Source organism: Burkholderia sp. Bp8992 (genome assembly GCF_003853705.1).
GTDB lineage: Bacteria > Pseudomonadota > Gammaproteobacteria > Burkholderiales > Burkholderiaceae > Burkholderia.
Genome location: NZ_QTQI01000003.1, coordinates 1 through 57671, shown reverse-complemented (window position 1 = coordinate 57671; position 57671 = coordinate 1). Strand labels below are relative to the sequence as shown.

Below are 57671 nucleotides of genomic sequence, written 5' to 3'. Positions count from 1 at the left end.
AAGGTCGTGTCCGACGTGCGCAAGGCGCCGGGCATCGAGATCGGCCGGCCGAACGACACGTACCGCCGTATCCGCATCGAGTCGGGTTTCGGCAAGATGACGGTGCTCGCCACCGACGGCCACCTGCCTTACCCGTTCGGCCGCGAGATGACCGGCTACGAAGTGCCGGACCTGGCCGCGACGCTGAAGCAGGCGCAGGCCGCGGGCGTGACCGTGCTGGTGCCGACGTTCACGTCGGACGGGCGCGACGCCGCGCTCGTGCAGTTCCCGGGCGGCTACGTCGCCGAGATCCACTCGCGGTCGAAATGATGGGCCGCCGGCCGATGAAACGGGCGTGGCGGCGCGTGCTGCCCGCCGCCGTGCTGGCGGGCGGCGTCGCGACGTACGCCGGTACGGCGGCCGGCGCCGAGGAATCCGCGGCGCCGGCATCGACCGCCGGCGCCGCGTGCACCGCGAAGCGCCCCGCGGTGCTGTTCAATCGCTGGCAGGAAGACTGGTCGGTGCTCGCGAATCCATGCGTGCCGCGCAAGCCGCTCGATTCGCTGAAGTACATCCCGCTGGGCGCCGACCCGTCGACCTATCTGTCGCTCGGCGCGAACCTGCGCGAGCGCTTCGAGCTGAACAACGCGCCGCTGTTCGGGCTCGGCGCCGCGCATGACGACAATTACGTGATCCAGCGTGCGACGGTGCATGCGGACCTGCGTTATGCCGGGCATTTTCAGGCGTTCGTCCAGTTCGTCGATGCGCGGCCGTTTGGCAAGGACACGGTCGGCACGGTGGACAAGGACCAGCTTGATGTCGAGCAGGCGTTCGTCGCGTACGTCGACCAGATCGGCGGCGGCACGTTCAAGGCCCGCATCGGCCGGCAGGAGATGGCCTACGACTTGCAGCGCTTCGTGTCGGTGCGGGACGGCCCGAACGTGCGCCAGGCGTTCGACGCGCTGTGGGCGGATTACGAGATCGGCAAATGGCGGCTGATCGGCTATATGACGCGCCCGGTGCAGTATCGCAACGACGCGGCGTTCGACGACGTGTCGAACCGGCACCTGAGATTCGACGGCGTGCGCATCGAGCGCAACGGCACGGGCCCCGGCGACCTGTCGGGCTACTGGTCGCGCTATACGCGCGACAACGCACGCTATCTCGCCGGGGCCGGGAACGAGCGGCGCGACGTATTCGACATGCGCTACGCGGGCAAATCCGGCCGGCTCGACTGGGACGTCGAGGCGATGCTCCAGACGGGGCACATCGGGCAGGACACGATCGGTGCGTGGGCGTTCGGCGCGCTGGGCGGCTACACGTTCACGAAGACGGCCGGCACGCCGCGCATCGGCCTCCAGGTCGACGGCGCATCGGGCGACCGGCATCCCGGCGACGGGCGCATGGGCACCTTCAACCCGCTGTTCCCGAACGGCTATTACTTCACGCTCGCCGGCTACACCGGCTACAGCAACCTGATTCACGTGAAGCCTTCGCTGACGTTCAAGCCGGCGAGCAACGTGACGGTGCTGACCGCGGTCGGTTTCCAGTGGCGCGAGACGACGGCCGACGCGATCTACGGGCAAGGGATGTCGGCGGTGCCCGGCACGGCCGGCAAGGGCGGTTCGTGGACGGGCATGTATGCGCAGGCGCGCGTCGACTGGCTCGTCAATGCGAACGTGGCGCTGGCCGTCGAGGCCGTGCACTTCCAGATCGCCGACTCGATTCGCGCGCTCGGTGCGCGCAATGCCGACTATGTCGGCATGGAAGCGAAGTTCGGCTGGTAGCGCGGCGCACCCGGCGCGATAGGCTGAAGCGCGTGGCGGACAAGCGTTATCTGGTCGGTGCCGCGCACATCGCGTTTCACGGGCGCGGGCATTTGCGCCGGGACGGGGCGCAGTACGACTGGGTGCCGGTCGACTACGACACGACGCCGCTTCGATAGCGAGCATGGCGCGCGGGAGCCGTCGCCGCGCGTGACGGAATCAGCGCGACAGTTCGCGCCGCCATGCGCCGGGCGGATGGCCGACGATGCGTGCGAACACGCGGTTCAGATGGCTCTGGTCCGCGAAGCCGCAGACGGCCGCGATTTCCGCGAGCGTCATGTCGGTCGTTTCGATCAGTTGCCGGGCGCGGATCACGCGCTGCTCGAGCAGCCATTGATGCGGCGTGCGTCCCGTCGTGCGCGAGAACGCACGGATGAAATAGCCGCGCGACAGGTCGCATTCGCTCGCGACCTCCTCGATCGACACGCCGAGATCCGCCTTTTCCATCAGCAGTTCCTTGGCGCGCGCGGCCTTGGCCGGCGACAGCACGCCCTTGCGTTGCAGGTCGCGCGCGCGCGTATTGCCGTATTGGCGCGCCAGATGCGTGCCGATCGCCAGCCCCATCTGCTCGACGAACAGCGTGTTCAGCGCGCCGGGCCCGTCGAGGCTGTCGGCGACCGCGTGCGCGAGATGGCCGAGCACCGCGTCCTGCGCGTCGGGCGCGCAGGTCAGGCCGCCGATTTCCGTTCCGTCGTGCTCGCGACTCAAGTCGTCGAGGTAGCCGTGCGACAACTCGATGAGCACGAAGTCGAACTTGCCGTGCAGGTCCGCGCGGAAATTCCGGGAAAAGTCGCGGATGTAGATCGAGTTGTGCTGAAACCACCGCTCGGATTTGCCGGCCCCGCCGTAGATCGTGCGCCGGTGCCCGCCATTGAGCGACACGCCGATCAGGAAGCCGCGATCGCTGGGCGCCATTTCGATGCGCTCGAATTGCTCGTCACGCATGCATTTGCGATGGAGCTTCAGGCCGCCGACCGACCTTTCAATATCCTTCGACAGCAGGCTCGACAGGCATCCGAGCGTGTCTTTCGGTTTCGCGACAGGTGGCGCGGCGAGGGGATCTGGCATGGCGGAACTATCCTTCGATGGGGTGCGGCGCGCGAGCATTTTTACGTGCAGTTTATATAGCACGTCTGACAGGCCCAAGATAACTTGAATAAATGTCCACTGGCTGACGGAATGCCGGATTCGGCTCGATCCATGCCGCGCCAGGCCCGGACGGCACGCGAAGGCGCCATTCTGCTCGATATCGCCCCATTTGCAATCGCGCGACGCGGGTACGGCGGCGTGCCCGCGCGGTGGTCGCCAGCGCATTTTCCTTCAAGATTTTTGTATTTCCGGCGTTTACACTCGGCCCACTTTTTTGAGATTTGCACCCGGCCTGCAGGGCTGGCCGGGTGCGCACTCCCGCCCCGGTGAACGGCCGTGTTCACATGGCGGTCATCGTGGGGAACCTGGAGGCGGCCATGATCCAGATCGGGACGTTGTCGGTGGATTTCGAGCAGCGGGACATTCGCTGCCGCGGCGCGTCGCTGCGTATCGGCGCACGCGCGCTTGACATACTGGAAGTACTGCATCGCGCCAACGGTTCCGTCGTGTCGAAGGACGACATCATGGATGCCGTCTGGCCGGGCCTGATCGTCGAGGAGAACCGGCTGCAGGTCCATGTCGCGACGTTGCGCAAGGCACTGGGCGCGAGCCGCGACCTGATCAAGACGGTGCCGGGCCGCGGCTACGTGCTGATCGCGAATCCCGCCGTCGCGCACGAGCCGGCGCCGCGCGCGACCGCGTTGCCGCCCGACGCCGTCGCGGCTGCCAGCCCGGTGCCGCTCGTCGGGCGCCAGGCCGAGATCGAGCAGATCGTCGACATGATCGAACGTGCGCCGGTCGTCACGCTGGTCGGTGCGGGCGGCATCGGCAAGACGAGCCTGGCCGAACGGGTCGCGCACGAACTGCGCAGCCGCTCCGGCGAGCGCGTCCGGTTCGTGGAGCTGGCGAGTGCCGCGACGCGCGACGACGTGCTGCTCGCGATGGCCGCGGAACTCGGGCCCGAGATGGATGGCTCGCCGGACATCGACCGGATCGGCGATGCGTTCGCCGCGTCACGCGGCCTGATCGTGCTCGACAACGCGGAGCACGTCGTCGACCTGGTTGCCGACCTCGTCGATACGCTGACGTCGCGCGCCGCATCGCTGCGCGTGCTCGTGACGAGTCGCGAACCGTTGCATATCTCGGTCGAGGCCGTGTTTCGCGTGAGTCCGCTGGCGGTGCCGGACGGCAGTGCATCCGTCGACGAGATGGTGCGCCATTCGGCCGTCGAACTGTTCCTGGCGCGGATCCGCGCCGCCACGCCCGACTGCGCGATCGATGCGGCCGGCATCAGGCTGATCGGCGACATTTGCCGGCGTCTCGACGGGCTCCCGCTTGCCATCGAACTGGCTGCCGCGCGCGTCGCGACGCTCGGGCTCGAGATCGTCGCGTCACGTCTCGACGACCGGTTGAACCTCCTGACGGGCGGGCTGCGCTCGGCGCTGCCGCGGCACCAGACGTTGCGGGCGACGTTCGACTGGAGCTACGTGCTGCTGGATGCGGCCGCGCGCGCGCTGTTTCGTCGGATGGCGTGCTTCATCGGCCCGTTCACGTTCGATGCCGCCCGCGAGGTTGCGATGGAACCCGGCATGTCGGCCGCCGAGATGATCGCGGTGCTCGGCGAACTGGTCGCGAAGTCGCTGGTGACCGTCGAGTTCGACGGCGCGCAGGCGCGCTACCGGTTGACGGAGTCGACGCGCGCGTATGCGCTGGAGAAGCTGCGCAACGAGGGCGAATTCGACGCCGTCGCCGAGCGTCATGCGTGCTACGAACGCGGGCAGGAGGAAGCGCGGATGCAGACGCAGGCACCCGCGCCGGATCTCGCGAGCCTGCGTCTCGCCGCGCATGCGCAGGCGCCGCACGCGCCCGTGGCGGCCGGGCCGCAGGCGCTGGACGCGGACGCGCTGGCGCGCGCCTTGCTGGAGCCGGCGCGAATGCGCGAATGTTCGACTCTGGCGAGACGGGCGCTCGACGCGATCGAGGCCGAGGGCGCCGCGTCCGTCGAAGCGGCGCGCGAGATGCGCTTGCGCGCGGCCTATGCGGCGGCGCTGCTGCATACCGACGGCGATTCGCATACGGCCGCCGCGATGTGGGACAGGACGCTCGGTCTTGCGGGCCGGATCGGCGACGAGGCGTTCGATGCGCGCGCGCTGGTCGGGTTGTGGAACACGATGCTGACGCGCTCCGACATCCACGAATCGCTGCGCTACGCGACGCGCTTCGAGCGCGCCGCCGAGCGGCGGGGCGACCGGTCGCAGCGACTGCTGGCGAACGCGATGGTCGCGACCTCGCTGCATTACTTCGGCGAGCATGCGCAGGCGCGCGAGCGGCTGGAGGCGGCGACGGACGAGCTGGCCGAGGTCGGCGAACCGTCGTGCGCGGCGGCGGCGCTGGGCATCGACGTCGCGACGCTCGGCAGCACGATGCTCACGCGGCTCGTGTGGATGCAGGGCGACCCGGAACATGCGATGCGACTGGCTGCACAGGCGGTCGAATGCGCGCGCCACGCCAGCGCGGGGCTGGCGTTGTGCGTCGTGCTCGGCGCAGCGGCCGTGCCGATTGCATTGCGCTATGGCGACCACGACGTGATTTCCGACTATCTCGGCACGCTGCGCTCGACCGCCGAGGCGAACGGGTTCGACATCTGGCTCAGCCATGCGGAATGCCTGGCCGGGCAGTTCGACATGCAGAGCGGGCACCCCGGTGCCGGTCTCGCGCGGCTCGAGCCTGCGCTGCGGCGCATCGAAGCGAGCGGATTCCGGCGCGTGCTCGCGCCGTTGATCGTCGCGTACGCGGAGGGACTGACGCGTACGGGCCGCGCGGCCGAGGCATGCGGCAAGCTCGATGCGACGCTCGTGCGCTGCCGCGCGCACGGCGAGCACCTGTTCGTGCCCGAACTGTTGCGCGCCCGCGGGCTGGCGATGCTCGAACAGGCGCGCACCGCCGATGCGGACCTTGCGATCGCCTGCGAAGCCGACGGGCACCGTCATCTCCTGATGGGGATCCATGCCGCGAACGGGCAAGGAGCCGCGATGTGGGCACTGCGCGGCACGCTCGATCTCGCCGATCACCTGATCGAGCGCGGGCGGACCGGGCAGGCCTCGTCGCTGGTGGCCGGTCTGTCGGGGCATTTCGATCCGCAATCGCGTGCGTTCGACGTTCGCCGGCTGGCGCGCTTGCAGAACTTCGTGCGGCCGGAGACGGCGCCGTCGACGGGCCGTACCCGCATGCGGCACGAGGCGGCGGATGCGATGCAGCAGATGGCGTAGCGGCGCGCCCGGCCCGCGCAGGACGCAGCCGCGCCATCGCGCCGCGGCCCGTCGGTCCGATCGATCAATGTTTAAGGGGAAGTGGATGGTCCGTGTATCGTCAATCCGGGTGCGTGCCGTGTGCGGCCGCATGCCGGCGTTCGGCGCAAGCGGGAGGCACGACGGTGCTTAAGGCGACGGAATCCGCCGAAGCGGCGGACCTCATCGTATGCAACGGCAAGATCGCGACGCAGGACGACCGGCAGTCGTTCGTGACCGCGCTCGCGGTGAAGGACGGCCGGATCCTCGCGACCGGCAGCGGGCACGAAGTGATGCGCCACGCGCGCGCCGACACGCTTCGCATCGACCTGAGGGGCCGCACCGTGATCCCGGGGCTGAACGATTCGCACCTGCACATGATCCGCGGCGGCCTGAATTTCAACCTGGAACTGCGCTGGGACGGCGTGCCGACCCTGGCCGATGCGCTGGCCATGCTGCGTCGCCAGGTGCTGCGCACGCCCGCGCAGCAGTGGGTGCGCGTCGTCGGCGGCTGGACCGAATTCCAGTTCGCGGAAAAGCGCGGGCCGACGGTGGCCGAACTCAACGCGATCGCGCCCGACACGCCGGTCTTCATCATGCATCTGGGCGACAGCGCACTCTTGAACGCGGCCGCGCTGCGCGCGATCGGCTATGGCCGCGACACGTCCGATCCGCCCGGCGGCGAGATCCAGCGCGATCGTCTCGGCAGGCCGACCGGCATGCTGATCGCGCGCCCGGACATGGCCGTCCTGCACGCGGCGCTCGAGAAGGGCCCGAAGCTCGGCCACGACGACCAGATGAATTCGATGCGGCACTTCATGCGCGAACTGAACCGCCTCGGCGTGACGAGCGCGATCGACGCAGGCGGCGATTTCCAGTCCTATCCGGACGACTATCGCGTGATCCTGTCGCTCGCGCAGCGCGCCGAGATGACGGTGCGCGTCGCGTACAGCCTGTTCGTGCAGCATGCCGGACGGGAACTCGACGACTACGCGCGATGGGTGACGCTGGCGAAGCCCGGCGACGGCGACGCGTTCCTGCGGATGAACGGCGCCGGCGAACTGCTGGTGGTTTCGGCCGCCGACTTCGGGAATTTTCTCGAACCGCGCCCCGATCTGCCCGAAGCGCTCGAGGCCGAACTGGCCGCGGTGGTCCGGCTGCTGGTGCGACACCGCTGGCCGTTCCGGCTGCACGCGACGTACGACGAATCGATCGGCCGCTTCCTGAACGTGCTCGAGGCCGTGAACCGCGACATGCCGTTCGACGGGCTGCGCTGGTTCTTCGATCATTGCGAGACGATTTCGGATGCGAACATCGCGCGCATCGCCGCGCTCGGCGGCGGCGTGACGGTCCAGCACCGGATGGCGTTCCAGGGCGAGTACTTCATTGCGCGCTACGGCGCCGAAGCGGCCACACGCACGCCGCCGATCCGCGCGATGCTGGCGGCCGGGCTGCCGGTCGGCGCGGGCACCGATGCGACGCGCGTCGCGAGCTACAACCCGTTCGTGTCGCTGTACTGGATGGTGTCCGGGCGCACGGTCGGCGGCACGGCGCTCTATCCCGAACGCAACCGGCTCAGCCGGATGGAAGCGCTGCGCCGCTACACGGTCGGCAGTGCATGGTTCTCGAACGAGGACGACCGCAAGGGCGCGCTGGTGCCCGGCCAGTATGCGGATTTCGCGGTACTGACGGACGATTACTTCACGATCGACGAAGCGCGGATCAAGTCGCTGTCGTCGGTGCTGACAGTCGTCGGCGGCAAGGTCGTGCATGCGGACGACGAGTTCGCGCCGCTTGCGCCGCCGCCGCTGCCGGTCAGCCCCGCGTGGTCGCCGGTGGCCGAATTCGGCGGTGCCGTCCTGCGTCGTCCGGCCGCGTCGGCGCAGCCGTGCTCGGCGGCCGACGCCGGCCCGGATGGCGGTTCCGCGCGCGCGCGCGGCCGTCGTTTCGCGCAGCGCCTTCGCGCGGCCGCGACGGAGGTTGTCGAGCAGTGCGAAGCATTCGGCCAACCCGGCGTCGTCTTGTAGGATGGCGTCGATCAGCGGGCAGGCCGGCTACCCCGGCGCGTGCCGCGCGAAGAACGAACGATTTTTCGCCCCGGTGCGGGGCAGAAGGAGACGAGATGAGTTCTGCGCACCCCTGCGCATCGGCCGATGACGAAGTCGCCGGCGTCCGCATTCCCCGGACACCGATGGCGATCGAAGCCGCCGAAGCGGCACGCGCGTCGCTGCCGCGGGTGATCACCGATCACGCGTGCCGGGTGTTCGTCCTCGCGTCGCTTGCCGCGCGCCGTGCGGGCGAGCGCTGCGATGCCGAGGCGCTGTACGTGGCCGCGATGTACGCGAACATGGGATTGAGCCCCGCGTATGGCCGCTCGACCGAGCGCTACGAGCTCGACAGCGCCGACGCCGCGCAGGCGTTCCTGCTGCGCCATCAGACGCCGCAGCACGTGCGCGACGACGTGTGGCGCGCGATCGCGCTGCATACGACGCCCAGCGTGGCCGCCCGCATGTCGCCGCTCGCACGTGCGCTGGCGTCCGCCGTAGCGACGGACCTGATGGCAACCGACATCGACGCGTATTCGGCCGACGAGCGCCGCGCGCTGCTCGCCGCGTACCCGCGCGGCGACGGGTTCGGCAACGCGTTCCTCGACGCGATCGCGCGCGGGGTCGCGCATCGGTCGGCGTCGACGTTCGGCACGTGGAGTGCCGACGTACTCGAGCGCGCCGATCCGGATTTTCACCGGCCGAATTTCTGTGGGCGCGTGCTGGGCGCACGCTGGAAAGACGCCTGAAGGCGTCGTTTCGGAGGATCCGGGCGGCTTCGCCGGCAATCGCCGGTGCGGCGTTCAGACAGTCCGGCCCGTCGCTTCGCGACGCGCAGGGTCGACCTAGCCCGCGCGGTCGCCGCTCTACCAGCCGACCGCCTTCGGTGAGGCGAGCGGCATCAGGCCGCCGCCCCCGCATCACCTGCGGACATCAACCGCGTTTGCCCTGCAGCGTCGGAATCTGCGCGAACAGCCCCGCGAGCCAGTCGACGAAGACCTTGAGTTTGACGGGCGTATGCCGATTGGGCGGATACAGGATCGAGATCGGCCGGGGCGGCGTGTTGAAATCGGTCAGCACCTCGCGCAGGCGCCCGGACTTGAGATACGGCTCGACCAGGTACAGCGAGGTCTTGATCAGGCCGATCCCCGCGACGCCGCACTCGATGTAGGTATCGGCGTCGTTGACCGCGACCGTGCCGCACATCTGCACGATGCGCGTTTCGCCGTCGACGACGTAGTCCCAGGGCCGCGGCCGGCCCGTATCGGCCGACATGTGGCTGACCGCGACGTGCTGGGCGAGGTCGTCCACCGTTTCGGGCGCGCCGCATCTGTCGAGATAGGTGGGCGACGCGCAGGTGCAGGTCGTCAGGCTGCCGATCCGTTTCGCGACCATCCCCGAATCGTCGAGTGCACCGATCCGCACCACGCAGTCGACGCCTTCGCCGACGAGGTCGATCTGGCGATCGGTCACGCCGAGCTCGACCATGATGCCCGGATGGGCGGCGAGAAATTCGGGCAGGGCGGGCACCATGATCTGCTTCGCCATCGCCGGCGGCAGGTTCACTTTCAGACGGCCGCGCGGCACATTGCGTGCCTGCGAGACGGCCGCTTCCATGTCGTCGATTTCGCGCAGCACGCCGACACAGCGTTCGTAATAGGCCTGCCCGTCCTCGGTCAGCGAGATCCGGCGCGTCGTCCGGTTCAGCAGCCGGCAGCCGAGATGCTGCTCGAGCGTGCTCAGCAGCGCGGACACGCGCGGCGTCGTGAGCCCGGTCGTGTCCGACGCGCGCGTGAAGCTGCCCGTCTCGACGATGCGCGTAAACACGCGCATCGAAAGCAAGGTATCCATCGTCGAAAAATCTCCAGCCTGTGTGTTGCCCGCGCCGGTTCGTGCCGGCGCGATTTGTCGTGGTCGAGTCGTGCCGCTATGCGTCGATGCGCTTCCTGAGCGCGTCGCCCGCAAACGGCATTTCGCGCAGGCGCTGGCCGGTCGCGTCGAAGATCGCGTTGGCGAGCGCACCGGCGGTCGGTCCCATCGACGCCTCGGCCGCACCGAGGAACGGCGCGCCGGGACGATTGACCAGATGCACTTTTACGGTTTGCGGCGCAGCGTCGAAGCGGAGAATCGGATAGCTGCTCCAGTCGAAGCTGCGGATGCGCTGCGTGTCGTATTTCAGCGCCTCGTACAGCGTCCAGCTCGCGGCCTGCACGATGCCGCCTTCGATCTGGTTGCGAATGCCGTCCGGCGACACGATCTGGCCCGCGTCGACGGCCGCTTCCGCATGTTCGAGCGTCACCTGGCCGGTTTCCGGAACGACCGATACCTCCACCGCGATCGCGACGTAGGCCATCAGGTTCTTGTATTTGCCGAAGGCGAAGCCGACGCCGCGGTTGCGTGCGCGCGGCGGCCGCGGCCAGCCGAATTTCGTCGCGGCGAGCTTGATCACCTGGCTCGCGCGGTGATCCTGCATGTGACGCAGCCTGAATTCGACCGGGTCGACGCCGGCGGCATGCGCCAGTTCGTCCATGAAGCTTTCGATCGCCCAGACGTTGGTGTGCGCGCCGAGCGAGCGCATCGCCGACGTCTGCAGCGGCATCGTCGGCGAGAAGTTGTTGACGATGTGCATGTTCGGCAGTGCGTACAGCGGGATCGCGTTGCGATCGCCGCCGCCCTCGGGCTGCAACATCGGCGTCGACGGCGCGGGGACGAACGGCGGCTCGAGCATCCGCGCGGGCAGCAGCCGGCCGGCGTTGACGATGCGCTCGTTGTGCGAGCTGCTCCACAGCGCGTAGTTCCAGTCGACGATGCGGCCGCTTGCGTCGAGCGACGCGCTGAGCTCGGTGACCATCGCCGGCGTGAAGTGGTCCCACGTATGCTCCTGTTCGCGCATCCACTGGACGCGGATCGGCTTGCCGGGCATCGCGGCCGCGATCAGCGCCGCATGCGCGGCCGCGTCGTCCGCGCCGTTGTGTCCGTAGCAGCCGGAACCCTCGGTGTGAATGCAGCGGACGCTCGGCTTCGGCATCGACAGCATCTCGGCGAGCGCATCGCGCAGCGGGTACACGCCCTGCGAGTGGGTCCACACGGTCAGCGTGCCGTTCTCGAGATGCGCGACCGAGCAGGACGGCCCGATCGAGCCGTGCATCAGGTAGTTCTTCAGGAACGTGGCGCTCAGCGTCTTCGCGGCCGGCAGGGTTTGCGCATGCGTATTGGCGATCTCGATGCGCTGCGTCGCGATCCGCTTCAGGTCCTGATGCACCGTATCGCGATCGGGCAGCGTACGGCCGGGCGACCAGCGGCAGCCGGCGGACAGCGCGCGCTGCGCAACGACCGCCTGCCATTCGCCCTGCGCGACGACCGCGATCATGCTGCCGTTGCGCACGATCCGCACGACACCCGGCATCTTCAGGATCGCGGCTTCGTCGAACGACAGCAGTTTCGCGTCGTACACGGGCGGCATCACGACGCGCGCATGCAGCATGCCGGGCAATTCCAGGTCCTGCACGTAGCTGACGCCGCCCGTGACCTTGTTCGGAATGTCGACGCGCGGCAGCGACGTGCCGATCACGGCGAACGTGGCAGGACTCTTCAACGGGGACGTCGGTGCCGCGTTGCGATGCAGGTCGACGGTCCGGACCGCGTCCCCGTAGCGCATCGTGCGGCCGTCCGGCGCCTTGATGACCGCGTCGGCGACGGTGAGCAGGCGCGGATCGACGCCGAACTGCTTCGCCGCGCCGTCGACCAGCAGCCCGCGCACCTGCGCGGCGGCGTTCAGCAACGCGGAGCCGCTGTCCGCCATCGTGTGGCTGCCGGCCGTCAAGCCCTCGTCCGGCGACGCGTGGGTGTCGGCGGTCAGGAACGTGATCAGCGAGGGCTTCATGTCCAGCTCCTCGGCGGCCACCTGCAGCAACGCGGTGCGCACGCCGGTGCCGAGCTCGACCTTGCCCGTGAACACGGTGACCTTGCCCTCGGGCGTGATCTTGATCCACGCGTCCAGCAGCGGATTGGTCTTCAGGCTGCCGGCCAGCGTCTCGGTGGCCGTGGCCACGTGGACGGCGGCGCCTTCGTCCGCGATCACGACCTCGGCGGCGGCGCGCGCGGCCGGTGCGAGGCTGAACGCGACGAACAGCGCGCCGGAAACCATGAAGTGCCGGCGGCCTTCGTCGATGTCGTCGGGTGGGTTCATCAGAGCCCCTTTCTGATCATGACCGGAGCGGCTGCCGGTTCCGGTTCCGGCAAGCCCGCGACCTGGCGCACGGCCGCCAGGATCCGCATGTGCGTGCCGCAGCGGCACAGATTCGGTTCCATGTGCGTGCGCAGCTCGCGTTCGGTGGGTTTCGGGTTGCGTTCGAGCAGCGCCTGCGCGCGCATGATCATGCCGGCGATGCAATAACCGCATTGCGCCGCCTGGTGATCGATGAACGCTTGCTGAAGCTTGCCCGGATGCTCGGCGGTGCCGAGGCTCTCGAGGGTCCTGACGCGGCGCTCGCCGATCGCGGCGACCGGGATCAGGCACGAGAACATCGGCTTGTCGTCGACGATCACGGTGCACGCGCCGCATTGTCCGAGGCCGCAGCCGAACTTCGCGCCGTGCAGGTGCAGGTCGTTGCGCAGCGCATAAAGGAGCGGCGTGGACGGATCGATGTCGAGCGTGTGCCGCACGCCATTCACGGTGAGGGTGATCATCGCGCGCTGTCCTCCTTTCTGAGCTTCGCGGCCAGGGTGTCGATGCCGCTCCATGCGGGGCGATCGGAGTACGTTTCGCGGAGGTAGGCGGCGAGGTCCGCGATCTGCGCGTCGTCGTACTGGTCGAGATAGGACGGCATGTAGTTCAGCGTGTCCTCGCCATGCCAACCGATCCCGTTGAACATCATCTGGATCGCGTTGCGCGGCGTGTCGGCGGCGACCGCGGTGCTGAACGCGAGCGTCGGACGCTCGCCGATCGACTGCATCGGCGCTGCCGGCCCGTGGCACTGCGCGCACGACGCCTGGAACAGCACCGCGCCGCGCCGGCCGGCAGGCGTCGTCGCTTCGCGTCCGGCGGCGGCCGTCGCGGGCCGTGGCGCGGCAGGCTTCTGGATCGACAGGAGATAGGCCGCGATGGCCTCGACATCCTCCACCGGCACCGTCGCGAGATCGCGCGTGACGGGGAGCATCGGCCCGGCGGCCGCGCCATGCTCGCTCGCGCGGCCGGTGCGCAGGTACGTGACCAGCTGCGCTTGCGTCCACGGGTGGACGGCGTTGCCGAGCGCGTTGAGCGGCGGTGCTTCCCAGCCGTCGACGATGCCGCCGTCGAACATCTTGCCGGCCTGTTCGCCGCCGATTGCATTCAGCGGCGAGTGGCAGGACGCACAGTGTCCGAGTCCGTCGACGAGCAGCTTGCCGCGATTCCATTGGGCGGATTGCGACGGGTCCGGCTGGTAGGCGCCCTCGCGCAGGAACAGCACGTTCCAGAACGCGACCAGCGGACGGAAGTTGAGCGGGAAGATCAGGTCGTTCGCGGGCGTCTTCGTCTGGATCGGTTCGCGGGTCATCAGGTACGCGTACGCGGCTGCGATGTCGTCGTCGGACATCCGCGTGAAGTGAATGTACGGAAAGGCCGGGTAGAGCGGATGGCCGTCGCGGGCGATGCCGCTGCGCAGCGCGCGCGCGAACGCGTCACGCGACCAGCGGCCGATGCCGGTGTCGGCATCCGGCGTGATGTTGGTCGCGTAGATCGTGCCGAACGGCGTCGCGAGCGGCAGCCCGCCGGCGAACGGCTTGCCGTCCTGTGCGGTGTGGCAGACGACGCAGTCGCCCAGTGCAACCACGCGTGCGCCGGCCTTGATCAGTTGCGGATCGAACGACGCACGGGCAGGCGGATCGATCGGCGCGATCGACGGTCGAACCATGATGCCGATCGCGACCGCCAGGCCGGCGATCGCGACGCCTGCCGCGCCGAACCAGAGTCGTTTGTGCTTCATGCGCGCTCCACGCGAACCGGTTTGGCCGGTATGGGGGCCCGCGTGCGAGCCGTGGCCTGCGCGCGAGTGGATGGAAGCAGTCTACGCGCGCGCCGGCGTCATTTCCTGAAGCTGCGCTGAAACGTTCTGAACGGGCGCACGGCCCGTTCCAGCGCGGGCGTTCATGCGTCAGCGTGTCGTCGACACCGGCAGCCGGAACGTCAGCACGGTGCCGTTCCCGTCGCGCGGCGCGGCGTCGAGCGTGCCGCCATGCGCTTCGACGATCGAGCGGCAGATCGCCAGGCCCATCCCCATGCCGTGCGATTTCGTCGTGAAGAACGGATCGAAGATCCGGTTCGCGATGTCGGCATCGATGCCGGCGCCGCGGTCGGCGACGGAGACGACTGCATGACCGTCGCCGACGTGCGAAGCGATCTCGAGCTCGCGCGACGTGGCCAGTCCGTCGGTCGCGTCGAGCGCGTTGGTGACCAGGTTCAGGATCACCTGCTGGAGCTGGGTGCGATCCGCCATCACGGCGATATCGCCGCATTGCAGGTCGACGCGTAGCGCGACCTGCTTCGCGTCGATTTCGGTCGCGGTGAGATGCAGCATGTCGCGAATCAGGTCGTCGATCGCGAGGGGGGCCAGCGCGGGCGGTGCCTGGCGTGCGAGCGATCGCAACGCGCGGACGATGTCGGCCGCACGCACGCCGGAGGCACGGATGTCTTCGAGGCTCGCGAGCGCTTCGCCGAGATCGGGTTGCGTGCCGCGCAGCCAGCGCATGCACGCGCCGACGCTCGACACGATGCTCGTCAGCGGCTGATTGATCTCGTGCGCGATCGACGCGGCCAGCTCGGCCATCACCGTCATGTGCGCGGTGCGTGCGAGCTCGGTCCGTGCATGCCGCAGCGCGGCCTCGGTCTCGAGCCGGCGCGCATTCTCGTCGATCAGTTCCGCATAGAGCCGGGCGGATTCGAGCGCATTGGCCGCTTGCGGCGCGAGCACTTCCAGCATTGCGATACGCCGCGGCGAAAACACGCCGTTGGTCAATGCATTCTCGAGATACAGCATGCCGATCAGCGCACCCTGCTTCAACAACGGCAGGCAGAACAGCGAGCGCGTCGGGTGGGCGCGCAGGCTGTCGGCGTGGTCGGGCACGCCTTCGCGCTGTGCATTTGCGAGCACGACCTGCTTGCGGGTCCGGGCGACGGTATTCAGGATCGACAGCGGGACATCCTGCTCGGTGGGTTCGCCGCGGGCGATATCGACGATCACGTCGCTGCCGACGACGCGCGCGGTCGCCTCGATCGTCAGCCGGTCGTGCCGGGCGAGCAGCAGCAGCCCGTAGCGTGCGCCGGCGTATTCGATCATGTTGCGCATCAGCGTCTGGATCAGGCGCTCCAGCACGATTTCTTCGGACAGCAGATGGGCTGCGCGCATCGCGAGCGCGAAATCGAGATCTTCGCGCGCGGGCATGGCCGTGCGGCCCGGCGACGGGTCCATCACGAGGAACGGATGCTGCACTTCCATCGCCTGCGCCTTGCCGGTCGCGCCCCAGCGCCGGTAGCACGCATGGGCGAGCCGCAGCTGGTGGCGTGCGGGGCCGGCGAGTCCGAGCGAGGTGGCGTGATGCGCGGCCAGTTCGTGCGCGAGCGCCTGTTCGTGCACGAAACCGTGTTCCGCCGCGAGGCTGGCCGAGGACTCGTACTGCTGCATCGCGACGACATGATCGCCGCGCACGCGCGCGAATTCGGCGTCGATCAGCGCGAGCTTGTTGCGGAACGTGGCCGGATTGTGCTCGCTCCACGCGGCGAAGCGGGCGCGTTGCGGCGCATGCCGTTCGAGCAGCCGCTCGGGCGGCGTGGCGCCGCGATCGCTCGCGATTCCGGCCAGCACGCCGAACAGGTGGAAGTCGGACAGCATGATGTGCGCGGGCGTCGACCACGCGCTCGATGCGGCGGCATCGAGCGACGCACGCGCCGCGTCCGCGTCGCCGTAGATGAAGGCCGCCTGCCCGGCGAGCACGTCGGTCCAGAACTGCAGGACCGTCATCGGCGTCTTCGTCGACGCACGGGCGCGCCAGGTGCCGATCGGCAGGTGGTAACCAAGTTGCAGCGCGTCGACGAATTCGGACTGGGTGGACACGAGGTCGACGATGTCGTCGTATCGCGCGCCGCGCGCGATCTGCAGCAGCGGATCGATTTCGTCGCGGATCGCCGGCAGCGCTTCGCCCATCGAGAGCAGATCGCTGACGATGTGGTTGCAGCTGTAGCACATCCAGCGCAGCTCGGCGCTCGCATTGCCCGCCGCTTTCGCATCGCGCGCACGGTCGAGTGCGTACGACAGCGGCTGGGTCCAGACGCTCACCTGGTCGAGCGCGATCAGCGTCGCCGAGCGGTAGCGCTCGAAGCCGTGGCGATCGACCAGCGCGAGCGCGACCTTCGCGAATTCGAAGCCGTCTTCAAACGCGTCGTGATGCTCGGCGATGCCGACGCCGTACCACGCGAGCCCCTGCACCGACGCGGCGGTGACGCCGTGGCGCAGGGTCAGCCGGACCATCGTCGCGAAATGCAGCAGCATCAGCCCGCCGCTCGGATAGAACATCGCGGCTTCGAGTGCGGTCAGCAGCGCCATCGTCGCTTCGACGCGCGTATCGGTCATCAGGGGCAGGTCGACGAGGTCGCGGATGGCGCGGCCGTCGAGTGCTTCCCGCACGGCGTCGCAGGCCGCCGCGAGATCGGCCTCGGCTGGCTCGGCCGGCAGTTCCACGCCGAGCTGCGCCAGCCCGGCCAGCGCGACGTCGACGGCCTGCCGGTAGCGCGATTCCACGGTGAGCTGCGCGGCCTTCAGCCGGTGTGCCTCGGCGCGATCGGCCGGCGTGCGTGTACGTGCCATGAGCTCGTCGATCGCGTCCGATGCCTGCGCGGTTTCGCCGATCGCGAGCAGCAGGCGGCTGCGCAGGATGCCGATCCGGCTCGCGAGGCCGTCGTGTTGCAACCATGCGTGCGGACCGAGCAGCGCTTGTGCGGACGCGAGAAACGACAACGCGCGCTCGCACGCGGCGGCCGTAGCCGCCGCCTCCGCGGCCGCGACCAGCGCCTCCGCGAAAGCGAGCGCGAGCGCGCCGTCGAGCGGCGCGGCTTTCGCCTGCTCGATCTGGGCGGCGAGTTCCAGCAGCGATTCGGTCGACTGCGCGTGCGTGCGGCCGAGCATCGCGGCGGCGATCCGGGCGTGGCACTGCGCCCGCTCCGCGTGCCCGGCGAGCGCATGGACGGCCTCGACGACGCGGTCGTGAACGCAGCGCCAGCGGTTTTCCGAAAGCGACACGAAGCCCGCCTGGCGCACGGGGTCCAGCCAGAAGCGGAGTTCGGCAAACGTCTTGCCGGCGGCCGCGCACAACAGGGCGTCGTCGGCATCGGTGCCGATACAGGCCAGCAGCGACAGCAGCGTTCTCGATTCGGCCGGCAGCCGCTGCATTCGGATCGCGAGCAGGCTCACGACGTTCTCGGTCAGGTGGCGCGCGTCGATGTCGGCCGAATGCCATTGCCACGTTTGCGTCGCCGGGTCGTAGCCGAGGAGCCGCTCGTCGATCAGCGTGCGCAGCAGTTGCTGGATGTAGAACGGATTGCCGCCCGTCCTGCGGTGAACGATGTCGCCGAGGCCGGACAGCCGGGCCGGCGCCTCCCCGAGCATGCCGGCCAGCATGTGCGTGACGTCGGGCACATCGAGCGGCGCCAGCGTCAGCGCCGACAGGCGGGCGGGGTCGAGCTGTTGCAGGAAGCGGCGGAAGGCCGGCCGGTGGTCGTGTTGCGGGCCGCTTCGATAACCGGCCACGATGCAGAAGTTGGCCGGCGGGTCGACCGCGATCGACGCGAGAAACGCGAGGGTCGCGTCGTCTGCCCACTGAATGTCGTCCAGTGCCATGACGAGCGGTTCGGCCGGCGCCGCGAACGCACGGAAGGCATTCACGACGATCTGGCACAGATGAAATTCCGGAATCGTATCGGCAGGATCGAACGCGACGGGCTCGACATCGAGCAGCCATGCAATCTCCGGGAAGATGCCGGACAGCGGGCCGGCCTGACGGCCCACGCAGTCGCGCAGCCGCGCGGCGATCGCCGCGATCTCGTCCTCGGGCCTGGCCAGCGCGCTGCCGAGCAGCGTGCGCAATGCCTGCAGCACGGGCGCGTAGGGCCGTGCGGGCTGGAACTGATCGACTTTCGCCGACGTGCACCAGGGCGGGCGCGATGCCGCTCGCGCATGGCGCATGAAGTCCTCCGCGAGCGCGGTCTTGCCGATGCCGGCCGGCCCGTCGATCAGCACGATGGCCGTCTCGCCGGTTCGCGACACGGCCGCCAGCACCGCCTCGAGCCGGCGGGATTCGGCTTCGCGGCCGACCAGCAGGTCCGGCGCGTGCAAACGGGCGAGCGGATCGTTGCCGCCGAGCGCGAACGGCTCGACGCGACCTGCCGCCAGCCAGTCGCGCAGGACACGTTCGAGATCGTGCTGCACCGTTTCGCAGGACGGGTAGCGATCGGCGGGCTCCTTGGCGATCAGTTTCAGGATCAGGTCGTTCAGGACGGCCGGCACGTCGTCGCGAAAGGTCGTGGCCGGCGCCGGCTGCATGGCGACGTGCGCGTGCATCCATTCGGACGTCGACGCCGCCTTGTAAGGCATCGCGCCCGTCAGCAGGCGGAACAGCGTGATGCCGAACGCGTACAGGTCGGAGCGTTCGTCGACCCATGAGCCTTCCGAGACTTCGGGCGCCGCGTAGGCAGCGAAATCGGCGCGCATCGTGCTCGCCGCCGCGCGTTCCGTCCGGCGGTCCCACGCATGGGCGAACGAGCGGAGCATGACCGTGCCGTCCGGTGCGATGACGAAACTGGCCGGTTGCAGATCGCCATGCAGCCAGCCGCGCCGGTGAAGCTCGCCGAGCGCGCGCACGGCCTGGATCGCCGCATCGAGCAAGACGTCGAGCGGCAGCCGCCCGTCCGCCAGCGCGTCGAACACGCGCACGTTCGGGCGCGGATAGACGAGCACCGGGCCATCCGCGGCGCGGATCAGCGCAACCGGCGTGAGCGCCCACGCCGGGTCCAGCGCTTCGTTCAATGCGTATTCGTGCTCGAACTGCCGGCAGCGCTGGTCGGATTCCCACCCGGTCTGACACGCGGACCACACGCGCCCCGTTTCGGCGTCGGCCAGGTCGAACCGCAGCACGTCGCCCGAGCGGACGGCATTCGACAGGCGGGCGCGTGCCAGCCAGTCGGCATCCATTGGCTTCGGGTCGTTCGGGGCGTGCAAGGGTTGGTTCACGGTGGGGGCAGGCTGGGTGGAACAGGGCGTAACCGGCTCGTCATGCGGAATCGGCCGGGCTGGACTGCGCACGGTCGTGCGGCGGCCCGTGCATTGTCCACCAGCCGGACGAACTCCGCAGTACCTGCGTGCACGTCGTTTCCGTCGACCGGGCCGGCCGGTACCCGACTAAACCTATGGATAATGGCCGGCGCGCCTGCCGCGCCATACGATAGGGTCAAGTCTCCCGGTACGCAGCGATGCGGATCCGGCGGGCGAACCAGGGGGTGTCGCTTCGCGAGGCGGCGCAAGGTGCGGAGCAGCATAAGCGAGTGCGGATCATGTACACGTTCGGGCGGGTAACGGTTTCCCTTGAATGCCGCGAAGTTCGCGTCGACGGGCAGCCCCGGTATATCGGCGCCCGGGCATTCGAGATTCTCGAGCTGCTGGTGAAGGCGGCCGGCAGGCTCGTGTCGAAGGACGAGATCATGCAGGCGGTGTGGCCGAACACGATCGTGGTCGAGAACAACATCCAGGTGCATATCTCGGCGCTGCGCAAGCTGTTCGGCAGCAAGCACGGGTGGATACGAACCGAATCGGGTCGCGGCTATCGGCTCGCGCCGCCGGTCGACCTGGCGCATGCCGTCCGTCAGCCGGACGGGATCGCGCCGGCGCGCGGCATCCGCCTGGGTAGCGCACCGCGCAAATGTCCGCTGATCGGCCGCGAGCAGGAAGCAGCCGAGCTGCACGCGCTGCTCGAGCACGAGGCGCTCGTCACGCTGGTCGGGCCCGGCGGCGTCGGCAAGACGCATCTCGCGCTGGAGGTCGCCACGGCCTGGTCGGCGATGCACGGCATCGAGATGGCCCGGATCGATCTCGCCGGCTGGCAGGGCGGCGCGACGCTGGAGTCCGCGCTGCTGGACGCGCTCGACCTGCCGGGCGGCCCGCACGCCGCGCCGGCCGATGTCGTGCGCGCGATCGCCGGGCAGCGCGTGATGCTGGTGCTCGATAATGCCGAGCAGCATGTCGACGAACTGGCGGACCTCTGCGAAGCGATCGCGGACGCGAATGCCGGCGCGATACTCGTCGTGACCAGCCGCGAACCGCTGCGTGTCGCCGGCGAGCGCGTCTATCGCGTCGGGCCGCTGCCCGTGCCGCCGGCCGGCGCGGACGACGACGAGATCGTCGCGTGCGGCGCCGTCCGCATGTTCCTGGCACGGGCTCGCGCGATGGGCACCGACATTCCCGCGGATGCGAATACGCTGGACGCGATCGCGTCCATCTGCCGCCGCCTGAGCGGCCTGCCGCTCGCGCTCGAACTCGGTGCGGCCCGCGTCGCGTTGCTCGGGATCCAGGGGCTGGCAGCCGATCTCGACAAGTCCGTGCTGTCGTTGTCGGGCGGTCTGCGTACGGCGCATCCGCGCCAGCAGACCCTCAGGGCCACCATCGAGTGGAGCTATCGGTTGCTCGACGATGCGGAGCGCACCGTGCTGTGCCGCCTCGCGGCGTTTCCGGATGCATTCCGGCTGGACGCGGCGTGCGCGCTGGCGGCCTGCGACGAACTGGGTGCCACCCGCGTGCTCGACTGCCTGGTCGGCCTTGCATCGAAATCGCTGCTGGTCGTCCATTCGGTCGGACTCTCGAAGCGTTATTCGCTGCTCGAGGTGGTACGCGCGTTCGCGCTCGAGAAGCTGATGGAGTCGGGCGAAGCCGGCCGCGTCCATGCGCGGTGTGCGTCCGTCGTCGGCGAGGAACGCGCTGCCGCGCCGCCGCCGGCAGCGCCCGTGCAACCGCTGCTGGCGGCAGGGGCATACGCATGACATCCGGGACGGGCGGGCGCGGCGCGCGGCGGTAACGCCTGTCGGCGCGGCGCACGCGGCGTCGCGCTGTGCCGGATTGGCAAAATTTTCAGGTTCCCATTCAATGGCGATTGTTTGCATCATCGATGACGATGCGTCGGTCCGTAAGAGTCTTGCCAGCCTGCTGAAATCGGCTGGCCATACCGCATTGCCGTTCGAGTCGGGCGAGGCATTCCTCGCGGCCGGCCTGCTGGACGGCGTGGTTTGCGTGCTGGTCGATCTGAAGCTGAAGGGGATGAGCGGTTTCGACGTCCAGCGCCTGCTGGTCGAGCGCAAGGTGACGCTTCCGGTCATCTTCATGTCGGCGCACGGCGACGACGAGTCGGTCCGTCGCGCGCTTGCGCAAGGCGCGTTCGCGTTCCTGCGCAAGCCGTTTCCATCGGACGACGTGCTCAACCTGATCGAGCAGGCTGCATCCGGCGCGCCGCCGGCGTGAGCGGCGGCCCGTCGGCCGGCCGCGCCGCGTCCGGTGCGGCGGTTCCGGTCGGCCCGTTCTTCGTTTATCATTCGATAATGAAGCGGATGCCTTACACGGGGAATGCAATGGCGAGCACGCCGGACATGACGTCGATCGTCTATGTGGTCGACGACGACGAAACGCTGCGGCGCGCGTTGAGTTCGCTGTTGCGTTCGGCGGGATGGCGCGTCGAGACGTTCGCGTCGTCGCAGGCGTTTCTCGCATTCGAGCGGCCTGCCGTGCCGAGCTGCCTGATCCTCGACGTGCGTCTTGCCGACGAGAGCGGGCTGGCGCTTCAGGAGGAAGTGGTGCGGGCGGGCCTGAACGTGCCGATCCTGTTCATGACGGGTTACGGCGACGTAGCCACGACGGTCAAGGCGATGAAGGGCGGCGCGCTCGACTTCCTGACGAAGCCGTTCGACGACGAAACGATGCTCGATGCCGTCGGCCGCGCACTGGCCCGCGACGGCGAGCGCCTCGCGCGCGATCGTGCGCTGGACGCGGTGCGCGGTGCCTATGCCTCGTTGACGCCACGCGAGCGCGAAGTGATGAGCCAGGTGGTCGCGGGCCTGATGAACAAGCAGATCGCAGCGAATCTCGGCCTGCAGGAAATCACGGTGAAGGTGCATCGGGCTCAGGTCATGAAGAAGATGCAGGTCCGCACGCTGCCGGATCTCGTGCGGCAAGCCGAAGCGCTGGGCGTGGGCCCGGCCGGCGCACGCGACTGAGCGGGCGCGCCGGATCGTTCGACGCAACGGTGCCGGCTTCGACGGGGCCGGGCGTGACGATCGTCTTCCCGCAACCGTCTTGAGTATTCCGAACGTTTTCGCGCGATCCGCGACGGGTCTTGCTTCGGCGGATGCGGCGCGATCGATTCACGCGGCGCGTCGACGTTCTTTCAGAACCGCGCTTCGCGATTCGCGACCTTCGCCGGTTCCGCAGCAGGCGGCGTCCACCCGCCGCCCAGCGCACGCACGAGATTGACCGTTGCGATGGCGAGTGCCTGCCGGCTATGGATCAGCTGGCGTTGCGCAGCCAGCGCGTCGCGGTCCGCGTCGATGACCTCGAGATAGCTGACGTAGCCGTGCCCGTAGCGGCTCAGCGACAACCGCGCCGCTGCTTCGGTGGCGCGTGCCGCGCTGTCGTAGCGCACGATCCGCTCTTTCTGCGCGGCGATGTCGTTGAGCGCGTCCTGAACTTCGCGCAGCGCACCCAGCGCGGTCGCGCGATAGTTCGCGTCGGCGAGCGCCGCGCCGGCCGTCGCGGCGGCCACCGCGGCGTTGCGCTTGCCGCCGTCGAATACCGTTTCGGCCACGCTCGCGCCGAGGCCCCACAGCGAACTGTTGCGGTCGAGAAACGTGCCGAGATCGCGGCTGGCGAACCCGCCCTGGGCGGTCAGCGTCAAGGTCGGAAGCCACGCGGTGCGGGCGACGCCGATTTCGAGCGACGCCGCGTCGACGCGGCGCGCCGCTGCATGGACGTCCGGCCGTTGCGCGAGCAGCACGGACGGCAGGCCGGGTGGCACCTCCGGCACGCGGATGACGGAGGCCGTCGGCGCGACCGTGAATGCGGTCGGCGAGACACCGGTCAGCACGGCGAGCGCGTCGACGAGGTTTTCGCGCAGCCGCCGGCTGTCCGCGAGATCGGCACGCGCCGTATCGAGATCGGCCGCCGCACGCAGCGCGTCGAGGTCGCTTGCCGCGCCGGCCCGCACGCGCGCGGCGATCACGTCGAGCGCGGTGCGTCGCAGCTCGATCGCGCGGGCGAGCGTCGCGAGATCCTGCTCGACGAAATGGAGCGTCAGGTAGTCGCTCGCGACATCGGTCGCGACGCGCAGGCGAACGGCCGCACGATCCGCGTCTGCCTGCAGCACGTTCTGCCTGCCGATCTCCGCATCGCCGCGCAGGCGTCCCCACAGATCGACTTCATAGCCGGCATTGAACGGCACCGACCAGTTGTGCATCGTGCGTTTCGGCAACGCGTTGTCGACCGTGCCGGATACGCGCGAGCGGCTGAACGACGGATCGACACCGACGGTGGGCGCGAGTGCGGCTTCGCGCACACCGAGCAGCGCCTGCGCCTGGTCGACGCGCGCCGCGGCGGCGCGGATGTCGTGGTTGCCGGCGAGTGCGGCATCGACGAGCGCGACGAGCGGCGGATCGCCGAACGATGCGGGCCATTCGGCAAGCGACGGGGCCGGTTCGCCGCGCGCATCCGCATGGCGGAACCGGTCGGATCCGACCGCGACGGGGGCGAGCGGCTGCGGCGCGATCGTGCACGCGCTCAGCAGGCCGGCAGCGAGCAGGGCGGCGATGCGGGTCATGGCTGCGTGCGGCCGCGTTGCAGCGAGACGATGACCGACAGGCCGGGCCGAATGCGCGGTTCGGTCGAGGCCGGGCCGTCCAGCAGGATCTTGACGGGCACCCGCTGCGTGACCTTCGTGAAATTGCCGGTCGCGTTGTCGGGCGGCAGCAGTGCAAACTGCCCGCCCGTCGCGGGCGACAGGCTGTCGACGTGTCCGCTGTAGGTCCGGTCCGGCAGCGCGTCGAAGCGCAGTTGCACGACGTCGCCGGTGCGGACGTGCCGGAGCTGGGTTTCGCGGAAGTTCGCCACCACCCACGGGTGCGGTTCGACGACCGTGAGCAGCGCCTGTCCGGGCGCGACGTGCTCGCCGGTCTCGACGGTCTTCTTGCCGACGGCGCCGTCCGACGGCGCCACGACGGTCGTGTACTGGCGCTGGAGCTCCGCATCGCGCAACTCGGCGTCGTTCTGGTTCGACACGGCATCGGCAGCCTGCCGCGCGGCCTGCGCGCTGCGCTGCTGCGCTTCGGCCGCCTCGATGCGCGCGCGGGCGGACTTGCGTGCCGCGTTGGCGGCATCGAATTCCTGCTGCGACAGCCCGCGCGGCGTTTCGCGGGTCAGCTCGCGTGCCCGTGCGTAGTCGAGCTCGGCCTTCTCGGCGTCCGCGTGCGCCGACACGAGCGCTGCGTCGGCTTGTTCGACCAGCGCCTTCGCGCGGCTCGCATCGGAGTGCGCCTGTGCAACGCGGGCTCGCTGCAGCGCGACGCGCACGTCGAAATCGCGCGGGTCGAGCTGCACGAGCGGGTCGCCCGCGTGCACGAACTGGTTGTCGTTCACCAGCACGCGCTCGACCGTGCCGGCCACGCGCGGCGAGATCACGTGCAGGTGGCCCGTCACGTATGCGTCGTCGGTGCCGCGGTCATGCGCGTCGAATTCGTAGACCAGCAGCGCGACGAGCGACAGCGCGCATCCGGCGATCAGTACGACTGGCCACCTGCGCGACCGTGCGGCGGCAGTGGGCGGCGTGTCCGGCGAGTTCGGGGTCACGATCGGGATACTCCATGGAACAGACGGGATTCGTCACATCGCGCTATGCTTGCGCGAGCCTTTTGTGCGGGAGCCGCTCGACGATGAATACCACGTTCGCCCCCGGTGGCGCCACACCGGGGCCGGCCGCCGCGCCGGCCGCCGACATACCGACGTTTCGTTCGATCGCCGCGATCGCGGCCGTGCTGCTCGGCGCGATCATCTCGACGCTGACGTCGCGCATCACGTCGCTCGGGCTCGCCGACGTACGTGGCGCGCTCGGCGTCGGGTTCGACGAGGGCGCATGGATCAACACCGCGTTCACCGCGTCGCAGATGTTCGTCGGGCCGCTCGCGATCGCGGCGGCCTTCGTGTTCGGGACGCGCCGCGTGCTGCTGGCGGGTGCCGCAATATTCCTGGTCGTCGAAAGCGTGCTGCCGCTGTGTACGAACTTCGGCACGTTCATCGTGTTCCAGAGCGTGGCCGGCCTCGCGTCCGGCGTGTTCGTGCCGCTGACGGTCGGGTTCGTCGTCCGCACGCTGCCGCCGCGGCTGATCCCGTTCGGCATCGCCGCGTATGCGATGAACCTCGAGATGTCGCTCAACCTGTCGGCGACGCTCGAAGGCTGGTACAGCGAACACCTGAGCTGGCGCTGGCTGTTCTGGCAGAACGCACTGCTGACCGTGCCGTTCATCGTCTGCCTGATGCTGTCGCTGTCCACCGAGCCCATCAAGCGCTTCGCGTCCGGCATCGACACGCGCGGCATGCTGCTTGGCGCCGGCGGGTTCGCCTGCCTGTGCGTCTCGCTCGACCAGGGCGAACGGCTGTTCTGGTTCCAGTCGCCGCTGATCGTCGCGCTGCTGGGCACCGGCATCGTGATGGTGGCCGCGTTCCTGATCCACGAACTGGCGTCGCGACGGGCCGGGCTCGATCTCGGCTACCTCGCGCTGCCCAACGTCGCGTTGCTGATCCTGCTCGTCGGCCTCGTGCGCTTTACCGTGCTCAACACGAGCTTCATTCCGTCGGCGTTTCTCGCGAGCACCTACGGGCTGCGTCCGCTGCAGATCGGCGATACGCTGCGCTGGATCGCGATTCCTCAACTGCTGTTCGCGCCGTGCGTGGCCTGGCTGCTGCAACGCGTCGATCCGCGCCGGCTCATCGTGGCGGGCTTCGCGATGGTGGCGGTCGCGTTCGCGCTCGGCGCACGCCTCACGCCCGTCTGGGCCGAACCCGACTTCATCCCGTCGCAATTGATCCAGGCATTGGGGCAGACGATGGCGCTCACGTCGGTCATCTTCTTTTTCGGCAAGCATGTAACGGCCGAGCACGCGCTGACGTTCGGCGCCGTCGTGCAGACGACGCGCCTGCTGAGCGGGCAGCTCGGCACGACGTCGATCGCGGTGATCCAGCGCATCATGGAGGCTACCCATTCGAATCTCGTCGGTCTGCATGTCACGCTGTCGGATCCGCAAACGCTGGAGCGCCTGCGGGCCGGCGCCGCGTCGCTCGTGTCGCACGGCGCGACCTTCGCGACGGGCGACCAGGCGACTTACCTGTTGCTCGATCGGGCCGTCCGCGTCCAGGCGACGACGCTCGCGCTCGCCGACAATTTTCGTGTCGCGACGGCTTTCGCGGTCGCGGGCGTGTTGATCGGCATGCTGCTCAGGCCGGCGCGTGCGCCGTGAGCGCCCGACGCCGGATCGACCGACATGCCGCATCGACGATCTTGGCGATTGCGCCCGCCGCACCGGAATGGCGACGACCTGAAAAATCCTTAAACATCCTGAAAGGCGCGCCGGCCTTAGGGCCGGGCGCGCCTTGCCACGTTGCTTACGCCTTCAGGAAGGCGAGCAGTTCGGCATTGATCCGGTCGGCGTCGACGACGCACATCCCGTGCGATCCGCCGGGGATCACCTTGAGCTCCGCGTGCTTCACGATCTTCGCGGACAGGCGGGCCGAATCGTCGATCGGCACGATCTGGTCGTCGTCGCCGTGCAGGATCAGCGTCGGGACGTCGATCTTCTTCAGGTCGTCGGTGTAGTCGACCTCGGAGAATTCCTTGACGCACAGATACTGGCCATGGATGCCGCCCATCATGCCCTGTGCCCAGAACGCGTCGATCGTGCCCTGCGACACCTTGGCGCCCGGACGGTTGTAGCCGAAGAACGGCACGGCGAGATCCTTGTAGAACTGCGAACGGTTCTCGGCGACGTTCTTGCGGATCCCGTCGAATACGTCCATCGGCAGGCCGCCGGGATTGGATGCCGATTTCACCATCTGCGGCGGCACGGCGCCGATCAGCACGGCCTTCGACACGCGCTTCGTGCCGTGGCGCCCGATGTAGTGCGCGACTTCGCCGCCGCCGGTGGAATGGCCGACGAGCGTGGCTTCGCGCAGGTCGAGCGCATTCATCAGCGCCGCGAGATCGTCGGCATACGTGTCCATGTCGTTGCCTTGCGACGGCTGGCTCGAACGGCCGTGACCGCGACGGTCGTGCGCGATCACGCGGTAGCCGTGCTGCACGAGGAACAGCATCTGCGCGTCCCACGCGTCGGCGCACAGCGGCCAGCCGTGCGAGAAGACGACCGGGCGGCCGCTGCCCCAGTCCTTGAAGTAAATCTGCGTACCGTCTTTGGTGGTGATCGTATTCATCGCATGGGCTCCTTGATGGGCGGAAGCGGCGTGTTTGGGGGCGGCGGCAGCGGCAGCAGCCGGCAGCGCGGCGGCTGCAACGGCGGTCGCGCCGGCAAGCAGCATGTCTCGGCGACGCGCCGAGGGAATGGCGTCGATGTCTGCTGGACGCATTGGGACTCCTTGAACGTGCGGTGGAACGATGCCGCGTTGGATGAATGGTTCGGAACTGCCCGCGCGAGGCACTTGCGCCGGCAGCCGGCGTGCGTTCGCGGTCGCGTGCCGGCAGGCGCGAGAAGGGTGCGAACGAACGCCGACAGGAGGCTATCGCGCGGCCATGCGCGATGTACTGAAATTCCGCTGAATTTTCGTGAACGCGATTGCGGTGCACGCGGTGCGGCCGAACCGGCCAGAAAAATTAAGCCCGGAATCAAGACTCTTCAGCGGCGGCCCGTTATCGTCAGCATCAGGTCATCCCGTCGCGGGTCGCTGCCGGTGCGCGCCGGAGGATGACGATCGAGACGCGGGTGGGTGAACGACATCCGAACCGCTCGCCACTTGCCTGGGTACGCCGCCATGGACGCATTCAATCGCTGGGAGCACGTGATGACGCTGCTCCACCCGTCGCCGGCCCTGAGCCGCTGTGCGCCGTCGCATCTTCGCGACCCTGACTCCGCGCGCCGTCGCCATCGCGACGACGCGCCGCCCGCGTCGAGCGGTGGCGTGCGCCGCCGGTGCGCGATCGTCGCCGCCGAGCGGCAGACCGATTCGTCGGTATTGATATCGTGGAGCGATCCGACGCGCTGCCGGTACGACGAGCAGCGCTGGATCAGCGCAAAGTCCCGCGCCCTTGGGCGCTGCGCATTGACCGGCATCGCGATTCGCTACGGCGATGCGATCTACAAGCCGCAATGGCGCGGAGCGAAGCGCCCCGCGAACTTCCGGGAGGTGATCCTCGCGTCCGAACTGGACCGGTTCATCGTCAGGCTGTCCCATTCATGATGCGGAACGGCGCGCCCTGGCCGTCGGCCGCTGCTTGTTCACCGCCGGGGAAGGCATTCGCATGAGCACGTTCACGACACGCGACGGCGTTTCGATTCACTGCAAGGACTGGGGCGCAGGGCGCCCGGATGCGTTGAATCTGACGCACGCGCAACGATTGAACGACGAACTGCTGGCGTTCGCCCGCGCATGACCGGGCGGCGGTTGCTGCGACGTGGTGAGCGGGGCCCGGTCCACCGGCCGGCTCACTCCGGCCATTTCGACCCGAGCACCAGGCCGCAGAAATTCGTCCGGCGATAGTCCGGGTCGCACCGCTCGAGCACGTCGGCGCAGACGTTGCCGAACGCAGTCGCAGGGCGATGGACGGTGCCCGCGGCGAGCGCCTCGAGATACAGTTCCTTGAAACACGGACCGCGTGGCCACGCGTCGACGATCTCGTCGCGTTCGGGCCGGCTCACTTCGTCGAAATGACGTGCAAAGAGATCCGTCTCGATGGCTGCGCCGAGCAACGTCGTCAACGGCGTCATGTACGGGTGAAGGCCAAAGGCCGTGTGCAGCGCGATCGCACGCCACACCTCCGCCGCATCGTCGTCGGCGATGCCGTATCCGCCGAGGAAGGCGTGCGCGGCATTCGCGCCGTCGATCTCGAAGCGCTGGCGCGAATGCCGGTAGCGCTCCGTCAGTCCGAAATCATGGAACAGCGCGGCGACGTAAAGCAGCTCGGCGTCGAATGCGATGCCGCGCCGCAGCCCGATGATCGACCCGAACGCGAACACGCGCATCGCGTGCCGAAACAGGAGTTCCGGTTCGTCGGCGCGCACGGTCGCGGCGGCCTCCCGTGCGATCGGGCCGTCAGGAATCCTGATGCCGGCGATACGATTACCCATGTTCTGTTCCTTGCGGCATGACGCCGGTCGCTCGACGCTGGCGCCGGGGAATCATCGTCGCGCGCCGCGCCGCTGAATGTCCTGAGCGGCGCCTGAATCATTCTGAACGGGAAATCCGGCCGGCCGTCACGACCGGATTCGGTTTCGTAGTCCTTGGCTCGTCGTTTTATCGTTTTATTTGCCGCAAGCGACGCGGACTGCCATTTTAATTAACGAGACTGAGAAAAAATCGGCAAATCGGCCGTTGATCCTGTGAAAATGGTTCATGGGTGAACGACTGTTTCGTACATTGAAAATGCAGGATGCCGCGGGCGCGCCGGGCGGGCGTGGCAGCCACGCGGGAAACGTCGCGGCGATCGTGGTTTTCGTCGATTCAAAAAATTTGCTCATTGAGTTCTGATTATTTGAATCATTTCGCCGCGCAAATGCCGTAGCATTGCCATCAAACCGGTGTCATTTCTGACAGGGCATCGATGAAGGCAATCGATTGAGAATTTCCATGATCCGGATTGGCACACTTCACGTTTTTCTCGACAGACGTGAAATTCGCTCGAACGGCAAACTGCTGCGTATCGGCAGTCGCGCATTCGAAATTCTCGAACTCCTGATTCGGGCGAACGGCGCATTGGTATCGAAAGACGAAATCATGCAGCGCGTGTGGCCGCACACGATCGTGGAGGAAAACAACCTGCAGGTGCATATCGCCACGTTGCGCAAGGCGCTGGCCGACGACCGGAACCTGATCGTCACGGTGGCGGGGCGCGGCTACCGGCTGGTCGGCCGGCAGTCCGAAGGCGCGACGCCCGCGCGTCCCGCGACGTCGCGGCTGACGGCCGCACCGACCGCGCTCGTCGGCCGTGAGCAGGCCGTCGCCGAGGTCCTCGCGGCGCTCGACACCGCGCGCGTCGTGACGCTGGTCGGCGCGGGCGGCATCGGCAAGACGCGGGTCGCGCTCGAAGCCGCGATGCGGGCCGAGGGGAGCTATCCGGATGGCGCCGCGTTCGTGTCGCTGGCCACGGTCGCGTGTCCGCAATTCGTGCCCGACGCACTGGCTGGTGCGTTCGGCATCGCCCAGCCGGCCGGATCGCTGACGCTCGAAGCGGTGCTGGCCAGCGTGGCGAACCGCCGGATGTTGCTGGTGCTCGACAATTGCGAACATCTGCTCGATGCCGCCGCGCAGATCGCGACTGCACTGACCGAATCCGACGCCGGATTGCGCGTCCTCGCGACCAGCCGCGAGGCGCTGCGGATCCAGGGCGAGCGCTTGTGTCCGATCCTGCCGCTCGACGTCCCCGGCGAAGGCGCCGACGATGCGGAGATCCTGGGCGCCAGCGCGGTGCAGCTGTTCTCGGCGCGCGCGTGTGCCGCCGATCCCCGCTTTCCGCTCGACGAACGCAGCGTGGCGCTGATGGCATCGGTGTGCCGGCGTCTCGACGGCCTGCCGCTCGCCATCGAACTGGCGGCGGCCCGCGCGGCCGTGCTCGGCATCGACGTGCTGGCCGCGCATCTCGACGACCATTTCAGGTTGCTGACCGGCGGTTTTCGTACGGCGTTGCCGCGTCATCAGACGCTGCAGGCGATGTACGACTGGAGCTACCGCTTGCTCGGGGACGCGGAGCGCCTGCTGTTGCGGTGGCTCGGCGTGTTTCGCGACAGTTTCTCGATCGATGCGGTGCGGAATATCGTCGGAACGAAGGGGCTGGCCGATGCGGACCTGCTCGATACGATCGCCGGCCTCGTCTCGAAGTCGCTGCTGAGTCTCGAGAGCGCGCACGGCGCGCCGCGCTACCGGCTGCTGACCACGACGCGCGCCTATGCGCTGCAACAGCTCGAGAACAACGGCGAATGCGCGGCCGCGGCACGCGCGCATGCGAACTACTTCCATGCGTTGTTCAGGCTTGCGCCAGGCGCCGGCGACGGGCTGCGAGCCGAATCGCGGCTCGACCTGGTCCGGCGCGAACTCGGCAATCTGCGCGCGGCGCTCGACTGGGCGTTTTCGCCGAATGGCGATGCGGACGTCGGCATCGCGCTGGCGGCTGTCGCGGTCCCGTGCCTGTTCGATCTGTCGCTGGCGGACGAATGTCGCGAACGGGCGCGCGCAGCGCTCGATGCCATCCGGAACATGGACGAGACTCGGGCGCGCGCGGATGCACGCGTGTGCCTGCTGGCCGCCTATGCCGCCGCGCTCGCCCATACCTCGGGGCCGCCGCGCGTCGTACACGACGCATGGTCCGAACTGCACGCACTCGGGTTCGAGGCGGGCGAGGCCGAGGTGCCGCCAGGCGAATCGTAACGGCGCGCATCGCCGGCGAATTCAGAACGTTTCAGCCTCGACACAGGACCTGGCCGGCCGGTGCGTCTACATTGCATGTACGGCGCCCCTCGGCGATTGGCACGCATGCGGCCGGGAGATCGGCTCGCCCGGCCTCGCGTCGATGTCGCGACGCCACTGAATGCCAGCGCGGGGCGGCGGCACATGCGTTGCCGCCGCGACTTCGCGCGTCATTGAACGACTACCGCATGAAACCTGTCCAGTCCGACCTGTCTCGCCACGATTCGCTGCCGGCGGCCGCTCGCCGGATCGGGTAGCGCACGCCATGCAATCGTGCAGATTCTCCGCCCGCCGCGCGGCACGCACGCGGCCCGTTCCGGCATGCTGAGCGTGTCCGCCACGGTCGCCTGGGGCGTGCCGATCGTCGTGGCCGACCTCGCCGCATGGCGGTGGCTCGGGCCGGGCCGTTCGACGACGAAGGCGGTCTGGCGCTGCGCGTCGTTCGCCGCGCTGACCTATGTGCTGTTCGCAACCGGCGTGAGCCCGCTCGCGGTGCCGCCGTCACCCGACCGGTTCGACCGGCTGGCGATCCAGGCGATCGGCGTCGCGTGGTGGCTGCAGTGCGCGCTGGTGTTCAGCCTGTTGCTCGACCATCTGCTGTTGCCGCGCGCGTGGCGCAACCAGCGGCTGTTTCACGACATCGCCGCAGGCGCCGTGTTCGGTGCGGCCGCGGTCGCCGCGCTGGGCTATGTACTGGGCCTGCCGCTGAGCGGCCTGGTCGCGACCTCGGGCGCGGTGGCCGTGATCCTGGGCCTGGCCGTCCAGAACACGCTGAACGACGTGTTCTCGGGCCTCGTGCTGAATACGACCCAGCCGTTTCGCCTGGGCGACACGGTGGCGATCGGCGAGCTGGAAGGGCAGATCGTCGAAAGCAACTGGCGCGCGACCAAGCTGATCAACAGCCTCGGCAACCTGGTCGTCGTGCCGAACAGCGCGGCGGCGAAGGCGACGATCGTCAACCTGAGCGAACCCCCGAGCGTGCACGGTGTGACGCTGGCGATCGAGATCGATCCGGAAGTACGGCCGGCCGTCGTCGTCGATGCGCTCGACCGCGCTGCCGCCAGTTCGCTTGACGTGCTGGCCAGCCCCGCGCCGGTCTCGGTCGTGAAGGCATTCAGGGCCAACTCCGTCGAATACGAGCTCGTCTGTTACGTCGACGCGCTGCAGAAAAAGGTGGCGGTGCGTAACCGGCTCTACGATCTGGCCCACCGGCACCTGGCCGCCGCCGACATCGCGCTGCGCCCGCTCGGCGGGACGGCTGCTGCTCACCGGCCGGTGTCGCGCGGTCAACGGCTGCTGCGCGCGGTCGAACTCTTCCGGCAACTCGGCGACGACGATCTGGCCGTGCTGGCCGATGCGCTGGCGTCACGCGTATTTCACAAAGGGGAAGTCATCTACGCGTCGAATGCCGATACGCGCCTGCTGACGATCGTCGGGTCCGGTGTTGCATCGGTGTTCGTGCCGGGCGCGACCGGCGACATCGAGGTCAGGCGGATGGCGCCCGGCGATGCGATCGGCCAGTCCGTCGTGCTGGCCGGCACGCAGCTTCATGCGAGTGTCTACGCGGTGACCGCCGTGACGGCTTATCAGTTGAGCAGCCGCGACCTGACGCCGCTGATCGCGAAGAAGCCCGAAATCGGGCGGCTGATGTGCGAATCCCTGAGCGAACACATCGCGACCGAGGAGAAGATGATGATCCCGCCGGCCGCGAAGGCGCATGCGTCGTTCAACCTGATCGAGTGGCTCGAGAAGGAGATGAAGCGCCTGCACGATTCGTTCGGCTGATGCGGCGGGAAAATGCGGGGAAACGTTCGACCGGGCGGCGCGGCCGACGAGCGGCGGAATCAGGCGAGCGCGGTGAACCGGTCGACGAGATCGGGGCGGGCGAGCTGATCGACCCACCAGTGCAGCGCGCGGCCGGCCTCGTCGCCGCGCCACGCGATATAGCAATGCGTCGTGTCGCGCATGCCGGTCACCTGGCGTGCGACGAGCTTGCCCTGCGCGATCGCGCGTGCCGCGATGCAATCCGGCAGCGTGCCCACGGCGAGCCCTTCGCACTGCGCGGCCAGTTTTGCGGCGAGCGTGGGGACCGCGAGATACGGCTGCCCGGCGTCGACGGCGACCGAGCGCGGCTGCAGTTCACGAGAGGTATCGCTGATGACGGCGCCGCGATGCTCGACGACCGACGCCATCGACAGCGGTTCGGGCAACGCGGCGAGCGGATGGGTCGGGGCCACGGCGAACACATGCTTGAGCGTGCCGATCGGCTTCGCGACGATGTCCGGCAGTTCCGGCGGCTCGCCGGCCGCGCCGACGACGAGATCCGCGCGGCGCGAGATCAGCGCATCCCACGTGCCACCGAGGACTTCGGTGGACAGGCGCAGCCGCGTGTTCATCTCCAGTCCATAGAACGTATGCACGTAGGGCCACAACGCCTCGAACGGCAGGATCTCGTCGATGCAGATGCGAAGCTCGGTTTCCCAGCCCTGCTGCGCACGCAACGCCTTGAGTTCGAGCTGTTCGGCGGCATGCAGCAGCCGGCGGCCCTCTTCGACGACCACGCGGCCTGCGTGCGTGAGCTTCGCCCGCCGTCCGCTCCGGTCGAACAGTGCGACTTCGAGGTCGCTTTCGAGCTTTTGTACGAGATAAGTCAGCGCAGACGGGACGCGGTGCAGGAGTTCCGCGGCTTCGGCGAACGTGCCGGTGCGGTCGATCGCGTCCAGTGCCTCAAGCGCTTCGAATGACAGCTTCATAGTGAATTCCACGGGCGTCGGGCTGTCATGTTATCGCCAAGCACCGTCGAGTCCAATACGAATCGGAACAAATCGTCCAGTGCGGCACCGCGGCGCCATCCTGTTCCGGGCCGGATCGGCGCCTGCGGATGCAGCATCCGGTCAGCGTGGGGTACGACGATGTCTATCGACGCTTCTTTGCGGCGGCATCGGATGCCTGCGCACCGGGCAGGGCGCCGAACATGTGCTGGCTGCACTTCGCGTCACTCCATGCGGTTCGCAACTGGATCCCCGAGAGCATCCGGCGTGCGATCGGCAGGATCTGTTCGCCGGCAAGAATGCCCAGCAGGCCGGCCAGCGCGATCGTGGGCGGAGCGGGAGATTGCACGCCGATCAGGTAGTAGACGGCACCGGCGAGCATTCCGGCCAGCAGCGATGAAATATATGGCTTCATGATTCGGATGCAAGTAAATGACAACCGTTAAAAAATACGGATAACTACTGATCCGGAGGCGAGCATGAATTCATTCGATAGCGTAGCAGGTCTTTTTCGATGTGATCAATCGATTCGGCGGTTTTAAGATCTTTTAAGGCCTTTATTTAGGGATTTTATTAATCGATTTGATTAAGTGGCGTTAGCATGATTTCGCGTGTTGAATGACAACGGCTGGTAGCAGAACCTCCCGGCACAGCGCATTGGGCACCTCCCGGCTTGTCGGAGAGGCAGGCTCACTTTTCACCCGCGTCAAAGGACATGATCGCCATGAGCAATCCGAAACTTGAAGTACTCACCCCCCATAACAGCCAGCTGATCTTCATCGACCAGCAGCCGCAGATGGCGTTCGGCGTGCAGTCGATCGATCGCCAGGTGCTGAAGAACAACGTCGTCGGGCTCGCGAAGGCCGCGAAGGTCTTCAACATCCCGACGACGATCACGACGGTCGAAAGCGACAGCTTCTCGGGCCACACCTATCCCGAGCTGCTCGACGTGTTCCCGAACCAGAAGACGCTCGAACGTACGTCGATGAATTCGTGGGACGACCAGAAGGTTCGCGACGCGCTCGCCGCGAACGGTCGCAAGAAGGTGGTCGTGTCGGGCCTGTGGACCGAAGTCTGCAATACGACGTTCGCGCTCTGCGCGATGCTCGAAGGCGACTACGAGATCTACATGGTCGCCGACGCATCGGGCGGCACGACGCAGGCTGCGCACGACTTCGCGATGCAGCGCATGGTGCAGGCGGGCGTGGTGCCGGTCACGTGGCAACAGGTCCTGCTCGAGTGGCAGCGCGACTGGGCGCGCCGCGACTCGTACGACGCGGTGATGGCGATCGCGAAGGAGCACTCGGGCGCGTACGGGATGGGCGTCGACTACGCATACACGATGGTCCACAAGGCACCGCAGCGCACCGCGACGCCGCACGAGTCGATCCCGCCCGTGCCGGCGAAGTAACCGCAGGCCGTTGCGACTGTCGATGCCGGTGCGGCGTGTTCCGGACGAACACGCCGCACCGGCGATACGAAATCGCGGGCGGCGGTACGTGGTCGATTCACGTATGCCGCCCGCCGCGTGTTTGCCAGGACGTTACGACCTGCATTCCAACCTGTCCGAGAAATTGATCGTATGGAATCCTATCTGGTTTCCCTTGGTGCGGGCTTGCTGATCGGTGTCATCTACAGCGCAATCAAGGTTCGCTCCCCGGCACCGCCGCTGATTGCCCTGGTCGGGTTGCTCGGCATGGTAATCGGCGTGCAGGCGATCCCCACCCTCAAACAGCTTTTTGGCTTCTGATCGAAACGAGGTGATGTATATGACCGCAACCGAGTCCCAACCGGATCTGATCCTTCACAACGGAAGGTTCACGACCCTCGACCGCGCCAACCCGACCGCGACGGCGGTGGCGATCGCCGCCGGCCGCTTCGTCGCGGTCGGCAGCGAAGCGGACGTGATGCCGCTCGCCGGCCGTGCGACGAAGGTCGTCGACCTCGGGGGCCGCGCCGTGCTGCCGGGCCTGATCGACAACCACTGCCACGTGATTCGCGGTGGCCTGAACTACAACATGGAGCTGCGCTGGGATGGCGTGCCGTCGCTCGCGGTGGCGATGGACATGCTCAGGCGCCAGGTCGCGATCACGCCCGCGCCGCAATGGGTGCGCGTGGTCGGCGGCTTCACCGAACACCAGTTCGCCGAGAAGCGCCTGCCGACGATCGAGGAACTCAACGCGGCCGCGCCCGATACGCCGGTGTTCATCCTGCACCTGTACGACCGCGCGCTGCTGAACGCGGCGGCACTGCGGGTGGTCGGCTACACGAAGGACACGCCGGAGCCGCCGGGCGGCACGATCCTGCGCGATGCCGCGGGCAACCCGACCGGGCTGCTGCTCGCGAACCCGAACGCGACGATCCTCTACGCGACGCTCGCGAAGGGGCCGAAGCTGCCGTTCGAATACCAGTACAACTCGACGCGCCACTTCATGCGGGAGCTGAACCGTCTCGGCGTGACGGGCGTGATCGATGCAGGCGGCGGTTCGCAGAACTACCCCGACGATTACGAGGTGATCCGCAAGCTGCACGACGCGGGCGAGATGACGATCCGGATCGCGTACAACCTGTTCACGCAGAAGCCGAACGCGGAGAAGGAAGACTTCGTGAACTGGACGAAGAGCGTCAAGTATCACGACGGCACCGACTATTTCCGCAACAACGGCGCGGGCGAGATGCTGGTGTTCTCGGCGGCCGATTTCGAGGACTTCCGCGTCGCCCGCCCGGACCTGCCGGCGCAGATGGAAGACGATCTCGAAGGCGTCGTGCGCGTGCTCGCGCAGAACCGCTGGCCGTGGCGCATGCATGCGACGTACGACGAAACGATCAGCCGCGCGCTCGACGTGTTCGAGAAGGTCAACAAGGACATTCCGCTTGACGGCCTGAACTGGTTCTTCGATCACGCGGAAACGATCACCGAGAAATCGATGGACCGGATCGCCGCGCTGGGCGGCGGCATCGCGGTGCAGCACCGGATGGCATACCAGGGCGAATACTTCGTCGAGCGCTACGGCGCGCAGGCGGCCGAGGCGACGCCGCCCGTCGCGAAGATGCTCTCGAAGGGCATCAAGGTGTCGGCCGGTACCGACGCGACGCGTGTTGCCTCGTACAACCCGTGGGTGTCGCTCGCGTGGCTCGTGACGGGCAAGACGGTCGGCGGGCTGCGCATGTATCCGCAACGCAACCTGCTCGATCGCGAGACCGCGCTGCGGATGTGGACCGAATACGTGACGTGGTTCTCGAACGAGGAAGGGAAGAAGGGGCGTGTCGCGGTCGGGCAGCTCGCCGACCTGGTGGTCCCGGATCGCGATTTCTTCACCTGCGCGGAGGACGAGATCATCGACACGACCGCGCTGCTGACGGTGGTCGGCGGCAAGATCGTGTGGGGCGCAGGGCCGTTCGCGTCGCACGACGCGCCGATTCCGCCCGCGATGCCGGACTGGTCGCCCGTGCGCGAGTACGGCGGCTATGGCGGCTGGGGGGCGACGCAACGCAGTGGCGCACCGCTGCAGCGTGCGGCGGCTGCCGCGATGTGCGGCTGCGCGAGTGCGTGCAACGTGCACGCGCATGCCCATGCGAGCGCGTGGGGCAGCGCGTTGCCGACGTCGGACGCGAAGGGCTTCTGGGGCGCGTTCGGCTGTTCGTGCTGGGCGATCTGACATGTCGACGACAACCGGCCGGTACAGCCCCGGGTGGATTCGTGTCGTGCTTGCGCAGCCGTGGGTCGCGGTGCTGGCACGGCTTGCGCTGGTTTCCGCCTTTTTGGTCGGAGGCATCAACAAGGCGATGCACTTCGGCGAGGCAATCGCGGAGCAGGCGCATTTCGGCCTGCACCCGGCCGCGCTCTGGGCTGCACTGGCGGTTGTGGTCGAGATCGGCGGTTCCCTGTGCGTGGTATTTCGCCGCTTCACGTGGCTCGGCGCCGGCAGCCTCGGCATGCTGACGTTCGTCGCGATGCTGGTGGCGAACGACTTCTGGAACCAGGCGGGCGTGGCGCGCTTCATGGCGCTCAACAGCTTTTTCGAGCACCTGGGCCTGATTGCCGCGCTCGTCCTCGTCACCATGCTCGGCGATGTTCGAAGTGGCGACGGTGACGGTCGCGCCTGATTTTCTCTATACATCGAGGCAGGAAGAAAATTCGATCCTTGGGGCACGGTCGCACGACCGTGCCCCGCGTGCCCACCTCCGATTGCCGGGGCGCATCGTAGGCCGTCCCGGACTGAGCACCATGAGCATGCGGTAGCTGGATCGTCTGAAGGTCGTAGAGATCTCGATCGAGCAGCACTGCAAACTTCTTCTTCAGCCCCGTATTCTCCCGCTCGAATTGCTTGAGCCGCTCGACGTCGGCCGCCGCGAGGCCGCCGGCATGCCGCCGCCAGTTCCGAAAATTCCACGGCAGTTCACCCGCGCGCGATCGATCCGTTTGGCGTGCGTCGGCGCGATGCCGTAACGGCCGGGATCGCAAGACGTCGACGAAGCGCGACGGATCGAGTGATCGACGCATCCGTTGTCAATTGACTAGAGCGCCCTGTCTAACCGTCAGCGCAGTTCGATTGAACGTGCTTCACTTCGCCTGCTGGTGCGAAAACGTTCGTTTGTGTTCGTTTTTATTCGTTTTCGGGTGTCGGTGTTCGCCGTGCCAAGCGATCGAGGCAGGTGCGGCCGACACCACACGCGCGACGTTTCAACGTCGAAAACGTCGCCGCATCAGCGATTCTCGCGTCCTCATCCTCAAGCAATTGACACGTACGTAAAAAATGGAGAGCAAGATGAGCAGATCGATACGAGCGAAGACAGCGGCGGCCGTGGTCGCATTCGCGATGAACGCGGCGCCTGCCGCGAGTGTTGGAACCTTTTTGTCGCTGGCCGGCGCGCATGCCGCTTCCGCCGCGACGACCGCGGTCGACGATTATGCGGCGACCAAGTACCCGATCATTCTCGTGCACGGGCTGACCGGCACCGACAAGTATGGCGGCGTCGTCGAGTACTGGTATCACATTCCTGAGGATCTGCAGGCGCACGGCGCGAAGGTCTACGTTGCCAATCTGTCCGGCTACCAGAGCGACGATGGCCCGAACGGGCGCGGCGAGCAATTGCTTGCCTATGTGAAGCAGGTGCTTGCGGCGACGGGCGCACAGAAAGTGAATCTGATCGGCCATAGCCAGGGTGGCTTGTCGTCGCGCTACGTTGCATCCGTTGCGCCGGAGCTGGTCGCATCGGTGACGACGATCAGCACGCCGCACTGGGGCTCGCAATTCGCGGACTTCGTCCAGCAACTGCTGCAGACGGATCCGACCGGCCTGTCGTCGGCCGTCTTCAGCGCGTTCGCAAATGCGCTCGGCACCTTGACGAGCAGCAACTTCAATACGAACCAGGACGCGATTCAGGCGTTGTCGGTGCTGACGACGGCGAAGGCCGCCGCCTACAACCAGAAATTCCCGAGCGCAGGTCTCGGTGCGCCGGGTTCGTGCACGACGGGCGCGTCGACCGAGACGGTCGGCGGCAATACGCACCTGCTTTATTCGTGGGGCGGCACGGCGATCCAGCCGACCGCGACGGTGGCCGGCGTGACGGGTGCCGTCGATACGAGCGTGAGCGGGGCTACCGATCCGGCGAACGTGCTCGATCCGTCGACGCTGGCACTGCTCGGCAGCGGTACGGTGATGGTCAATCGCGGCGCCGGCCCGAACGACGGCGTCGTATCGCAATGCAGCGCGCTGTTTGGCCAGGTGCTGGGCACGTATCACTGGAATCACACCGATGCGATCAACCAGATCCTCGGCGTACTCGGCGCGAATGTGGAGGATCCGGTTGCGGCGATCCGTACGCACGCGAACCGGCTGAAAACCCAGGGCGTGTAATCGATGACCGGTAGCAAGCGCGGTATCGCGCGACGCATCGCGCTTTACGGGGTGGCGGGCGTGGTCGCGGCTGGCGCAGCCTGGTATGCGATCGGCGTTCGGAAGACGCATGACGCCGGCGAGTCCGGCGTCGTGCGTGCCGAGGCCGTATCGTTCGCGTCGGTGGGCGCGGCGGCCAGCCCCGTGCCCGGTTTCGGCGCAAGCGCGCTGCCTCCGGCACTCGTCGGCTCGATCGCGCCGCGCCTGCCGCTCGACGCGCGCGGTCACCTCGAAAAGGTCGTGGCGGTGCGCGGCTTCTTCGATTATTTCCTGACCGCGCAAAACCAGCTGCGCCCCGTGGAACTGGATGCACTCGTTGCGCGCGCGATTGCCGCGCAGCTCGACGGTACGGTTGCGCAACGCGAGGCGCTCGACGTCTGGAAGCGCTACCGCGCGTATTTCGCCGAACTTGCGAAGCTGCCGGGCGGCGGCGCCGTGGACAACACGCTCGACCTGCAGGCATTGCAGCTCATGCTCGACCAGCGCGCGACGATCGCGAGCCGCACGCTGGGCGACTGGGGCGAGCCGTTCTTCGGCGCCGAGCAGGCGCTGCAGCGTGACGATCTCGCGCGCTTGAAGATCATCCGCGATCCGTTGCTGACCGACGACCAGAAGGCGGCACGTCTTGCCGCGCTCGAGCAGCAGCTGCCGGCCGATCGGCGTGCGGGGCTGGCGCGCCAGAAGGAGCAGAACAACGCGATCGCGCAGATCGACAAGGCACAGAAATCGAACGCGACGCCCGATGAAATGCGCGCGCAGCTCGCGCAAACGCTCGGGCCGGAGGCTGCCGAGCGAGTCGTGAAGATGCAGCAGGCGGACAACGCGTGGCATGCGAAGTACAACGAATATGCGGCGCAGCGCGCGCAGATCGATGCGCAGAACGTGCCGGCACAGGATCGCGATGCGCAGATCGCGCAATTGCGACAGCGCTACTTTACGGAGCCGGGCGAGGCGCTGCGTGCGGCGTCGCTCGATCGCGGCAGCGTGTCGACGCGCACGCAATAGATCCGGGCGCGATCGAGCGGATCGTCGTGCATCGAGCGATGTCCGCAACGCGTCGTCGACAACGATCGACGGGGCTTCGTTTGTCAGCACTTCAGCGCGGTCGAGCCGAGCCTCATTGCAGAACCGTCATGCCGGTCTAGAGCCATCGCTCTGAATCTCCATTGCACTGCCGCATAAAGCGGTCGCCAGCCGATGGAGACATACGGCACAAATCATTTCCCACACATTCGACACGATTCGCCGCGTTCCCCGGATACGCCCGTCCGGCAAGGGACACGGTTGATTTGCCGAGGTCGTTCCACCGCTTGCCGGGGCCGCTTTCGAGCATCCGGTTCGCGATCTGCATTCAAGCGACGAATGTGTGCATCGCAACAATCCATTTCATTCGCGGCAGTCGCGGCGGTAAGGTGAACGTACGTTCGAATTTGATCGAGCGAAGCGAATCCACCACTCGGCGATGCCATGAAAACGACTTCCGATCGACCTGCGCAAGCGGCACCCTCGACCTCCGGCGGCGCGCCGGAACGCGGCGGCAATGCGCACGCGACGGGCCTGCGCCTGCCGGCCACGCTGGTGGGCCCGATCGTGCTCGGCACGCTGCTCAATGCACTGAACTCGTCGATGATCGCGGTCGCGCTCGTCAGCATCCAGCAAGCGTTCAACCCGCACGCTGCCGCGCACGAACGCATCGACACGATGTGGCTCGTGTCGGGTCTCTATCTCGCGACGGCCGTCGGCCAGCCGACGATGGGACGGCTCGCCGACCGGTTCGGCGCGAAGCGGATCTTCTGCATCGGCCTCGCGATCGTCTTGATCGCGTCTGCGCTCGCGCCGTTCGCGCCGTCGCTCGGGTGGCTGATCGCGTCGCGCGTCGCGCTCGGCATCGGCACGTCCGCCGCGTATCCGGCCGGCATGGCGATGATCCGCACCTGGTCGCAGCGGCACGCGAACGGCGCGACGCCGACGGGCGGCCTCGGCGCGATCTCGGTCGCGGCGCAGGTGGCCGTCGCGTTCGGTCCGCCGCTCGGCGGCGCGCTCGTGCAGTTCGCCGGCTGGCGCGCGATCTTCTGGATCAACGTGCCGATCGTGCTGCTGGCCTTCGTGCTGGCGTGGCTGTGGATTCCGGCCGACGTCGTCCGGCGCGCCGTGCAGGGCCGCCACACGCTGCGCGGCACGCTGAACGAACTGGACCTGCCGGGCGTCGCGCTGTTCATCCTGACGCTCGCGAGCCTGCTGCTGTTCCTGCAGTCGGTGACGCGCGAGCCCGACTGGCTGCTGCTCGTCGCGACGCTGGTCCTGTGTCCGGTGCTGGTGCGGCGCGAGCGGCTGGCCGCGTCGCCGCTGATCGACATCCGCATGCTGAGCGACAACCGTGCGCTCACGGGCACCTACCTGCGCTGCGTCGGCACCTACGCGGTGTTCTACGCGATCTTCTATGCGCTGCCGATGTGGTTGCAGGAGGCCAAGCGCCTGTCCGCCGCCGACGCCGGCCTCGCGATGCTGCCGATTGCCGCGGTCGGCACGGTGGCGACGATGTTCGCGACGCGCCTCGCGCACCGTCACGGCTCGCGGCCGGTGCTGATCATCGGCTCCGCGATGCTGTGCGTCGGCAGCGTCGTGATGAGTCTGCTCACCAGTGCGATGCCGGTCTGGTCGATCGTGCTGCTGTCGATCGTGTTCGGCGTGCCGAACGGCTTCAACAATCTCGGCAACCAGGCGGCGCTCTACCAGAGCGCGCCGCATGACCGGATCGGCACGGCCTCGGGGCTGTACCGCACCGCGCAGTATGTCGGCGGCAGCCTGTCGTTTGCGCTCGTCGGGCTGGCGCTCGGCCATCCGGCGAGCGATCGCGGCCTGCGCGAGCTGGCCATCGTCCTGGCGGTCATCAGCGTGCTGCTGCTGCTCAACGCGGCATCGAGCCGGCACCTGGATGCCGCCGCATCTTCCATCTCCCAACAGAAGTGAGGTTTCAACATGTCCATTCCGACGCTCAATCGCACGGTCGCCCTGGTCGCCATCGATCTGCAGAGCGGCATCGTGTCGCTGCCGGTCGTGCCTTACACCGGCGCGCAGGTCGTGGCGAAGACGGTCGAGCTCGCGACCGCGTTCCGCGCGCTACAGCTTCCCGTCATCTACGTGCACACGAGCTACCAGCCGGACGGCGGCGTTGCGCTGAAGGTCAGGACGGATGCGCCGTCGGCGCCGCCGAATCTCGATCCCGAATGGAGCGCGTTCGCGCCGGCGCTCGGCGTGGGGCCGTCCGACATCGTCGTGACGAAGCACCAGTGGGGCGCGTTCACCGGCACCGATCTCGACGTGCAGCTGCGCCGGCGCGGCATCACGGACATCGTGCTGACGGGAATCGCGACCAACATCGGCGTCGAGTCGACGGCGCGCCAGGCATACGAGAACAACTACAACGTCGTCGTCGTCAGCGACGCGGTCAGCACGTCGTCCACCGACGCGCAGACCTTCGCGCTGACGCAGATCTTCCCGAAGCTCGGGCAGGTCGCCGCGACGGCCGACGTGGAGGCGGCACTGGAGCAGGCCTATTCGCGCTGAACGAAGCGGTGTGTTCGGCGTGCACCATTCATACAGAGCCATTTAACGAGGCATGACGATGATCAAGACCGATGCATGGGTTCTCTACGCAGGACCGGAACCGAGCAGGAAGCAGGCGCCCGTGGCGGGCGAGCTGCGTCGCGAGACCTTCGAATTCTCCGACCCGGAAGCCGACGAGGTGCTGGTCGAGCCGCTGTACGGATCGTGGGAAGCGAACCTCGACCACGCGCTGTCGCGCAATCCGGTCGACATCTGCCGGCAGCGCCGCGAGGACAAGATCGTGCTCGGCAACGGCGCGCTGGTGCGCATCGTGGAGCGCGGCAGCGGCGTGAAGACGCTGAAGGAGGGCGATATCTGCATGGTGATGCCGTTCGGCAAGCGCGACGAATACGGGTTCGCCGAACTCGTCTATGCGTACGACGCGCCGGGCACGATCGGCGTGATGGCGCAGCGGACCAAGATGCGCGCCGACAACCTCGTGGCCGTGCCGACGGACAGCCGGCATTCGCTGCTGCAATGGGCGACGTACGGCCGCTACTTCACCGCGTGGGACAACTGGAAGGTGGCGTCGGCATGCTGGCGCTCGCAGCTGCCGGACGTCGATCCGGCCGACTACCTGGTATTCGGCTGGGGCGGCGGCACGACGCTCGCCGAGCTGCAGCTCGCGAAGCGCGAGGGCTTTCGCGTCGCGATGACGGCGAGCAACGACCGGCGCCTCGAGGAGCTCGCGAAGCTCGGCATCACGCCGGTCGATCGCCGCAAGTTCCCGAATCTCGCGTATGACGACGAGCGCTACAAGACCGATCCCGAGTACCAGGCGAGCTATCGCGAGTCGGAGCGCGTGTTCGCGGAGACGATCGCGGAACTGAGCGGCGGCCGCGGCGTCGCGATCTTCCTCGACAATCTCGGCGGCGCGCTGTATCGCGCGACGATGCGCGTGGTCGGCCGTACCGGCATCGTCACCACGGTCGGCTGGAAGACCGGGATGCGCCTGTGGAACCTGCGCGCGACGGAATGCATCAACCGCCGCCTGCACATCCACACGCATGCGTGGCGCTACGACGACAGCATCATGATCCGCGACTTCCAGGAAACGAGCGGCTGGATCGGCCAGGAGCCGACCGAGATCTTCGATTTCGACGAGGTGCCGAAGCTCGCGTCCGACTACCTGAACGGGAAGATCCAGACGTATTTCCCGATCTACCGGATCAACGCCGTCTAAGCGGCAGGTCGCGCGCCGCGCCCGCATCGCAGCACGACGATTAGTCATGCAGACGATATCGGCGCGGCGCACCGAGCAATTCATCTGACTGGAGAACGGCATGGCCACTGTGGAACTCGGAGACGTCGACGCCGGCGCGGCGTCGGACGCCTCCAATCCGGCGCCGCTCGACGGCATTCGCGTGATCGACGCCGCGACGTTGTTCGCGGGCCCGCTCGCGGCGACGATGCTCGCGGACTACGGCGCCGACGTGATCAAGGTCGAGCATCCGGACGGCGATCCGGCGCGCAAGTACGGCGCGCGCCGCGACGACGTGCCGTTGTGGTGGAAGGTGCTCGCGCGCAACAAGCGGGCGGTCACGCTGAATCTCGGCACGGCCGACGGCCAGCGGATCTTCCGCGAACTGGCGGCGCAGGCCGACGTGGTCGTCGAGAACTTCCGGCCCGGCACGCTCGAGCGCTGGGGGCTCGGCTACGACGTGCTGGCCGCGCTCAATCCGCGGCTCGTGCTCGTGCGGGTGACGGGCTTCGGCCAGTTCGGCCCGTATGCGAGCCGCCCGGGCTTCGGCACGCTGGCCGAGGCGATGAGCGGGCTCGCATCGATCACCGGCGAGGCGAACGGCCCGCCGCTGCTGCCGTCGTTTCCGCTCGCCGACACGATCGCGGGGCTGACCGCCGCGTTCGCGATCATGACGGCGCTGAAGGCGCGCGAGCGCACCGGGCGCGGGCAGGTCGTCGATCTCGCGATCATCGAGACGATGCTCGCCGCGATGGGCGCGCAGGTGGCGAGCTACGACCAGACGGGGCGGGTGCCCGAGCGCACCGGCAATCGTTCGCCGAACAATTCGCCGCGCGGCGTCTACCGCACGTCGGACGGCAAATGGGTCGCGCTGTCGACGTCGGCGCACAGCATCGCGGAGCGCGTGATGCACCTCGTCGGCCGCGCGGACCTGATCGACGAGCCCTGGTTCGCGAACGGTGCCCAGCGCGCGGAGCACGCGGACGAGCTGGATGCGGCGGTCGGCGGCTGGATCGGGCAGCGCACGCGCGACGAGGTGATCGCCGAATTCGAGCGCGCGCAGGCGGCGGTCGCGCCGATCTACGACGTCGCCGACGTGCTGCGCGATCCGCAGTACGCGGCGCTCGGCTCGGTCGTGTCGGTACCCGACGCGGAGCTCGGCGCGTTCCGCACGCACAACGTGCCGTTCCGGTTGTCCGACACGCCCGGCGCGATCCGCTGGGGCGGGCCTGCACGCGGCACGCACAATGACGAAGTATTCGGCGCATTGGGACTGGAGCGGCGCGAGATCGCCGACTTGACCGAACGAGGCGTTTTATGAAAACCAGCGCAACTTACCGCAGTTACCTTTACGTGCCCGCGCACAAGGCGCAGGTGGTCGAGAAGGCGTATGCGAGCGAAGCCGACGCCGTCGTGCTCGACCTCGAGGATGCCGTGCCGGCCAGCCACAAGGCCGAGGCGCGCGAGGCGGCCGCCGCGATTCTCGCGGAAGGCCCGCCGAAGCCGACGTACGTGCGGATCAACCCGATCGGCAGCCCGTGGTGCCGCGACGACGTCGACGCGATCGCGCAACCGGCGCTGCAGGCGCTGCGCCTGCCGAAATGCGACCTGCCGCAGCAGATCCAGGAAGTGGCGGGCTGGCTCGATGCGCTCGGCTGCGATGCGGGCATCCAGATCCTGATCGAGTCGGCGTACGGCGTCGAGACGGCTTACCAGCTCGCGAGCGCATCGCCGCGGCTCGAACGGATCGGGCTCGGCGAGAGCGACCTGCGCGCGGACCTGCAGATCGGCGTCGACAATTTCACGCTCGAGGTGTGCCGTGCGCGCTGCGTGGTCGCGTCGCGCGCGGCAGGGCTGACCGGGCCGATCCAGACCGTCTATCACACGCTGCCCGATCTCGACGGCCTGAAGGAATCGACGCTGCGCGCGAAATCGATGGGGTTCCTCGGCCGCTTCGCGATCCATCCGTCGCAGCTGCCGGTGATCAACGCGGTGTTCACGCCGTCGGAGGACGAGATCCGCGCGGCCGAGCGCGTGCTCGAGGCGGTCGATGCGGCGGCGGGCAAGGCCTCGGCGTCGTCGGTGTTCGTGCTGCCGGACGGCCGCGTGGTCGCGCCGCCGTTGATCGCCAACGCGCGCGTGACGCTCGCGCTCGCGAACAATCTTCGACTCAGTGGAGCACTGGCATGAGCACACCCGAGACGCTTTCCGCGCCGGCCGCGACGCACCGGCCCGCGCCGCCCGACGGGATCGTCGGCGCGCTGGGCCGCTTCGTGGCGGAGGTGCGCGCCGAAGGGCTGGATCGCCGGCTGCGTGTCGAGGCCGCCGCGCGCGTGCTCGACGTGATCGGCAACAGCCTGATCGCGCATGACGAACCGGTCGCGCAGTCGGTGCTGCAGGTCGCGCGGCGCTGGGCCGGCGTCGGGCCGGCGGGCGTGATCGGCGCGCCCGACCGGCTTCCGGCCGCGAGCGCCGCGCTCGTCAACGGCACGCTCGCGCACGCGATGGACTTCGACGACTCGCACATGCTGTCGGTGCTGCATCCGAGCGCGTCGGTGATCCCGGCCGCGCTCGCCGCCGCGCAGGCGAGCGGCGCGTCGGGCGCCGCGCTGCTCGATGCGATCACGGTCGGCACCGAGGTGTGCATCCGGCTCGGCGTCGCCGCTTACAACGAGCGGCTCGGCAATTCGGTGTTCTTCGAGCGCGGCCAGCACGCGACGTCGATCTGCGGCACGGTCGGCGCAGCGGCGGCCGCGGCGATGCTGTTCGGGCTCGACGCCGCGCAGATCGCGGCGGCGCTCGGGATCGCCGCGAGCATGGGCGCGGGCCTGCTCGAGGCGAACCGCACCGGTGGCTCGGTGAAGCGCATCCACTGCGGCTGGGCGGCGCACGCGGGCGTGAGCGCGGCGGAACTCGCAGGCGCGGGCGTGACCGCGCCGCCGACCGCGCTGGAAGGCCGCTTCGGCTTCTTCCACGCATGGTGCGGCGAGCTGGCCGACGTCGACGCGGTGCTGCGCAACCTCGGCGACGAGTGGGAGACGAGCCGGATCATCTTCAAGCCGTACCCGTGCAATCACTTCACGCATCCGGGCATCGATGCGGCGTTGCGGTTGAAGGCGGAGGGCGTGACGGCCGACGACGTGGTGTCTGCCGAGCTGCGGGTCGCGACGTCGACGCTGCGCACGATCGGCGAGCCGGCGGAGCTGAAGGCGAATCCGCCGAACGGCTATGCGGCGGCGTTCTCGGGGCCGTACACGGTCGCGGCGGCGCTGCTCGGCGGCGGCGGGCTCGGCGTCTGGTTCGACGATTTCGACGATGCGCTTGCGCAGGACCCCGCACGGCGCGCGCTGGCCGCGAAGGTGCGTTGCGTCGCCGATCCGTGGTGCGACGAGCGATTCCCGCACTTCCTGCCGGCCGTGCTGCGCGTGGTGCTGCGCGACGGGCAGGTGCGCGAGGCGCGGATCGATTCGAGCAAGGGCACCAATGCGCGGCCGCTGACCGAGGAGGAACTCGTCGCGAAGTTCGTGCTGGCGGCGAGTTCGGTCATCGGCATGCCGCGCGCGCTCGAACTGCGCGACGCGGTGCAGGCGCTCGTCGACGACGCGCCGCTCGACGCGCTCGCGGCGCTGACGTCAGGTTCTGAAGGAGGACACCGATCTTGAATGCACCGCGCTGGAAAAAACGGCCGCCCGGCTCGAACTGGGGCGATTTCGGCCCCGACGATCAGAAGGGGCGGCTGAACTGGCTGACGCCGGACAAGGTAAGGCAGGGCGCGGCTGAGGTTCGGGAAGGGCTGTCGTTCTCACTGAGCCTGCCGCTCGACGTGCCGCGCGGCGGCGGGCTGAACGCGCGGCGCCGGCCGCCGGCGATCATGCCGGCGCTGCTCGGCGGCAAGCCGTACTTCGGTTATCGCGCGGACGAGCAGGTTGCGAACGCAACCGACGTGGTTTGCGACGATTCGTTCTGCATGCACTCGCAGTTCTCGACGCAATGGGACGGCCTGTCGCACGTGGGCGGCCTGTTCGACGCGGACGACGACGGCGTGCCTGAAATCGTGTTCTACAACGGTTTCCGGATGGGCGAGCATCTGCGGGTGCCGCAGGAGGGCGACGCGACGGGCGGCGCGCGCGCGCTCGGCATCGAGGTGATGGCGCAGACGGGCGTGCAGGGGCGCGGCGTGCTGATCGACCTGCGGCGTCATTTCGGCGACGCACGCACCAAGGTCGGCTTCGCGCAACTGATGCAGGTGATGGACGCGGACCGCGTGCAGGTCGAACGTGGCGACATCGTCTGCATTCATACCGGCTTTGCGGATCTGCTGCTGAACGACGACGGCGGATCGCCGGCGACGGTCGCGAGCGCGTGCGTGCTGGACAGCAGCGACGCGCGGCTGCTGCAATGGATCGACGAATCGGGGCTGGCCGCGCTCGTGGCCGACAATCATGCGATCGAGGAACGCCCGCAGCATGCGCAACCGCTCGCGCAGCCGGGCGCACTGATGCCGCTGCACGAGCTGTGCCTGTTCAAGCTCGGCATTCACCTCGGCGAGCTGTGGCACCTGACGCCGCTCGCGAACTGGCTGCATGCGCACCGCCGGAACCGGTTTCTGCTGACCGCGCCGCCGTTGCATATCCGCGGCCTGGTCGGCGCGCCGGTGAATCCTGTCGCGACCGTTTGAGCCTGCGGGCGGCTGCTGTGGGGGCGGCCGCCCGCACTTTTTTTGCAACGCGACCGGGTTGCGGCAATCGGGAATTCAGCCGTCGATTGGCACGGTATCCGGAAGAATCGGCGCCAAACGTTTCAATTAAGTTAAAAAATTAACCAATGTCGTCCGACACCTAAAAATATTGGCAAGTCAAGATTGGACTATTCTTGTGCATTGCACTAAATATCAGGGGATTGCTCCCGTTGCGGAATATCGCAACAGGAGGCGGTGATTAACCTGTTTAGTGGATGGTCGCAAACATGAATTTACGTTCGATCGATCTGAACCTGCTGGTCATACTCGATGCGCTATTGACGGAGAAACAGGTCACACGGGCCGGCCAGAAGGTCGGCCTCACGCAGCCGGCCGTCAGCAACGCGCTGGCGCGGCTGCGGTTCCTGTTCAAGGACGAGATCCTGGCGCGCACCGCGGTCGGCATGGAATTGACGCCGCGCGCGCAGGCGCTGGCCATGCCGATTCGACAAATCATGCAACAAATCGAGGAATTATTTGAATCGGATTATCAATTCAATCCTTTTACGTCCGAGCGCCATTTTACGGTGCGCATGTCGGATCTCACCGAATTGCTGTTACTGCCGGCCCTGTTGCGCTGCATGCGATTGACCAGCCCGAATATCGGCATGGACGTCGTGCACATGAGCGCCGCCAAGACCGCCGACGCGCTCGAATCGGGGCTGCTCGACCTGGCGGTCAGCGCGGGCCTCGAACATTCGGGCACGCTGTCGTCGCAAATCGTGTTTCATGACCGGATGGTCTGCGTGATGAGCCGCAGTCATCCGGATGCCGGCAAGCCGCTGACGCTCGAACGATTCCTCGCGCTCGACTTCCTCAACGTGACGATCAACCCGGTCGACCACAGCCTGGTCGACAACCTGCTCGCGAACATGAACTGCACGCGGCACATCGCGCTCAACGTGCCGCACTGGCTCGTCGTGCCGAACATGCTGGACGCGCTGCCGTACGCGGTGATCATGTCGGAGCGGCATGCGGTGAGCCTCGACGATGCGCGGCTCGTGATCCGCGAGCTGCCGCTCGCGATGGAGCCCGTCGCGTGGTCGCTCTACTGGCACCGCCGCTACGACGGCAGCAACGCGCACGCGTGGCTGCGCGGGCGCATCGTCGAGGTCGCGGACGCGCTCGAGCGGCCGGGCGTCGCGGCGGAGGCCTAGGGCCTGCTCACGCGGGTCGGCCGACGACGAGCAACGGCGGCAGCGTCGCGACGTCGGGCTGCTCGTCGAGCCGCCACAGGTAATCGAGCGCCGCGCGGGTCTGCGTCGGGCTCCAGTGCCGCCGGCAGTTTTTCGCGAACTTCGTGTCGTAGTCGTCGCGCTGCATCGGCCGCGTCGGCGAGCCGGGCAGGTCGTCCACCTGCTTCGCGCAGGTCGTGCCGTCTTCGCACACGGCCGTCACCCGGTTCGGCGCCTGTGCCGGATACCGGGCGGTCAGCGCCGGGTCCTCGTGCACCGTGATCCGCTCGATCAACGCGCGCAGCGCCGGATCGTGCAGTGCATCGTGCCGGTAGCTCTCGGTCGTGATGTCGCCGTCGAGCATGGCACGCGCGACGATGTACGGCAGGCTGTGATCGGCGGTTTCGTGGGTCGACGGCGCCCATTTTTCGCGGTCGCGGCCGGCCGTCACGTAGCCGACCGCGGTCGTGTGGACCTCGATGCGCCGGATGCGGCGCAGGTCGCCAACCTGCGCGGCGACGTCGAGCGCGGCCGGGATCGCGGTTTGCGTGAGCCCTTGCGCGGGATAGAGCTTCACGAAGCACTTGCCGATCCGGAACGCGCCGCCGCGCCCGCCGAATTCGCGCGTGTCGACGGCGAACGGCCCGGACACCTGCGGAAAGAACCCCGCCATGCCTTCGAAGATCGGCGCGGGGCCGGTCAGCCCGGCGCGGGCGAGCTGCGTCGAGAACACCGCGTTGCGCGCAGCGTCCGCATCGGCGAGCGCCTTCCAGTTCGACAACTGCTGCACGCGCGTCTGGTTCAGCGCGAGATGGCCGTTGATCGACAGGTTCACCGCCTGGACCAGTTGCGGCGCCGGCATGCGCATCAGCTTGCCGGCGGCGAGCGCGACGGCGGGCAGGCTGTAGCACGTGTGGTCCCAGCCGCGCGGGCTGATCGCGGCGGCATCCATCAGCCGGCACGCGATCTCGTACGCGATCGCGATCGACAGGATCAGGTCGCGGCCGTTCGCATGCTGCGCTTCGGCGACGGCGAGGCACGCGGACATGTTGTCGCTCGGATGACCGGTCTCCTTGCCGGCGTAAGCGTCGTTGAAATCGTAGTAGCGCAGCGCGGCGCCGGTCGCGAACGCGGCGAGATCGGCGCTCGTGCGCTGGTTCGTGCCGACGATCGTCGATACGCCGGCCGGCGCCGCGAGCGCCGCGTCGCGCGCGATCCGCACCGGGCGTTCGTCGTGCGCGGCGATCGCGCAGCCGAGCGCGTCGATCAGGTGTGCCTTGATCGTCTCGATCGTCGCGGCGTCGAGGTCGCGATACTGCAGCCCGGCCGCGTAGTCGGCGAGCTGTTGCGCGAGATCGGGACGGTCGGCGGCCGCCGGCAGTGCGCCGGCGCGGACACGGGCGAGCGGCAGCGCGAGCGCGGCGCCCGTCAGCGTGGAAAGGAAGTGGCGGCGGTTCATGGTTTGAGGACTCCGAAAGTTCCTGAAAGTGCGGGAGAGGCGGGCTCAGAACAGCTTGCGCAGGCCGAGTGCCGCGCCCGCGCTGCCGGCGCGGTCGGCAGCCAGCGTGTAGTGGAGGAAGTTGTAGTTGTAGTTGTCGAAATCGAGCGCGGCGCGACGCGCGTAGCCGCCCGCCAGGTACAGCGTGACGGCCTTCGACAGAAAGTAGTTCAACTGCAGCGTGACCTGCTGCGGGTTGGCCGGGTGCGGCGCGGGCGTCCGCGCGTTCGGCGGATTCTGCGCGCGGATGTCCTCGTAATAGAACGCGCCGATCGCCTGCAGGTAAGGGGTGACCGCGTAGCGCACGCCGGCCCACCAGAACGTGTAGCGGGTCACGACCGACGGCGCGTCGACGCCGCTGCGGCCATGCGTGACGCCGGCCAGCAGCTGCGCGCGGTCGACGGACACGATCGCGGCGGCGGCGTAGCGGCGGAAATGCGCGAAGCCGCCCGGCTGCGGCGTGTTGACGTTGTCGAACGCGGCGGCGAACGAGAGGGCGCCGCCGGTATAGTCGAAGCCGGCGCCGTAGGCGGCGTTCGACTGGAACGCGCCGGGCGTGCCGCCGAACGAATAGTGCGTTTCGAGCGTCAGCGAGCCGATCTTCGCCAGGTACTTGGCGACGTTGTTTTCGCGGAAGTTGACGCCGACGATCGCGCCGGCCGGCTCGTACAGCGTCGAGTACGCGCCCGTCGGCGAATAGCGCTCCATGACGTCGAACAGCGTCGAATACTGGTGGCCGAGCCGCAGCGCGCCCCAGCGCTCGTGCTGCAGCCCCACCCACGCGGAGCGGTCGAAGCCGCCCGCGCCGGTCCCTGTACCGTTGTTCAGGTTGATGCCGCTTTCGAGCCGGAACGCGGCCTGCCAGCCGCCGCCGAGATCCTCGACGCCTTTCAGGCCCCAGCGCGAGCCGCTTTTGCCGCCCGACGCCATCCGCACGAGCGATGCCGACGACTTGTCGCCGGGCGCGGCCTGGTGGGTGAGGAATTCCGTATAGATGTCGGCCACGCCGTACAGCGTGATCGTGCTCTGCGCGCAGGCGCCGGCCGATACGAGGCCCAGTCCGCACAATGCGGACATTCGCTTGCCCATGGCTTGTCTCCTTCCAGGGTTTGTATTTATTTGATTGCGGCGCCGCGCCGGTCGAGCGGCGCGGCGGGTGCTGCGGGGCGACGCTATCCGGGCCGCGCGGCGAACCGGCTGCGTCGCGGCGAGATGCACGCGCGCACCGCGCGACGTGCGCCTGCGCAGCGATGAAGCACGGCGATGCAGGGCGCGCGCATCAGCGGGGCGTGCCGTCGGCACGCGCCTGCACGGCCGCGTGACGCGCGAGCACGCGCTTCGCGCGGGCGACGCCCGGCGCGTCGACCATCCTGCCGTCGACGCGCAGCGCGCCGCGCCCGTTCGCGCACGCGTCGTCGTAGGCGGCCAGCACCGCGTTCGCGTCGCGCACCGCGGCGTCGTCGGGGCGGAATGCGCGGTTGAGCGCGCCGACCTGCAGCGGATGAATGCAGGTCGCGCCCGCATAGCCGAGTTCCGCGGACGCACGCGCGATGCGCTCGAACGCGTCGAGATCGTGCAGCTCGTCGAGGCCGCCGATGAGGCCGAGCGGCAGAATGCCGGCCGCGCGCGCGGCGATGATCAGCAGTTGCTTCGGCACGCGCAGCACGTCGGCGCTCGCGCCGCTTTCGCAATTCAGCGCGAAGTCGCCGCCGCCCAGCATCATCGCGACGACGCGCGGCGACGCCCGCGCGATCCGGTCCATCGCCTGGAACGCGCGCGGCGTTTCGACGATCGCGACGATCCGCGTGCGGCCCGGCGGCGCGCCGCTTTCCGCTTCGAGCGAGGCCAGCAGTTCGTCGATCGCCTCGACGTGCGAGCCGCCGCGCACCTTCGGCAGCACGACGCCGTCCACGCCGGCCCGGACGGCCGCGCGCAGGTCGTGCACCAGCAGGTCGAGCGGACCGTTGGCGCGCACCAGCACGTCGCGACCCGGCGCGCGCAGCGCCGGCACGGCATCGGCCAGCCCGTCGCGGGCGGCTTCCTTGCACGCAGGCGGGACGCTGTCCTCGAGATCGAGGATCAGTGCATCGGCGTCGCTCGCCGCGGCCGAAGCGACGAAACGGGGGACGTGGGCGGGGACGTACAGCAACGAGCGCCAGACGGGTTGAGGCGACGAATTCATCAGTGATCTCGAAAAATAAAAGTCACTTTCATTTTTGTGATGGATGACGGCATTCGTCAAGATTATCGTTAACGCCTAGTTTCTAAGGAGATCGCGGGAAGATGAGCGAGCGAAGCTGCGATGATTCATGTTGATGTCATCGATGATATGCGTATAATGAAAGTGACTTTCATTTTTTGCCGGATGTCGGCCGCCGTGATGCGGCACGACTCCGGCGGCATCGCACGAGGTGGACATGAACAAGGTGGAGACAAGCAATCCCGCAGAGGGCGGCGTGGCGGCGGTCAACCGCGCACTGACCGCGCTGCTGGCGTTCGGCAACGCGCCCGGCGGACTGATGCTCGCGCAGGTCAGCGAGGAGACGGGGCTCAACATGAGCACGCTGTTGCGGATGTTCGAGTCGCTCGAGCAGTTCCGCTTCATCAAGCGCCTGCCGGACGGGCGCTACGTGCTGGGGCCCGCCGTGTTCCAGCTCGGGATGATGTATCGCGAGTCGTTCCAGCTGCGCGAGTACGTGATGCCGATCCTGTCGACGCTGTCGATGCAAACCGGCGAGACAGCCGCGTTCTACGTGCGCGAAGGGGATCAGCGCGTGTGCCTGTTCCGCATCCAGGCGCAGCGCTCGGTGCGCACGCATCTGCGCGAGGGCGACCGCTTTCCGCTCGACGTCGGCGCGGCCGGGCGCGTGCTGCTCTCGTTCAGCGGCACGCGCGGCGGCGACTACGAGAAGACGGCCGAGCAAGGTTACGCGGTGTCGATCGCCGAGCGCGACCCGGAAAGCGCGGCGATCGCGTGCCCGGCGTTCGGCGTCGGCCGCGTGCTGAGCGGTGCGATCTCGCTCGGCGTGCCGCGCTATCGCTTCAACAAGAAGGTGCTGGCCGACTACCTGCCGCGCGTGCAGGCGGCGGCCGCCGAGCTGACGCATGCATTGGGCGGCGATCTGCCCGCCGCGGGCGCGGCGTTCCGCGCAGCCGACCAGCTCGGCGTGCTGCTCGATTAGTACCGGCGCGCGGCCGAGCGCGCGCACTTAGAAGTCCGCATCGAACGACACACACCAACCAGGAGACAAGCATGTTCGTTCCCGACCCGCAGGCCGCTTACGCGGCCGGCGCGCGCCGTCGCGCGTCCACCGGCCCGATCCATCCGAAATCGTTCGACGCCGGTGCGCAGGGGCCGCTCGCGGGCGTGCGCGTCGTCGATCTGTCGCGCCTGATGGCGGGCAACATGCTGAGCGTGCAGCTCGCCGATTTCGGCGCGGACGTCGTGAAGGTCGAGAGCGAGCGCGGCGATACGCTGCGCGCGGTCGGCGCGGGCGGGATCAGCACGAACTGGAAGGTGTACGGACGCAACAAGCGCAGCGTGTGCATCGACCTGCGCGCGCCCGAGGGGATCGATATCGTCCGCCGGCTGTTGCGCGACGCGGACGTGTTCGTCGAGAGCTTCAAGCCCGGCGTCGCCGAGAAGATGGGGCTCGGCCCGGACGACCTGCTCGCGATCCGTCCCGAGCTGGTGATCGCGCGGATCTCCGGGTGGGGGCAGACGGGGCCGTACCGTCACAAGCCGGGCTTCGGCACGCTCGCGGAAGGGTACGCGGGGTTCGCCGCGATCAACGGCTTCGCCGATCGCGAGCCGGTGCTGCCGCCGATGTTCCTCGGCGACATGACGGCCGGGCTGTCCGGCGCGATCGCCGTGCTGGTCGCACTGTATGCGCGCGACGCGCACGGCGCGGCGGGGCAAGTGATCGACGTGTCGCTGTTCGAGCCGCTGCTGTCGATCCTCGGGCCGGCCGCCGCGAACTACGTGATGACCGGCGAGATCAAGGCACGCACCGGCAGCCGCTCGTCGAACACCGCACCGCGCAACGCGTATCGCACACGCGACGGCAAGTGGCTGTGCCTGTCGAGCTCGACGCAGGCGATGGCCGAGCGGCTGTTCCGCGCGATCGGCCGAGCGGACCTGATCGACGATCCGCGCTACGCGACCAACGTGCAGCGCGTGCGGCACGCGGAGGCGCTCGATGCGATCGTCGGCGAATTCATCGCCGCGCGCGATCTCGATGCCAATCTCGCCTTCTTCGAGGAAGCAGGCGTGACGGTCGGGCCGATCCAGGACATCGCGCAGATCGTCGAGGATCACTACGTGATCGAGCGCGAGGCGCTCGTCGAGCTGCCGGACGACGATGTCGGCAGCCTGCCGATGCACAACATCACGCCGCGCCTGTCGGCCACGCCCGGCGCGTTCCGCCGGCCGGCGCCCGCGCTCGGCGAGAACAATCGCGAGATCCTGCTACCGCTGCTCGGCGAACGCGAATACGAGCGGCTCGCCGGGCTGGGCGTGATCCGCACGCGCTAGGCGCGCCGTGCGAAGCGGCCGCGAACGACGGCCGCCGCACCCTGGACATTGCATGGAGGAGACACCATGAAGCCACGCTGGACACATCGCCCGCCCGGCTCGAACTGGGGGGATTTCGGCCCCGACGATCAGAAAGGGCGCTTGAACTGGCTGACGGCCGACGCGGTGTTGCGCGGCGTCGCGGAGGTGCGCGAAGGCCGCGTATTCTCGCTGAGCCTGCCGCTCGACGTGCCGCGCGGCGGCGGGCTGAACGCGCGGCGCCGGCCGCCGGCGATCATGCCGGCGCTGCT

Annotated in this window: 46 protein-coding genes and 2 pseudogenes (1 of these 48 running past the window's edge); 32 read left to right on the top strand and 16 right to left on the bottom strand. The window is 68.2% G+C overall.

The window, feature by feature from the left end:
- The 3 genes and pseudogenes from DIE03_RS05420 to DIE03_RS05410 form a co-directional block, all read left to right on the top strand.
- On the top strand, positions 1-309 hold the 3' end of the coding sequence (locus DIE03_RS05420) for a glyoxalase (protein WP_124448236.1). The gene continues 633 nt to the left of window position 1, outside the view; only the last 309 of its 942 coding nucleotides appear in the window; its start codon lies beyond the left edge, outside the window; its stop codon occupies positions 307-309.
- A gap of 14 nt (positions 310-323) precedes the next feature.
- Positions 324-1766 carry an alginate export family protein gene (locus DIE03_RS05415; RefSeq protein WP_260434803.1) on the top strand — a complete coding sequence of 481 codons (1443 nt, stop codon included), beginning with the start codon at positions 324-326 and terminating at the stop codon, positions 1764-1766.
- A pseudogene (locus DIE03_RS05410) lies at positions 1766-1924 on the top strand (MBL fold metallo-hydrolase); the annotation flags it as partial. The gene DIE03_RS05415 and the pseudogene DIE03_RS05410, both read left to right, overlap by 1 nt.
- 40 nt (positions 1925-1964) lie before the next feature.
- Here DIE03_RS05410 and DIE03_RS05405 read toward each other — a convergent pair.
- Complete coding sequence (locus DIE03_RS05405; RefSeq protein ID WP_124448234.1) at positions 1965-2873, bottom strand: AraC family transcriptional regulator; 909 nt, start codon at positions 2871-2873, stop codon at positions 1965-1967.
- A 398-nt stretch (positions 2874-3271) separates the two neighbouring features.
- Between DIE03_RS05405 and DIE03_RS05395 the strand changes: the two genes are divergently transcribed.
- The 3 genes from DIE03_RS05395 to DIE03_RS05385 all read left to right on the top strand — a co-directional run bounded on the left by DIE03_RS05395 (position 3272) and on the right by DIE03_RS05385 (position 8975).
- Complete coding sequence (locus DIE03_RS05395) at positions 3272-6163, top strand: winged helix-turn-helix domain-containing protein (RefSeq protein WP_124448230.1); 2892 nt, start codon at positions 3272-3274, stop codon at positions 6161-6163.
- A gap of 164 nt (positions 6164-6327) precedes the next feature.
- Positions 6328-8208 (top strand): amidohydrolase, encoded by a 1881-nt coding sequence (locus DIE03_RS05390; protein WP_124448228.1) that lies wholly within the window; start codon positions 6328-6330, stop codon positions 8206-8208.
- 95 nt (positions 8209-8303) lie between these two features.
- A complete protein-coding gene (locus DIE03_RS05385) occupies positions 8304-8975 on the top strand; it encodes a phosphohydrolase (protein WP_124448226.1) in 672 nt (223 codons plus the stop codon).
- A 184-nt stretch (positions 8976-9159) separates the two neighbouring features.
- On the opposite strand, the gene DIE03_RS05380 is transcribed toward DIE03_RS05385, so the two are convergent.
- From DIE03_RS05380 to DIE03_RS05360, 5 genes are all read right to left on the bottom strand, one after another.
- A complete protein-coding gene (locus tag DIE03_RS05380) occupies positions 9160-10077 on the bottom strand; it encodes a LysR family transcriptional regulator (protein ID WP_124448224.1) in 918 nt (305 codons plus the stop codon).
- A 76-nt stretch (positions 10078-10153) separates the two neighbouring features.
- Positions 10154-12415, bottom strand: coding sequence for a molybdopterin cofactor-binding domain-containing protein (locus DIE03_RS05375; RefSeq protein WP_124448222.1), 2262 nt, complete (start codon positions 12413-12415; stop codon positions 10154-10156).
- On the bottom strand, positions 12415-12915 hold the full coding sequence (locus DIE03_RS05370; protein ID WP_124448220.1) for a (2Fe-2S)-binding protein: 501 nt from the start codon (positions 12913-12915) through the stop codon (positions 12415-12417). The genes DIE03_RS05375 and DIE03_RS05370 overlap by 1 nt, the downstream gene beginning before the upstream one ends.
- Entirely contained in the window at positions 12912-14192 is a 1281-nt protein-coding gene (locus tag DIE03_RS05365; RefSeq protein ID WP_124448218.1) for a cytochrome c, read from the bottom strand. The genes DIE03_RS05370 and DIE03_RS05365 overlap by 4 nt, the downstream gene beginning before the upstream one ends.
- 168 nt (positions 14193-14360) lie before the next feature.
- Positions 14361-19445 (bottom strand): ATP-binding sensor histidine kinase, encoded by a 5085-nt coding sequence (locus DIE03_RS05360; RefSeq protein ID WP_124448216.1) that lies wholly within the window; start codon positions 19443-19445, stop codon positions 14361-14363.
- A 359-nt stretch (positions 19446-19804) separates the two neighbouring features.
- Between DIE03_RS05360 and DIE03_RS05355 the strand changes: the two genes are divergently transcribed.
- From DIE03_RS05355 to DIE03_RS05345, 3 genes are all read left to right on the top strand, one after another.
- Complete coding sequence (locus tag DIE03_RS05355) at positions 19805-21283, top strand: winged helix-turn-helix domain-containing protein (RefSeq protein WP_185658106.1); 1479 nt, start codon at positions 19805-19807, stop codon at positions 21281-21283.
- 103 nt (positions 21284-21386) lie between these two features.
- Complete coding sequence (locus DIE03_RS05350) at positions 21387-21758, top strand: response regulator transcription factor (protein WP_124448213.1); 372 nt, start codon at positions 21387-21389, stop codon at positions 21756-21758.
- A 107-nt stretch (positions 21759-21865) separates the two neighbouring features.
- Positions 21866-22507 (top strand): response regulator transcription factor, encoded by a 642-nt coding sequence (locus DIE03_RS05345; RefSeq protein WP_221623671.1) that lies wholly within the window; start codon positions 21866-21868, stop codon positions 22505-22507.
- Positions 22508-22677: 170 nt separating this feature from the next.
- Here DIE03_RS05345 and DIE03_RS05340 read toward each other — a convergent pair whose 3' ends face one another.
- Both DIE03_RS05340 and DIE03_RS05335 read right to left on the bottom strand, forming a co-directional pair.
- Positions 22678-24102, bottom strand: coding sequence for an efflux transporter outer membrane subunit (locus DIE03_RS05340; protein ID WP_124448209.1), 1425 nt, complete (start codon positions 24100-24102; stop codon positions 22678-22680).
- Positions 24099-25127, bottom strand: a complete 1029-nt coding sequence (locus tag DIE03_RS05335) for an HlyD family secretion protein (protein ID WP_124448207.1) — start codon at positions 25125-25127, stop codon at positions 24099-24101. The genes DIE03_RS05340 and DIE03_RS05335 overlap by 4 nt, the downstream gene beginning before the upstream one ends.
- Positions 25128-25210: 83 nt before the next feature.
- Between DIE03_RS05335 and DIE03_RS05330 the strand changes: the two genes are divergently transcribed.
- Positions 25211-26791: an MFS transporter gene (locus DIE03_RS05330; RefSeq protein ID WP_124448205.1), complete on the top strand. Its 1581-nt coding sequence runs from the start codon at positions 25211-25213 to the stop codon at positions 26789-26791.
- A gap of 145 nt (positions 26792-26936) precedes the next feature.
- Here the strand turns inward: DIE03_RS05330 and DIE03_RS05325 are convergent, their stop codons facing one another.
- On the bottom strand, positions 26937-27758 hold the full coding sequence (locus DIE03_RS05325; protein WP_124448203.1) for an alpha/beta fold hydrolase: 822 nt from the start codon (positions 27756-27758) through the stop codon (positions 26937-26939).
- Positions 27759-28313: 555 nt separating this feature from the next.
- Between DIE03_RS05325 and DIE03_RS05320 the strand changes: the two genes are divergently transcribed.
- Positions 28314-28739: a DUF3331 domain-containing protein gene (locus DIE03_RS05320; RefSeq protein WP_124448830.1), complete on the top strand. Its 426-nt coding sequence runs from the start codon at positions 28314-28316 to the stop codon at positions 28737-28739.
- Between the two features lie 61 nt (positions 28740-28800).
- Positions 28801-28932 (top strand): hypothetical protein, encoded by a 132-nt coding sequence (locus DIE03_RS38655; protein ID WP_260434802.1) that lies wholly within the window; start codon positions 28801-28803, stop codon positions 28930-28932.
- A gap of 52 nt (positions 28933-28984) precedes the next feature.
- Here the strand turns inward: DIE03_RS38655 and DIE03_RS05315 are convergent, their stop codons facing one another.
- Positions 28985-29626: an HD domain-containing protein gene (locus tag DIE03_RS05315; protein WP_124448201.1), complete on the bottom strand. Its 642-nt coding sequence runs from the start codon at positions 29624-29626 to the stop codon at positions 28985-28987.
- A gap of 265 nt (positions 29627-29891) precedes the next feature.
- Between DIE03_RS05315 and DIE03_RS38650 the strand changes: the two genes are divergently transcribed.
- From DIE03_RS38650 to DIE03_RS05305, 3 genes are all read left to right on the top strand, one after another.
- Positions 29892-30026, top strand: a complete 135-nt coding sequence (locus DIE03_RS38650) for a hypothetical protein (protein ID WP_260434801.1) — start codon at positions 29892-29894, stop codon at positions 30024-30026.
- Between the two features lie 99 nt (positions 30027-30125).
- On the top strand, positions 30126-31919 hold the full coding sequence (locus tag DIE03_RS05310) for a winged helix-turn-helix domain-containing protein (RefSeq protein ID WP_124448199.1): 1794 nt from the start codon (positions 30126-30128) through the stop codon (positions 31917-31919).
- Between the two features lie 312 nt (positions 31920-32231).
- A complete protein-coding gene (locus tag DIE03_RS05305) occupies positions 32232-33743 on the top strand; it encodes a mechanosensitive ion channel family protein (RefSeq protein ID WP_260434800.1) in 1512 nt (503 codons plus the stop codon).
- A gap of 59 nt (positions 33744-33802) precedes the next feature.
- Here DIE03_RS05305 and DIE03_RS05300 read toward each other — a convergent pair whose 3' ends face one another.
- Complete coding sequence (locus tag DIE03_RS05300) at positions 33803-34711, bottom strand: LysR family transcriptional regulator (protein WP_124448197.1); 909 nt, start codon at positions 34709-34711, stop codon at positions 33803-33805.
- A gap of 163 nt (positions 34712-34874) precedes the next feature.
- Complete coding sequence (locus DIE03_RS05295) at positions 34875-35144, bottom strand: XapX domain-containing protein (RefSeq protein WP_124448195.1); 270 nt, start codon at positions 35142-35144, stop codon at positions 34875-34877.
- Between the two features lie 309 nt (positions 35145-35453).
- Between DIE03_RS05295 and DIE03_RS05290 the strand changes: the two genes are divergently transcribed.
- From DIE03_RS05290 to DIE03_RS05275, 4 genes are all read left to right on the top strand, one after another.
- Positions 35454-36140 carry a hydrolase gene (locus DIE03_RS05290; protein WP_124448193.1) on the top strand — a complete coding sequence of 229 codons (687 nt, stop codon included), beginning with the start codon at positions 35454-35456 and terminating at the stop codon, positions 36138-36140.
- Positions 36141-36311: 171 nt separating this feature from the next.
- Positions 36312-36479: a DUF1427 family protein gene (locus DIE03_RS05285; protein ID WP_124448191.1), complete on the top strand. Its 168-nt coding sequence runs from the start codon at positions 36312-36314 to the stop codon at positions 36477-36479.
- Between the two features lie 19 nt (positions 36480-36498).
- A complete protein-coding gene (locus DIE03_RS05280) occupies positions 36499-38388 on the top strand; it encodes an amidohydrolase (protein WP_124448189.1) in 1890 nt (629 codons plus the stop codon).
- 1 nt (position 38389) lies between these two features.
- Entirely contained in the window at positions 38390-38836 is a 447-nt protein-coding gene (locus DIE03_RS05275) for a DoxX family protein (RefSeq protein WP_124448187.1), read from the top strand.
- On the opposite strand, the gene DIE03_RS05270 is transcribed toward DIE03_RS05275, so the two are convergent.
- Positions 38787-39233 (bottom strand): hypothetical protein, encoded by a 447-nt coding sequence (locus DIE03_RS05270; protein WP_124448185.1) that lies wholly within the window; start codon positions 39231-39233, stop codon positions 38787-38789. The two genes, DIE03_RS05275 and DIE03_RS05270, sit on opposite strands and share 50 nt — an antisense overlap.
- Positions 39234-39498: 265 nt before the next feature.
- Between DIE03_RS05270 and DIE03_RS05265 the strand changes: the two genes are divergently transcribed.
- The 10 genes from DIE03_RS05265 to DIE03_RS05220 all read left to right on the top strand — a co-directional run bounded on the left by DIE03_RS05265 (position 39499) and on the right by DIE03_RS05220 (position 51331).
- Positions 39499-40590 (top strand): triacylglycerol lipase, encoded by a 1092-nt coding sequence (locus tag DIE03_RS05265; RefSeq protein ID WP_124448183.1) that lies wholly within the window; start codon positions 39499-39501, stop codon positions 40588-40590.
- A gap of 3 nt (positions 40591-40593) precedes the next feature.
- A complete protein-coding gene (locus DIE03_RS05260) occupies positions 40594-41634 on the top strand; it encodes a lipase secretion chaperone (RefSeq protein ID WP_124448181.1) in 1041 nt (346 codons plus the stop codon).
- Positions 41635-42096: 462 nt separating this feature from the next.
- Positions 42097-43599: an MFS transporter gene (locus DIE03_RS05255; protein WP_185658104.1), complete on the top strand. Its 1503-nt coding sequence runs from the start codon at positions 42097-42099 to the stop codon at positions 43597-43599.
- A gap of 9 nt (positions 43600-43608) precedes the next feature.
- Positions 43609-44196 carry a hydrolase gene (locus DIE03_RS05250; protein ID WP_124448179.1) on the top strand — a complete coding sequence of 196 codons (588 nt, stop codon included), beginning with the start codon at positions 43609-43611 and terminating at the stop codon, positions 44194-44196.
- Between the two features lie 58 nt (positions 44197-44254).
- Entirely contained in the window at positions 44255-45418 is a 1164-nt protein-coding gene (locus DIE03_RS05245) for a zinc-binding alcohol dehydrogenase family protein (RefSeq protein WP_185658103.1), read from the top strand.
- 100 nt (positions 45419-45518) lie between these two features.
- Positions 45519-46757: a CaiB/BaiF CoA-transferase family protein gene (locus DIE03_RS05240; protein ID WP_124448175.1), complete on the top strand. Its 1239-nt coding sequence runs from the start codon at positions 45519-45521 to the stop codon at positions 46755-46757.
- Positions 46754-47626 carry a CoA ester lyase gene (locus DIE03_RS05235; protein ID WP_124448173.1) on the top strand — a complete coding sequence of 291 codons (873 nt, stop codon included), beginning with the start codon at positions 46754-46756 and terminating at the stop codon, positions 47624-47626. The genes DIE03_RS05240 and DIE03_RS05235 overlap by 4 nt, the downstream gene beginning before the upstream one ends.
- Entirely contained in the window at positions 47623-49098 is a 1476-nt protein-coding gene (locus tag DIE03_RS05230; protein ID WP_124448171.1) for an MmgE/PrpD family protein, read from the top strand. Before DIE03_RS05235 ends, DIE03_RS05230 begins: the two co-directional genes overlap by 4 nt.
- Positions 49095-50114 (top strand): cyclase family protein, encoded by a 1020-nt coding sequence (locus DIE03_RS05225; protein WP_124448169.1) that lies wholly within the window; start codon positions 49095-49097, stop codon positions 50112-50114. Before DIE03_RS05230 ends, DIE03_RS05225 begins: the two co-directional genes overlap by 4 nt.
- A gap of 287 nt (positions 50115-50401) precedes the next feature.
- Positions 50402-51331, top strand: a complete 930-nt coding sequence (locus tag DIE03_RS05220) for a LysR family transcriptional regulator (protein WP_124448167.1) — start codon at positions 50402-50404, stop codon at positions 51329-51331.
- A gap of 7 nt (positions 51332-51338) precedes the next feature.
- On the opposite strand, the gene DIE03_RS05215 is transcribed toward DIE03_RS05220, so the two are convergent.
- The 3 genes from DIE03_RS05215 to DIE03_RS05205 all read right to left on the bottom strand — a co-directional run bounded on the left by DIE03_RS05215 (position 51339) and on the right by DIE03_RS05205 (position 55029).
- A complete protein-coding gene (locus DIE03_RS05215; protein ID WP_124448165.1) occupies positions 51339-52808 on the bottom strand; it encodes an MmgE/PrpD family protein in 1470 nt (489 codons plus the stop codon).
- Positions 52809-52853: 45 nt separating this feature from the next.
- Positions 52854-53936 (bottom strand): porin, encoded by a 1083-nt coding sequence (locus DIE03_RS05210; RefSeq protein ID WP_124448163.1) that lies wholly within the window; start codon positions 53934-53936, stop codon positions 52854-52856.
- Positions 53937-54126: 190 nt separating this feature from the next.
- Positions 54127-55029, bottom strand: a complete 903-nt coding sequence (locus tag DIE03_RS05205) for a CoA ester lyase (RefSeq protein WP_124448161.1) — start codon at positions 55027-55029, stop codon at positions 54127-54129.
- A gap of 235 nt (positions 55030-55264) precedes the next feature.
- Here DIE03_RS05205 and DIE03_RS05200 point away from each other — a divergent pair, with 235 nt between their 5' ends.
- From DIE03_RS05200 to DIE03_RS05190, 3 genes and pseudogenes are all read left to right on the top strand, one after another.
- Positions 55265-56029: an IclR family transcriptional regulator gene (locus tag DIE03_RS05200; RefSeq protein WP_124448159.1), complete on the top strand. Its 765-nt coding sequence runs from the start codon at positions 55265-55267 to the stop codon at positions 56027-56029.
- 71 nt (positions 56030-56100) lie between these two features.
- The gene (locus tag DIE03_RS05195) at positions 56101-57381 is read left to right on the top strand and encodes a CaiB/BaiF CoA-transferase family protein (protein WP_124448157.1); all 1281 of its coding nucleotides are present in this window, start codon (positions 56101-56103) and stop codon (positions 57379-57381) included.
- 66 nt (positions 57382-57447) lie between these two features.
- Positions 57448-57671 (top strand): annotated as a pseudogene (locus DIE03_RS05190) (cyclase family protein); the annotation flags it as partial.

Coding starts and splice junctions, on each gene's coding strand:
- DIE03_RS05415 (WP_260434803.1), top strand. CDS start 324: ATGAAACGGGCGTGGCGGCGCGTGCTGCCCGCCGCCGTGCTGGCGGGC.
- DIE03_RS05405 (WP_124448234.1), bottom strand. CDS start 2,873: ATGCCAGATCCCCTCGCCGCGCCACCTGTCGCGAAACCGAAAGACACG.
- DIE03_RS05395 (WP_124448230.1), top strand. CDS start 3,272: ATGATCCAGATCGGGACGTTGTCGGTGGATTTCGAGCAGCGGGACATT.
- DIE03_RS05385 (WP_124448226.1), top strand. CDS start 8,304: ATGAGTTCTGCGCACCCCTGCGCATCGGCCGATGACGAAGTCGCCGGC.
- DIE03_RS05380 (WP_124448224.1), bottom strand. CDS start 10,077: ATGGATACCTTGCTTTCGATGCGCGTGTTTACGCGCATCGTCGAGACG.
- DIE03_RS05375 (WP_124448222.1), bottom strand. CDS start 12,415: ATGAACCCACCCGACGACATCGACGAAGGCCGCCGGCACTTCATGGTT.
- DIE03_RS05370 (WP_124448220.1), bottom strand. CDS start 12,915: ATGATCACCCTCACCGTGAATGGCGTGCGGCACACGCTCGACATCGAT.
- DIE03_RS05365 (WP_124448218.1), bottom strand. CDS start 14,192: ATGAAGCACAAACGACTCTGGTTCGGCGCGGCAGGCGTCGCGATCGCC.
- DIE03_RS05360 (WP_124448216.1), bottom strand. CDS start 19,445: ATGGATGCCGACTGGCTGGCACGCGCCCGCCTGTCGAATGCCGTCCGC.
- DIE03_RS05355 (WP_185658106.1), top strand. CDS start 19,805: ATGTACACGTTCGGGCGGGTAACGGTTTCCCTTGAATGCCGCGAAGTT.
- DIE03_RS05350 (WP_124448213.1), top strand. CDS start 21,387: ATGGCGATTGTTTGCATCATCGATGACGATGCGTCGGTCCGTAAGAGT.
- DIE03_RS05345 (WP_221623671.1), top strand. CDS start 21,866: ATGGCGAGCACGCCGGACATGACGTCGATCGTCTATGTGGTCGACGAC.
- DIE03_RS05340 (WP_124448209.1), bottom strand. CDS start 24,102: ATGACCCGCATCGCCGCCCTGCTCGCTGCCGGCCTGCTGAGCGCGTGC.
- DIE03_RS05330 (WP_124448205.1), top strand. CDS start 25,211: ATGAATACCACGTTCGCCCCCGGTGGCGCCACACCGGGGCCGGCCGCC.
- DIE03_RS05325 (WP_124448203.1), bottom strand. CDS start 27,758: ATGAATACGATCACCACCAAAGACGGTACGCAGATTTACTTCAAGGAC.
- DIE03_RS05320 (WP_124448830.1), top strand. CDS start 28,314: ATGGACGCATTCAATCGCTGGGAGCACGTGATGACGCTGCTCCACCCG.
- DIE03_RS38655 (WP_260434802.1), top strand. CDS start 28,801: ATGAGCACGTTCACGACACGCGACGGCGTTTCGATTCACTGCAAGGAC.
- DIE03_RS05315 (WP_124448201.1), bottom strand. CDS start 29,626: ATGGGTAATCGTATCGCCGGCATCAGGATTCCTGACGGCCCGATCGCA.
- DIE03_RS38650 (WP_260434801.1), top strand. CDS start 29,892: ATGGGTGAACGACTGTTTCGTACATTGAAAATGCAGGATGCCGCGGGC.
- DIE03_RS05310 (WP_124448199.1), top strand. CDS start 30,126: ATGATCCGGATTGGCACACTTCACGTTTTTCTCGACAGACGTGAAATT.
- DIE03_RS05300 (WP_124448197.1), bottom strand. CDS start 34,711: ATGAAGCTGTCATTCGAAGCGCTTGAGGCACTGGACGCGATCGACCGC.
- DIE03_RS05295 (WP_124448195.1), bottom strand. CDS start 35,144: ATGAAGCCATATATTTCATCGCTGCTGGCCGGAATGCTCGCCGGTGCC.
- DIE03_RS05290 (WP_124448193.1), top strand. CDS start 35,454: ATGAGCAATCCGAAACTTGAAGTACTCACCCCCCATAACAGCCAGCTG.
- DIE03_RS05285 (WP_124448191.1), top strand. CDS start 36,312: ATGGAATCCTATCTGGTTTCCCTTGGTGCGGGCTTGCTGATCGGTGTC.
- DIE03_RS05280 (WP_124448189.1), top strand. CDS start 36,499: ATGACCGCAACCGAGTCCCAACCGGATCTGATCCTTCACAACGGAAGG.
- DIE03_RS05275 (WP_124448187.1), top strand. CDS start 38,390: ATGTCGACGACAACCGGCCGGTACAGCCCCGGGTGGATTCGTGTCGTG.
- DIE03_RS05270 (WP_124448185.1), bottom strand. CDS start 39,233: ATGCGTCGATCACTCGATCCGTCGCGCTTCGTCGACGTCTTGCGATCC.
- DIE03_RS05265 (WP_124448183.1), top strand. CDS start 39,499: ATGAGCAGATCGATACGAGCGAAGACAGCGGCGGCCGTGGTCGCATTC.
- DIE03_RS05260 (WP_124448181.1), top strand. CDS start 40,594: ATGACCGGTAGCAAGCGCGGTATCGCGCGACGCATCGCGCTTTACGGG.
- DIE03_RS05255 (WP_185658104.1), top strand. CDS start 42,097: ATGAAAACGACTTCCGATCGACCTGCGCAAGCGGCACCCTCGACCTCC.
- DIE03_RS05250 (WP_124448179.1), top strand. CDS start 43,609: ATGTCCATTCCGACGCTCAATCGCACGGTCGCCCTGGTCGCCATCGAT.
- DIE03_RS05245 (WP_185658103.1), top strand. CDS start 44,255: ATGATCAAGACCGATGCATGGGTTCTCTACGCAGGACCGGAACCGAGC.
- DIE03_RS05240 (WP_124448175.1), top strand. CDS start 45,519: ATGGCCACTGTGGAACTCGGAGACGTCGACGCCGGCGCGGCGTCGGAC.
- DIE03_RS05235 (WP_124448173.1), top strand. CDS start 46,754: ATGAAAACCAGCGCAACTTACCGCAGTTACCTTTACGTGCCCGCGCAC.
- DIE03_RS05230 (WP_124448171.1), top strand. CDS start 47,623: ATGAGCACACCCGAGACGCTTTCCGCGCCGGCCGCGACGCACCGGCCC.
- DIE03_RS05220 (WP_124448167.1), top strand. CDS start 50,402: ATGAATTTACGTTCGATCGATCTGAACCTGCTGGTCATACTCGATGCG.
- DIE03_RS05215 (WP_124448165.1), bottom strand. CDS start 52,808: ATGAACCGCCGCCACTTCCTTTCCACGCTGACGGGCGCCGCGCTCGCG.
- DIE03_RS05210 (WP_124448163.1), bottom strand. CDS start 53,936: ATGGGCAAGCGAATGTCCGCATTGTGCGGACTGGGCCTCGTATCGGCC.
- DIE03_RS05205 (WP_124448161.1), bottom strand. CDS start 55,029: ATGAATTCGTCGCCTCAACCCGTCTGGCGCTCGTTGCTGTACGTCCCC.
- DIE03_RS05200 (WP_124448159.1), top strand. CDS start 55,265: ATGAACAAGGTGGAGACAAGCAATCCCGCAGAGGGCGGCGTGGCGGCG.
- DIE03_RS05195 (WP_124448157.1), top strand. CDS start 56,101: ATGTTCGTTCCCGACCCGCAGGCCGCTTACGCGGCCGGCGCGCGCCGT.